The sequence below is a fragment of the Streptomyces sp. NPDC050548 genome (assembly GCF_044457385.1).
In the GTDB taxonomy this organism is placed as follows: Bacteria; Actinomycetota; Actinomycetes; order Streptomycetales; family Streptomycetaceae; genus Streptomyces.
Genome location: NZ_JBITGV010000004.1, coordinates 197,963 through 255,633, shown reverse-complemented (window position 1 = coordinate 255,633; position 57,671 = coordinate 197,963). Strand labels below are relative to the sequence as shown.

The following is a 57,671-nucleotide window of genomic DNA, read 5'->3' as shown; positions in this document are numbered from 1 at the left end:
GGGCCGGGCAGATCCTGGTCGTGACCGACGAGGCCGCCGCCGCGCCGACCGCCGCCGTGAGGACGACCGTTGCGGTCAGGAGCCACCAAGTGCTGGGCAGGGTGCGGAGTTTGGTCCACTCGGCGTGCAGAGAACCCAGCCACCTCACGCGTCCCGCCTCCTTACCGTCCAGGCCGCCAGCAGGAGGGCCGCCAGCGTGTAGGCCGCCAGGACCGCCAGGCCGTTGTACGGAGAGAGGGGGTAACAGCCGCTCTCCGGGAGGCAGTTGTGCTGGACCTGGGGGTAGTACGTCTTGCCCTGCTGGATCGCGAAGGCCGCCGCCGGGGTCGCCCGCAGCAGCCACTGGGCGGCTGGGAGCGGGAAGGCGAAGGAGAGGATCTGCGGGAGGATCACCAGGACCACGACCGTCGCTATCGCGCCGGCGCTGTTGCGCAGCACCACTCCCAGGGACAGGGCCAGGACCGCCACCAGGGACAGGAGTGCCGCGCTGCCCACCACCGCCCGCAGGGACGGGTTCTCCAGGAGGGACAGGTCGGGGAACTCGGGGGGCTTGAAGCCGTTGGAGCGCAGGGTCTTCTGGGCCCAGGTGAAGCCGACTGCCGTTGCCAGCAGGCCTGTTGTGAAGGTGATCGCCGCGATGACTGTTGTCTTCGCGGCCAGCACCTTCAGTCGGGACGGGGTCGCCGTGAACGTCGTACGGATCAGGCCCCGTTTGTATTCGGTCGTCACGAAGAGCGTGCCCAGGGCGACCATGAAGAGGAGGCCGACGAAGACTCCCTGGAAGCCCATCTGGACCATGTCGGGGCTGTTCTCCTCGGGGGCGATGTCTCCGTGTCCGGTGAGTGTGTACGTGCCGGTCGCGGACACCGTCGTCGTGCCCGGTCGGCTGTTCGGGCCAGGACTGTTGGCGGGGACGCCGATGTCCGTGGCCGTCCAGCGGGTGGCGGTCGAGTTGCCCTGGAGGGTGAGGTGATCGAAGGTGCCGGTGGCCTCGCCGCCGCCCTGCACCTCGCTCGTGCCGCCGAAGGAGCGGTGGACGACCTGGTGAGCCGGGGCCGTGAGGAACAGGCCCACCTGGACCGTCTCCCCCAGCCCCCCAACCCGTACCTCCCCAAGCCGGGTCCAATTCTGACCGTCTACCGACGCATAGCCGGTTAGTTTCTCCCCCAGCCTTTTCAGGCGGAGCCACTGGGGGGCCTTCGCCAGGTCGCTGCTCGGGCCCGCCGTGTCGTGGGTGAAGTTCCACTGCATGCGGACGCCGTGCGCCGGGGTCGCCATCACCGCCGCGTACGGCGAACCCTGCTTCAGGCTCGACTTGACGATGATCCCGGCCTTGGCCCAGGGCTCAAGGTCCCTGCCGTCCGCGCTCTTCAGCCCGGTGACGCGAGCCGTCACGGTGCCGTCGCCCGTCAGCGGACGGTGGGTAAAGCGGAAGGCGTCGTTGACGACCTCGCCGCCCGGACCGACGGAGATCATGGGACCACCGCCGACACTGGAGCCACTCGCGCCCAACTGGCAGACCACGACCGTCACGACGGCGGCGATCGCCAGCACCAGCAGCCAGGCCCTGACCGTCCAGAACTTCGTCCACTCCGCACGCAGCAGGCGGCCGAAACCGGCCCGGGCGGGGTGCAGCGCCGAGCGGTACGGCGCGGGCGTCCTCGTCGGCGTCGTCATCGGGTCACCTCGTCCGGCTCGGCGGGCGTCGACGTGAACTCGACCGCGTCCCGGGTGAGTTCCATGTACGCCTCCTCCAACGAGGCCCGATGCGCGCCCACTTCGGCGAAGGGGACGCGAGACGCGGAGAGCAGCTCCACGATCCGCTCGGCGGGCAGGCCGGTGACGGTGAGCAGGTCACGGTCGACGACGGCCACCGTGCCGCCCTCCCGGGCGAGCAGTTCCATCGCTTCCGTACGACTGCTCGTGCGCAGCCGCACCCGGTCACCGGAGGCCGCCGCGAGAAGGTCGGCGACCGCCGTGTCGGCGATGAGACGACCGCGGCCGATGACCACCAAGTGGTCGGCGGTGTCCTCCAGTTCACTCATCAGATGGCTGGAGACGAGGATCGCCCGGCCCTCCGTGGCGAGGTGGCGGAGCAGGGTGCGGATCCACTGAATGCCCTCGGGATCCAGGCCGTTGACCGGTTCGTCGAGGAGCAGAACCGGCGGGTCGCCGAGCAACGCGGCTGCTATGCCGAGCCGTTGGCGCATGCCGAGGGAGTAGCCCCCCGCCCGCCTCCTTGCCGCCTGCTCCATCCCGACCTGTTCGAGGACCTCGTCCACACGGCGCATCGGCAGCCCGTGGGAGTGGGCCAGCCAGCGCAGGTGATCACGGCCCCGGCGGGCGGGGTGCAGCGCGGCGGCGTCCAGGAGCGCGCCGACCTCCAACAGCGGGGTACGCAGGGCGTGGTAGGGCCGCCCGCCGATCAGCGCCCGGCCCTCGTCGGGGGTGTCCAGGCCGAGCAGGGAGCGCATGGTGGTGGACTTGCCCGCTCCGTTGGGACCGACGAATCCGGTCACCGTGCCGGGCTCGACCCTGAAGGAGAGGCCGTCGACCGCGAGGGTCCGGCCGAACCGCTTCCGTAAGTCGCGGACTTCGATGCTTGCGTCGCTCATGGTGAGGGAGGCTAGGCGCGCACCCCACACGGTGTCGTCACGCCGGGGAGGTCCCTCACGAGGGGGACGCCGGGCAGGACCGGGGTCGGCACAATGGCTGGGTGGGCGTGGAGGATTCGTCGGGTGCGGAGGGTTCGGCACCACCGGAGAACGCCGTCGGCGTGAGCGCCGTCGCGGCGGAGGAACCTGGGCCGGTAACGGTTCGGGGACCGGGCGGGGACTCCACGCCGGTTCGCCACCTGGACCGAGACCCCGGGATGGTTGGGGACCCGGACCCCACGCCAGGTCGGCACCCAAGCCGGGGCCCCGGGGCGGTTCGAAGCCCGGACCGAGACCCCAAAACGGATCGGCACCCGGGCCAGGACTCCATGCCAGGTCCGGACCCGAGCCAGGAGTCCACGCCAGGCCGAGACCCCGGGACGGATCGGTACCCGAGCCAGGACCCCACGTCGGGTCGGCACCCTGGCCGAGGCGCCGGCACGGTCCGGGGACCGGGCCGGGAGCGGCTGGTCGGCGTGGGGCGGGCGGGGGTCGGCGCCGTCTCGCGCCGCGCGGTTCTCGTCGTCCCCGGCGGCCTGGCCGTTCTCGCGGTCTCCGAAGTCCTTCTGCGCGGCGGCGACTTGGCCGGCGGCTTCGCCGCCCTGCTGTTGCTCGCGCTCGCCACCACCGTCCCCCTCCCCTTCGTCCTCGGGACCGGGACCGGGCGGCTCGCCCGAGGTGGTGCGGCCGTCGCGATCAGCGCGGCCTGCGTGCTGTCCCTCGTGCCCTTCGGAATGCTCACCGTCGGCGGGGTAGTGGCCCAGCTCGTCTGCGTGTACGTGCTGGGGCGGGCCGGAGCCACCGCGCTCGGCGGCCTGTTCGTCCTCCCCTACGTCGTCATCGCGCTCGTCGGCCACGAGGACCCGACCCGGATCGTCGCCGTCCTCGTGGCGACCCTCGCCTCCGCCGCAGCGGCCACCGGCATCGCCCACCATGTGCGCAGCACCGCACTCGCCCACAGCGTCACGGAACAGGCCTTCGCGGACACCCTCCTCGAACACGCTGCCCGGGGTGAACGGGCGCGTATCGCACGGGAGTTGCACGATGTCGTCGCCCACCACATCTCGATGATCGCCGTCCAGGCGGAGACCGCCCGCCTCACCACCCCTGGACTCCCGGCCGAGGGCGCCACCCGCCTCCTCGCCATCGGCGACACCGCGCGCACCGCGCTGACCGAGATGCGGCGGCTGCTGGGCGTACTGCGGGAGGACGCGCACACCGGGGTCCAACGACGGCCCCAGCCCGGCCTGCGTCAACTCATGGAACTCGTCGACGAGTCACGGGACGCGGCCGGTTCCCGTACCCGGCTCATCGTCAGCGGGCCGGTCACCACGCTCGACCCCGGCATCGAGGTCACCGCGTACCGCATCGTGCAGGAGGCCCTCACCAATGCCCGCCGGCACGCGCCCGGCGCCGCCGTGGACGTGGAACTCCGTTACGGGAACGCGGACTTGACGGTGCGCGTCCGCGACAACGGCCCCGGGCAACCCGCCACCCATGACTCCGGCCACGGGCTGCTCGGCATGCGCGAGCGGGCCGCCACCGTGGGCGGCACCCTGCGCACCGGCTCCGCCCCCGGCGGCGGATTCCTCGTAGAGGCCCGCCTGCCCGTCAACGCGGACGACGACGAGGAGGCACCGGCGTGACCATCCGCATCGTCGTCGCCGACGACCACGAGCTCGTCCGGGTCGGATACGCCGGACTCCTCGCCACTCAGGCCGACTTCGCCGTCGTCGGCACGGCCCACGACGGCGCCGAGGCGGTACGCGTCTGCCGGGAACAGCTCCCCGACGTGGTCCTGATGGACGTACGCATGCCGGTCATGGACGGCATCGAGGCCACCGCCCGCCTCCAGGGCCCGGACGCCCCACGCGTGCTCGTACTGACCACCTTCGACCTCGACGAGCACGTCTACGACGCGCTGACGGCAGGGGCGAGCGGCTTCCTGCTCAAGGACGTGACGGCGGAGCGGCTCTTCGACGCGGTACGGGTCGTGGCGGCCGGTGAGGCGCTGCTCGCACCCGCGATCACCCGACGGCTCATCTCCGAGTTCGCACGTCAGCGCCCCCGAACCGCCCCTGTACGGACCGCACTTGACGCCCTCACCCCACGCGAGACCGACGTCCTGCGGCTGCTCGCGGAGGGCCTGTCCAACCCCGAACTCGCCCAGCGCCTGCACGTCGGCGAGGAGACCGTGAAGACCCACGTCAGCCGCATCCTGTCCAAACTGGGGCTACGGGACCGTACCCAGGCCGTGGTGATGGCCTACGAGACGAGGCTCGTCGTGCCGAGAACGGGCTGACGGCGGGCGCGCGGCACCGGCAGCAGCCACCACGCCGACACCACCGACAGCACCGCGCCGACCGCGATTCCTTCGAGCCGGGTGGGCAGCAGGTGCAGTGCGTCCTGGCCGAAGTAGCCGAGGAGGAGGGACAGGGCGCAGGTCATCCCGGCAGCCCAGTAGGCGTAGTTGAGAGGACGCAGCCACAACGCGACCGCGAGGACGGCGAACATCAGCGCCACGGAGGTGTCGCCGGTGACGCCGATCGCCGCGACGCCCGCGGCCAGCAGGGTGCCGATCGTGGCTCCGGCCAGCCGCTCAATTCCCTTGCGCAGTACGTCCGTTCGGCCACGGTTGCCGCTCGCGGCGACGTACGCGGTGAGGACCACCCACGGCCAGTGGTCGTCGAAGAACAGCCGACCCACGGCGAATGCGGCGGCGATACCGGCCGCCATCTGCAGCGCCATACGGGTGCTCGGGCGGGGGTGGAGACGGGAGCGGCGCGGCGGTTGCTCGGCGGCGGGTTCAGCACGCCAGGACTGGGGTGCGAACCGGTCCCCCAGCCCCTGCACCAGCCACACCCCACCGCACACCAGCGCACCGACCAGCGCCGACCAGCCCCAAGTGACCAGCCCGCTCTGCGCCTTGGACGGAAGCGCGGGGCCGGGCACGACGAGGAGGGCCACGAGTGGAAGGGCCAGCAGGGTGCCGATCTTCGTGGCGGTGGGGCCGTAGCGGCGGATCCAGATGGCCAGCGCCATGCCCGCCGTGTAGACGGCGGCGCCGAGCACGTAGTGGGAGGCGAGCAGCCGGCCCACGAAGATCGAGGCGCCGGCCGTGATCGGCAGCAGGACGAGCGCGGTGAGGCGGCGGCGGGTGTCGGCGGTGCGCTGGGAGCGGAACAGGGTGAGGGTCAGGGCGACCGCGAGGACCAGCACGTCGGTGTGCAGTCCCGCGGCACCCTCCAGCCAGAGGGCGACGCTCCAGCAGAGCAGCATGGCGGTCATCGTCAGAGCCGCTTCGTACGCGTTGCGTATTAGTTTGGCGGTCACTATCACTACGGTAGCGGGCATTACGAGCGCTGAATAGTAAGTTAGCGCGTACGATATCCGGCATGGATCATCTCTCCGAGGCCGTCCGGATCCGTCGCGGTGTCGTACGCCTGAACCGGCGGTTGCGACAGGAGCGCGGCGACGGCGGGCTCACCCCGAACCAGCTGATCGTGCTCGGGCATCTGCACCGGAACGGTTCGGCGACGCCGGGTGAGGTCGCGGTGGCCGAGCGGCAGCGGCCCCAGTCGCTCACGCGGGCCTTCGGCGAGCTGGAGGCGGAGGGGTTGATCTCGCGTGAACCGAGTGCGGTGGATCGGCGGCAGTCTGTTCTCACATTGACGGCGGCGGGGCGGCAGGCGTTGGACCGGGACATGGCTGAGCGGGATGTGTGGTTGGCGGGGGCGTTGGCGTCGTTGAGCGAGACGGAGCGAGGGGTGCTGGAACTGGCGGGGGCGATTATGGAGCGGCTAGCAGGTCGTTGATCGGGTGCGGGTCGGTGGGGGCTGGTCGCACCCGCGCGGCGGAGCCGCAAATGTCACAGCCCCGCGCCCCCTACAGGGTGGCCGTGCGCCTCAGAAACCCCCGCCGAAGTCCCCGCCTCCTCCTCCGTCTCCGCCCCCTCCGAAGTCCCCTCCCCCGAAGCCGCCGCCGAAGTCCCCGGGGTCGAAGTCCGCGCCGGACACATCGCCGCCGTCGTAGCCGCCACTGCCGAAGTCGCCGTAACCCGTGCCGTAGTCGGAGGCGTACGACGGCGTGGACATCATGCTGCCCAGCAGGGTGCCGACGAGCAGGCCGGGGAGGAGGCCGCCGCCGAAGTAGCCGCCCGCCCAGGGGCCGTAGGCCGGGCCCGCGTCCCAGTACGGGCGGCGGCCGTAGTCCGTGTCGACCTCGCGGATCATCGGGTCCCGGCCGTCCGCGAGCCGGGCCTGGTCGGCCGCGCAGACCGGGACCTCGCGGGGTGCGCCGCCGGCCGGGGTCCAGGTGGCGTCGGCGACCGAGGGGCCGTGGCGCGGGTCGAAGAAGCAGGGGGCGCGGCGCTCGGGCAACGGGCGCCCCTCACGGCGGGCGGCGAGCTGCGCGAGGGAGAAGCGGCCGTCCTCCAGCGCCTGGGTGACGGACCGGACGTCCTCGGGTTTCGTGGCCGCCGCCATGTACGACTTCGCCTGCTCGTACGCGTCGAGGGCACGCTCGTAGTCGGCGCGCATCGCGTCGTCGGCGCCCGGTTCCGCCGGGTGGAATTCGAGCCGGTCCAGTTCCTCGCCGAACGCCGTGATGTCCTCGTCGACCACCACCCGCAGCTTGTCGAGGGCGGCCCGCTGCTCCTCCAGCCTGCGGCGGCGGGAACGCCGTACGAGGGTGTACGCCCCCGCGCCACCGGCCACCAGGACCCCGCCCGCGACGATCAGCGCGGTACCGGAGACTCCCCCGCCGCTGTCCGAGGAACCGCCCCAGGACGCGGGCGCCGAGCCGCCCATGTTGGCGATGGCCCGGTCGGTGAAGTCGTCGAGCTGGGTCTTCGCGTCCTCGCCCTGCACGCTGGCGACCAGGTTCTTCACGGCCGCGTTCGACAGGACCGAGGAGTCCGCGCGGGCGTCGAAACGGTCGCCGAGGCGGATCGCGTAGAGGCCGGTGATGCCGGTGGCGGTGCGCAGGTCCGTGAAGAGGTTCGCCGTCGGGTAGCCGGCCGGGAGAACCACGACGAAGACCGGCTTGTCGGCCTTCTTGATGCGCTGCGCGAGCGCGTCGGCGGACGGCAGTCCGGAAGCCGCCGGGTCGACGTAGACCGGGCCCTCGCGCAGGGCCTGGCCGATCGCCGACACGCCGGTCGCCGCGACGGCCGGGGACGCCATGGTCAGCGCGGCGAGCAGCAGGGCCACGAGCAGCCCCGGGAGGCTTCGGCCCCAAGCGACAGCCTTCATAATCCGACGCTAGCCGAAGCGCCCTGAAGGGGCGCGGGGAACTGCGCGACCGGCCACGACGACGCCGCAGCCGACCGAACAGCCCCCGCCCCCTCCAGCAACGGGCTACGCCGCCCCGTACGCCTCCTCCAGCTTCTTCACCGCCGCCGCGTACTTCCCGGTCAACAACAGATGGTCCGCGTCGGCGAACGGCTTCGACACCGCCGCCGTGATGTTCTGCCCCACCTTCTGCTGGACGATCAGCCGCGCCTGCGTGACGAGCGCCTTGCCCGTCGCAGCCGACCGGGCCTTCGCCGCCGAGGCCTCCAGCGCCTTCAGCGTGGACGCGCCACCCGTCGGCGCCTTCGACACGGTCGTCAGACCCCAGCCGTACGGGAACTGCGGATCGTACGTCGTGTCGCCGACGTTGATCGGCAGCTGGGCCTCCGACTTCGGCCAGGTGACCGGGAGTTGACCGGTGAAGGAGCGCTTGCCGTAGAGGACGTCGGCCACGCCGTCGCCCTCCGTGCCGGGCAGCCAGGAGGCGACCACGGCGTCGATCTTCGGGAGCCGGTCGCCGATCAGCTGCGGGCGCCCGGAGACGATCAGCACCGCGCACTTCATCGCCGCGCACACCTTGTCCACGGCTGCCTGGTCGGCGGGGGTCAACGTCAGGTCGTTGCCGTTGCCGACGTCTCCGATGCCCTCGGCGTACGGGGTCTCGCCGACCACGACCACACCGACGTCGTAGCCGCTGGTCGGGGCGGAGGCGTCCTTGGAGTACGTGACGTCACCGCCGGCGTTCTTCATGCCCTGGAGGATCGTCGTGCCGGTGGTGTTGGTGCCGGACGAGCCCTGCCAGGTGATGGTCCAGCCGCCGGTCTGGTTGCCGAGGTCGTCGGCGTTGGAACCGGCGACGTAGACCTTCTGCGACTTCTTCAGCGGCAGGACGCCGTTCGCGTTCTTCAGCAGCACCTGCGACTCGGCCGCCGCCTGCCGCGCCACCGCGCGGTGCGAAGTCGAGCCGATCTGCGCCGCGTTGCTCGTGTCGGCGTACGGCTTCTCGAAGAGGCCGAGCTTGAACTTCTGGGTGAGGATGCGCGATACGGCGTCGTCGACGCGCTTCTCGGTGACGGCGCCGGCCTTCACCTGGGCGATCAGGGTCGAGGTGAAGTCCTTGTAGCTGTACGGGACCATCATCATGTCGACGCCCGCGTTGACCGAGGTGCTGACGTGGGACGCGTAGTCGCCGGGGAGCTGGTCGATGGCGTTCCAGTCGCTGATGACGAAGCCGTCGAAGCCCATCCGGTTCTTGAGGACGCCGTTGATCATGTCGGCGCGGGCGTGCATCTTCACCGGGCCGAGGCCGTCGCCGACGATGTCGAGCGAGGAGTAGGACGGCATGACCGTGCCGATGCCCCGGTCGACGGCCGTCTGGTACGGCGCGAGGTGGATGGCTTCCAGCTGCTGCCGGGTGACGGTGGTGACGCCCTGGTCGATGGTGTAGGTGCCGGTGGTGGAGGAGCCGTAGGCCGTGCCGCCGTCGCCGACGAAGTGCTTGGCGGTGGCGAGGACCTTGTCGTCGTCCTTCAACTGCTTGCCGTTCGCGGCGCCTTGGAGACCCTGGATCATCGTCTCCATGGACTGCACGAGCGCCGGGTCCTCGCCGAAGGACTCGTAGGAGCGGCCCCAGCGTTCGTCACGGGTGACGCAGAGGCAGGGCGCGAAGTCCCACGGGACACCGGTCGAGCGGACCTCACTGGCCGTCACCGACCCTGTTTTCTGGGCGAGTTGGGGGTCGCGGGTGGCACCGATGCCGATGTTGTGCGGCATGATCGTGGCGCCGGCCAGGTTGTTGTGGCCGTGGACGGCGTCGACGCCGTAGATCAGCGGGATCTGGAACCGCGTTGCCTGCGCCCGGAGTTGGTACGAGTCGATCATCTTGGCCCAGGCCGCCGCCGTGTTGGGCGTCGGGGTCGAGCCGCCGCCGGAGAGCAGCGAGCCGAGGTCGTAGGTGGCGATGTCGCCGCCTGTCCCGATGCCGCCGCGCTCGGCCTGGGTCATCTGCCCGGCCTTCTCCTCCAGCGACATGCGCTTCACCAGGTCGGCGACGCGCTTCTTGATCGGCAACTTGCTGTCCAGGTACGGCAGTCCGTGCGCGTCGATGACGATCTGGGGCGTCTCGGTCGGGGCCTTGGCGCCGGTGACCGTGAGCTTCAGCGGGATCGTCTCGGCGTTCTCCGCGGACTTGTCCTTGAGGGTGCGGACCGTGACGGTCTGCGTGGTGCCGGACGCGGTGCCCGCCGGGAAGGTGAGGGTGCCGGAGACCGGGGTGTAGTCCTTGCCGGAGGTGGCGGTGCCGCCGTCGGAGGTGTAGGCGACGGTCACCGGGTCGTCGATCGGCGCGGAGCCGGTGGTGGCGACGGTGACCTTGACCGTGGCCGTACCGCCCTCCTTGACCGGGTAGACGGCCGAGTCGGTGGTGACGTTCGCGCGCAGCGACTGGTCGGCCTTGCCGTACAACTCGACGTCGTCCATGGCGAATTGGCTGTGGATGCCGACGGGGAGGGTGACCGCGTAGCCCCACATCTGGGTGAGGCCCAGGACGTGGTCGATGCCGCCGACGGGCTGGTAGTCCGTGCGGTAGACGAAGTTGGTGAACGGGATCTCGATCTGCTTCCAGCCGGTGAAGTCGTCCGTGAAGGACGTCGTCCACAGCTCGGAGGCCTCGCCGTTGGCGCCGCCGTCCTTGATCTCGAAGTTGCTCGACTTGCCCGTGTTCTGGCCGTCCCACCAGAAACGGATGCCCTGATGGGCGGACCAGTCGTGGGCGGGCTCGGTCGCGGCGAAGTCGTGGGTGAAGCCGCCGTAGCCGCTGATGTCGTAGGTGCCGCTGAGTACCTTCTCGCCCTCGGGGGCGTCGGGTCTCGCGGTCAGGGCCAGCTGGGGCGGGTCGTCGTTGTCGCTGCCCCAGGTGAAGATGCCCTCGGCGGGCTGACTCGCGAAGGGCACCTCGCCCTCGAAGCGGTCGACGGGGGTGGGGGCGGGGTCGGCGGCGGCCGCCGCCTGGGACACGGCGGCCGGTGACAGCAGCGCGGCGCACAGGGCGGTGGAAACGAGCAGGGCGGTTCTTGGCATGGACCTTCCCTCGGCTCTGGAGCTCTGGTTCACTCTGGGATCGCACAGTTCACTCATGACTTAGATCACGCCGTGAGTTAACTAACGGCCCGCAGACCCGTCAAGACGTCTCGTCAGGAAGGGCTAACGCATCCATGTCCAGGAGAACCCCCCGCACGGCCCGGCTGCTGCTCGCCGGACTGCTCTCCGTGGCCGGCTTCACCGCGGCCGTACCACCCGCGCACGCGGCCGGTGAACAGGTCACGGCCTGGCTCACCACCACCGACGACGCCGCCGGACGCCATGTCACGCGCGGCCTCCAGGCCCAGACGCCGTTCGCCTTCTCCTCCGGGACGGGCGGCAGCGGCGAGAACATCACCGTCGACGAGAACACCCGCTACCAGACCTTCACCGGCGGCGGCGCGTCCTTCACGGACACCGCGGCCTGGCTGATGAACAGCAGCGGCGCGCTGTCGACGGCGACCCGCAACGCGACCATGACCAAGCTGTTCTCGCCGACGGACGGGATCGGGCTGTCGTTCCTGCGCAACCCGATGGGCGCCTCGGACCTGGCGCGGTACGGGTACACGTACGACGACGTGGCCTCCGGCGCGACCGACCCGAACCTCACGTCGTTCTCGATCGCGCACGACCTGGCCGATGTCGTGCCGCTCACCAAGCAGGCGTTGAGTCTCAACCCCTCCCTGACTGTCATGGCCTCGCCATGGACGGCCCCGGCCTGGATGAAGGACAGCGGCTCGCTCAACGGCGGCTGGCTGAAGTCCGAGGACTACGGCGCCTACGCCAACTACTTCGTCAAGTACCTCCAGGCGTACAAGGACCAGGGCGTCCCGGTCTCGTACGTGACCGTCCAGAACGAACCGACCTGCTGTTCCGGCTACCCGTCGATGAGCTGGAACGCGTCCGGGCTCGCCTACTTCACCAAGAGCGAGCTGCTCCCGAAGCTCAACGCGTCCGGCCTGACGACGAAGGTGCTGGCGCACGACTGGAACTGGGACGTGTACGACTCGTACGCGGCCTCGACGGTGGACGACGCGGCCGTCCGCTCCAACCCCAACTTCGGCGGGATCGCCTGGCACGGCTACAGCGACATCAGCGGGGTCACCAAGCAGACCACCGTCCACAACCAGTACCCCACCCTCGACGCCTTCGGCACCGAGCACTCCGGCGGCACCTGGATCGCCAACCAGCAGCGCGAGGACATGAACAACATCATCGACTACACCCGCAACTGGGCGAAGTCGGTCACCAAGTGGTCCCTTGCCGTGGACCAGAACATGGGCCCGCACAACGGAGGTTGCGGCACCTGCACAGGTCTCATCACCGTGCACAACGGTGACGGCGCGAGCGGGACCGTCGACTACACGGTCGAGTACTACACGATGGGCCAGCTGACGAAGTTCGTCCGGCCGGGCGCGCAGCGGATCGCTTCGACGGCGTCCACGAACGTGCCGAACGTGGCGTGGCGCAACCCGGACGGCTCGAAGGCGCTGATCGCCTACAACGACGCGTCCACCGCGAAGACCGTCACCATCAACTGGGGCGGCCAGCACGCGACTTACTCCCTCCCTGGCAAGACGTCCGCGACCTTCACCTGGACGGGGACGCAGTCCGGCGGGGGCGCCCAGACGGGTGCGTTCGTGGGCCTGGCGAGCAAGTGCCTTGATGTGGCCGGTGCTTCGACCACCAACGGCACGGCCGTCCAGCTCTACGACTGCAACGGCTCGGCCGCGCAGCAGTGGACCGTGGGCACCGACGGCACGGTGCGCTCGCTCGGCAAGTGCCTCGACGTGACGTCGGCTTCGACGGCCGACGGGGCGAAGGTGCAGTTGTACGACTGCAATGGAACCGCTGCGCAACAGTGGTCGTACAACTCCTCCACCGGTGATGTCGTGAATACGGCGGCCGACAAGTGCCTTGATGTGACGGGCAATTCATCGACGAACGGGACGCGGGCACAGATCTGGACATGCACGGGGGCCGCCAACCAGAAGTGGCATCTGCAGTAGGCAGGGCGGGTCGTGTCCCGCCCTCGACGGGGGGCGGGACATGAAACGTGTCGTAGTGGCGGTTGTGGGTGTGACGGCCGGGGTGGGATTACTCAGCGCGTGCAGTCCGGCGCGACTGCCACTGGCCGCGGCCTGGCTGGGCACGGACGGACAGCCGGTCGCGCTGGTGAAGCCGTGCGGTCACGACCGCGCGGGGGACATCGACCTCGGCAGTTGGACCGAGGAGGAATCCGTCGACGGGGCGAGCGAGACACCGGAGAGCCCGGACTCGGACAGCCCGGACTCGGACACCGGTTGGCGGACACCGCTCATAGGGCCCCCGGTGGAGCCCTTCGGCACGACGACGTTCCCACTCTTCGAGCCGCCCCGCTCGTGGCGGACCGAGGCCACCGGGCCTCAGAAACTGGCGCCCGGGCGCACCTACTCCCTGACGTTCAAGGTGTTCCACGGCGGCGGCGTCCAGTACACCGGCGACCTCTACTTCACCGCGAAGGACCTCACGTCGCTGCACTCCGGCCAGGTCTGGGCCGACGACCGTGCGATGAGCCGGGACGACTTCGACGACCTCGTGGCGGACAAGTGCTGACCCGGGCGCGGGCCCGGCGGAGGGCGGCGGCGGTCGTGGGTGTGGTGGCGGGGGGTCTGCTGCTCAGTGGATGCGCGGCCGTCGATCTGCCGCTGGCCGGGGTGCGGCTCGGGGCGGACGGGGTGCCGCACGCGCTGATCCGGCCGTGCGGGGACGACAGTTATGAGTCGCCGTCGCTCGACGGGTGGGCCAGGGGGATCGACGACGGGCCGGTCACCACGGGGTGGGACGTGCGGAAGGAGAAGCTGACCGGGGACGCCGAGTTCCCGCTCTTCTCGCCGCCGGCCGCCTGGAAGGCCCGGCATCGCGGTGCGCAGCAACTCCAGCCGAAATACCACTACTCGATGACCTTCGGGCACTACATCACCGGCGACTCCTACAACGGCATCGTCGACTTCACGACCGAGCAGATCACCGCCCTCAAGCCCGGCCAGGTCTGGGCCGACGACAAGGCCATGAGCCTCGGCGAGTTCGAGAAACTCGCCGAGAACTCCTGCTGAGGACCGGCTACTTGGCGGGCTCGACGCCGGCGCGGAGGAGGCCGTAGGTGTACGCGTCCTCCAACGCCTGCCAGGACGCGGCGATGACGTTCTCCGCGACGCCCACCGTCGACCACTCGCCCGAGCCGTCGGACGTGGAGATCAGGACGCGGGTCGTGGAGGACGTGCCGTGGACGCCTTCCAGGATGCGGACCTTGTAGTCGACGAGGTCGAGCTTGGCGAGCTGGGGGTAGATCTTCTCCAGGGCGACCCGGAGGGCGCGGTCCAGGGCGTTGACCGGGCCGTTGCCCTCGGCGGTGGCGACGATGCGCTCGCCCTTGGCGTAGAGCTTGACCGTGGCCTCGTTGGCGTGGCTGCCGTCGGGGCGGTCCTCGACGATCGCGCGCCAGGACTCGACCTGGAAGTAGGAGCGGGCCTTGCCCTCCGCCTCGGCGCGCAGGAGGAGTTCGAAGGAGGCGTCGGCCGCCTCGTAGGTGTAGCCCTTGAGTTCGCGTTCCTTGACGCGGTCCACGACCCGGCCGACCAGTTCGCGGTCGCCGCTGATGTCGACGCCGAGTTCCTTGCCCTTGAGCTCGATGGAGGCGCGGCCGGCCATGTCGGAGACCAGCATCCGCATGGTGTTGCCGACCTGCTCGGGGTCGATGTGCTGGTACAGGTCCGGGTCGACCTTGATCGCGGAGGCGTGCAGGCCGGCCTTGTGGGCGAAGGCCGATACGCCGACGTAGGGCTGGTGCGTGGAGGGGGTGAGGTTCACGACCTCGGCGATCGCGTGCGAGATGCGGGTCATCTCGCGGAGCTTGCCGTCGGGGAGGACCTTCTTGCCGTACTTCAGCTCCAGGGCGGCGACCACGGGGAAGAGGTTGGCGTTGCCGACGCGCTCGCCGTAGCCGTTGGCCGTGCACTGGACGTGGGTCGCGCCCGCGTCGACGGCGGCCAGGGTGTTGGCGACCGCGCAGCCGGTGTCGTCCTGGGTGTGGATGCCGAGCCGGGCGCCGGTGTCGGCGAGGACGGTGGCGACGACCGCCTGGACCTGTGCCGGGAGCATCCCGCCGTTGGTGTCGCAGAGGATCACGACGGACGCGCCGGCCTCGGCGGCGGACCGTACGACGGCCTTGGCGTACTCGGGGTTGGCGCGGTAGCCGTCGAAGAAGTGCTCGCAGTCGACGAAGACGCGGCGGCCCTGGGCGACCAGGTGGGACACGGTGTCGCGGACCATCTCCAGGTTCTCGTCGAGGGTCGTGCGCAGGGCCAGTTCGACATGCCGGTCGTGGGACTTGGCGACCAGGGTGATCACATCGGCGCCGGAGTCCAGGAGCGCCTTGACCTGCGGGTCCTCGGCGGCCTTGGCGCCGGCGCGGCGGGTGGCGCCGAACGCGACGAGCTGCGCGTGCTTGAAGTCGATCTCCTGCTGGGCGCGGGCGAAGAACTCGGTGTCCCTCGGGTTGGCGCCCGGCCAGCCGCCCTCGATGAAACCGACGCCGAAGTCGTCCAGGTGCCGGGCGATGGCCAGCTTGTCCGCGACGGTGAGGTTGATGCCCTCCCGCTGCGCGCCGTCACGCAGGGTCGTGTCGAAGACGTGGAACGCATCGTCGAGTGCGCTGGTTTCCGTCATGGTGTCTGGCTCCTGAGGATCTGAATCTCGGTCTGTACCGGAATGACCGGCTCCACCGTCCCTCAATGATCCCTCGCACTGCTTTCCCGGCTGAAGATGGGCCAGAAAAGCGAAAAACCCCTCGCGGGTGCGAGAGGTCTGCGCGCGGGTCGAGTGACGACGGTGATCGCCCGTACCTGGTCGTACGAGGCGGTCACTGCGGACCGGCGCGCCTGCTGCCAATAATCGTGGCGAACGAGAACACGGAGGCAGTCTGGCACAGACCGCCCCCGCGCTCACCGTCCGTCTCATGATGCGAACAGTGTGCTGTTCAGCCCAGGTGCCGTACGAACACGTCGACCGTGCCGTTGGTGTCGTCCGCCACCAGGTCGTCGGCGTACGACTGGAAGGACACCGCCAGTCCGTCGGGCCGCACGGACGGGCTCGTGGACGAGCCGTCGCCCGGGGCTCCCTGCGCGTTCACGCTGACGAGCCGGGCTGTGCCGTCCGACAGGTCCGCGAGCCAGACCTGGCGCGGTCCCGACGGATCGGCCAGGCGCCCCGCCTCGTAGGCGACCTTGAGCCCGTCCGCGCTGAGCGAGGCACCGTAGGTGAAGGCGCCTCCGCCCTGGCCCTTGATCAGCCGGGTACGGCCCGTGTCCAGATTCCGGACGAAGACGTTGGCGCTGCCGTTGGTGTCGCCGCGGGTGAGGTTCGAGGCGTAGGAGTCGAAGGCCACCGTGCGGCCGTCGGCGCTGATGGACGGGCCGGTGGACTCGCGGTTCGCGTCTCCCCCGTCGCACGCGACGGACGCCTTCTCCAGGGTCCCGGTGTCCATGTCGCGGACGTAGATGTCGCTGTCGTTGGCCGGTCCGCCCGGGTGCGGGATCGCGTACTGGTAGGCGATGTAGCGGCCGTCGGCGCTGATCGAGGGACGGCCCGCCGCGCGCGAGCTGTCCTCGGAGATCTGGCTGACCGGTGTGATCGAGCCGTCGTAGACGCGGTAGCGGTAGATGCGGGACTGCTCCACGTGGTCGGGCGTGGAGGGCAGCGTGGCCACGAACGCGACCCACTGGCAGTCGAAGCTGATCGCCGGATCGCCCATCGACGTGAACGGCACGCCCGCATAGCTGCGCGGGAGCGGACTGATCTTGCCGACGCTGCGATTGCGCAGGTAGATCAGCCCGTCGTGGTCCTCGCGCGGAGGCGACGTCAGGTTGGCGGCCTGGGAGGTGAAGGCGATGAAACGGCCGGCCGCGCAGCCCGACGGTTCGTAGGAGGGGCCGTCGCCCATGGTATTGGGCTGTGCCGCACTGCTGACCACATGGGTTCCGGCCGCGTCGCGGTAGTACACGTCGGACTGCCCGTTGGTGTCACCGCTCCAGGCGGCCCCGTTCGAGGTGAACGCGACTCCGCTGTCCGTCGCGGCCGCGCCGAACGAGGCCTCGGCCAGTTGCCCGTCGCCCAGCGCGACGCTCGCGCGCTCGGTGTACGGCACCTCGGGTGCGGCGCTCGCCGTCGTCGTGCCCGCCAGCGTCACCGCGGCGGTGACGAGGGCGGTGGCCAACGCGGCCCGTGCTCTGATGTCCATGATCTGTTTCCCCCCGTTGATGATGGTCTGTTCGTTCACTGCCGGTGGATGAACACGTCCGGGACCCCGTTGGTGTCGCGCGGGACGAGGTTCGTGGCCGTCGAGGAGAACGCTGCGGTCCCGCCGTCCGCGTCGAGGGCGACGGTGTCCGAGGGTCCGTCCGCGGCACCGGTCACCCGCTGGATCGCGCCGGTGCGCAGGTCCTTGACGAAGATGTCGGCGACGCCGTCGGTGTCGCCGGGGACGAGGTTCGCGGCCCTCGAACTGAACGCCGCGTAGCGGCCGTTGGCGCTCAGACTGACGCTCTGGCTCGCACCGTCGGCCTGGGTGCCGTCGGCCGCGGTGCTGAGGCGGACGGTGGTCTGCTTGGTCCGGTCGAAGAGGAACACGTCGGTCGTCTTGTTGGTGTCGCCGGAGACGAGGCTGTCGACGTTGGAGGAGAAGGCGACCAGGCGGGCGTTCGCGCTCATGGACGGTCCGAAGGAGCCGCTCTTGTAGACGAAGCGGGTGGGGATGCTGACCTGCTCGGTGGTTCCCCTGGCCCGGTCGCGCACATACACGTTCGTGCCGTGGGTCCAGTCGTGCGCCGGGTCCAACCGCGCCGCCGTCACGAACGCCACATAGCGGCCGTCGGTGCCGAACGTGGCCTGGAAGGAGTCGCTGTCGCCCTCGGTACCGTCGGTGTTGAATTGGACCAGTTCGTTCCGGCCGGTCCTGCGGTCGTGGACGATCACGTCGTCCCGGCCGTTGGTGTCACCGGGCGCGGCGTCCTCGGCGGCGGTGCTGTAGGCGACGTAGCGGCCGTTCCCGCTGATGCTGGGCTCGTAGTTGAGTTCGTAGCGCGGCGGGATCGCCGCATGGCCCGTGCTGATGCGCTCGATGCGACGGGTCTTCAGATCGCGGAGGTAGATGTCACTGGCACCGTTGCGGTCCCCCTTCGTGAGCGCGGCCTTCGTGGCGAAAACGATGTAGCGGCCGTCCGCACTCAGCGCGGGATCGCTCGCCGGGCCCTCGGCGACGCGCTGGGTACGACCGGTGCGCAGATCGCGGAGGAAGACGTCGGCGACGCCGTTGCGGTCGCCGGTGACGAGGTTGGTCGCGGCCGAGGTGAACGCCACATAGCGGCCGTTCGCGCTGATCGCGGGTGCGCTGGAGGCGCCGTCGGCCTGGGTGTGGTGCGTGCCGGTGCTGATCCGCTCGACGCGGGGTGCGTGCGGTGCGGCGGTAGCGGTCACCGCGGTGCAGGCGAGCACGACGCCGGCGGCCAGGCCGACTGTGATGCGTGCGGACATGAACATGGTTCCCCCCGAAACCTTGTCTTCCCCCTGGCCCTTGCGCCGAGGGCTCCCTTTGAGGCAAACGCACCACGCGCTACAGGGTCAATCGGCCGTATTGCGTACAACCGGGGCGGAAGGTCACGCGTCCGCGAGAAGCCCTTCCTCCACGAACTCCCTTACATGGCCGAGAACTTGTGCCCGGTCCGTGCCGCGCAGGCCGATCGCCACGTGGATGGAGAAGCCGTCGAGGAGGGCACGGAGGCGGGCCGCGAAGCGGTCGGGGTCGACGCGGCGGAACTCGCCGCGCGAGACGCCCTCCGCGATCAGGGCGACGAGGTCGCGGTGCCAGACGCCCTCGATGGCGGCCTGCCGGTCACGTGCCACAGCATCGGCGGCAGCGCTCTGCGAGCGGTTCCAGACCTCAAGCCAGAGCGTCCAGTGCGGGTCGCGGTGGCCGTCGGGGACGTACAGGTCGACGTAGGCGTCCAGGCGTCGGCGCGCGGAGGCCGTGCGGGTGAGGAGCCGTCCGCGCTCCGCGCCGAGCCTGCCCTCGCTCCACTCCAGGGTCTGGAGGAGCAGTTCGTCCTTGGAGTGGAAGTAGTAGAGGAGATGGCCGCTGCTCATGCCGACCTCGCGGCCGAGCGCCGCCATGGTGAGCTGTTCCAGACCGCGTTCGGCGATCATCCGCATGGCTGCGGCGAGGACCTCCTCGCGCGGCGGCGCGTTCTTCCGCGCACCGGCCATCGCCCGACTCCCTAAACCCTCGGCTGCTGTTGCGTGACGCAGTGGATACCGCCACCGCCCGCGAAGATCGTACGGGCGTCCACCGGCGTCACCGTCCGCTCGGGGAAGAGGCCCCGGAGGATCCCGGCCGCGACCTCGTCGTGCGGGTCGTCGAAGGCGCAGAGCACGACCCCGCCGTTGCAGAGGTAGTGGTTGATGTAGGAGTAGTCGACCCAGTCGCCGTCCTCGTCCTTGAGGACGGTCGGCGCCGGGACCTCCACGACCTCCAGCGGGCGGCCCTTCGCGTCGGTCTCGGCCCGCAGGAGCGCCAGGTACTCCTGGGAGCGGGCGTGGTCCGGGTGGGCAGGGTCGCGCTGGCTGTGGACCAGTACGGTGCCGGGCCGGGCGAAGGCCGCGACGATGTCGACGTGGCCCTGGGTGCCGTAGACGCCGTAGTCGCCGGTGAGGCCGTGCGGGAGCCAGATGGCCTTTGTGGTGCCGAGCCTGGCGTGGATCTCCGCCTCGACCTGCTCGCGCGTCCAGCCGGGGTTGCGGCCGGCGCCGAGCTGGACGGTCTCGGTGAGCAGGACCGTGCCCTCGCCGTCGACGTGGATCGCGCCGCCCTCGTTGACCAGCGTGCTGCTGAGCACCGGGACTCCGGTCAGGTCGGCGACATGGCGGGCGATCTTGGAGTCGTGCTCCCAGCGGGCCCAGTCCTGGGCTCCCCAGCCGTTGAACGTCCAGTCCACGGCGGCCAGTTGAGAGCCGTCGGTGACGAATGTCGGGCCGATGTCCCGCATCCAGGCGTCGTCGAGGTCGCGCTCGACCAGGTCGACGTCCGGGCCGAGCAGCTCGCGCGCCCCCTCGCCCTGGCCGGGCCCGTGCACCATCGTCACCGGTTCGAAGCGGCGCACGGCGCGGGCCACGGACGCCCACGCGGCACGCGCCTCCGCCAGTTCCTCGGCGGTGGCGAAGGTGGGGTTGGGTCCGGGCCAGGCCATCCAGGTCCGCTCGTGCGGGGCCCACTCGGGGGGCATGCGATAGGTCATGAGGAACTCCGGGGGGGCCTAGAGGAAGTAGAGGCGGTTGAGGGCGACGGACTCGGCCGGTTCGGAGCGGATCGGCTCGCCGTCCAGGGTGACCAGGCCGGTGCGCTGGTCGACGTCGACCACTCCGGTACGGGAGTTGAGGCGCAAGTCGGCGGGGCCGATGCCGCGCGTACCGCGAACTGCCACGCGGCGGCGGCGAGTCGGCATGGAGTCCCCGCCCTGGTCCAGGGCCGCCTGTGCGACGAACGCCACGGAGATGTCGGCGGGCGTGCTGCCGTGCGCGCCGAACTGCGGTCCCAGGACGAGGGGTTCGCAGGTGTCGGTCGCCGCGTTGGGGTCGCCGACCACGCCGTACGCCGGGAATCCGGACTTCAGCACCAGCTGCGGTTTCGCGCCGAAGTACTCGGGCCGCCACAGCACGATGTCGGCGAGCTTGCCGGCCTCCAGCGACCCCACCTCGTGCGAAAGTCCGTGCGCGATCGCGGGGTTGATGGTCAGCTTGGCGATGTAGCGCAGGACGCGTTCGTTGTCGTCGTCACAGGACGGTGCGCCGAACTCCGCCTTCATCTTCCCGGCCATCGCGAACGTACGGCGGACCGTCTCCCCCGCCCTGCCCATGCCCTGCGCGTCGGACGAGGTGATGCCGATCGCGCCCAGGTCGTGCAGCACGTCCTCGGCGCCCATCGTCCCGGCGCGGATGCGGTCGCGGGCCATCGCCGCGTCGCCGGGCAGGTCGGTCTTCAGGTCGTGGACGGAGACGATCATGCCGTAGTGCTCGGCTACCGCGTCCCGGCCGAAGGGGAGGGTGGGGTTGGTGGAGGAGCCGATGACGTTCGGAACTCCCGCCATTTTCAACACATTCGGCACGTGTCCGCCGCCGCAGCCCTCGATGTGGAAGGCGTGGATGGTGCGCCCTTCGAGCACGCGCAGGGTGTCCTCGACGGACAGACATTCGTTCAACCCGTCGCTGTGCAGGGCGACTTGGACGTCGTACTCCTCGGCGACCCGCAACGCGGTGTCCAGCGCGCGGGTGTGGGCGCCCATGTCCTCGTGCACCTTGAAGCCGGACGCGCCGCCCTCGGCCAGCGCCTCCACCAGCGGGGCCGCGTCGGACGACGAACCCCGGCCCAGGAAGCCGATGTTGACCGGCCAGGCGTCGAAGGCGTTGAAGGCGTGGCGCAGTGCCCAGGGCGAGTTGACCCCGACGCCCCACACCGGGCCGAACTCCTGCCCGATGATCGTGGTGACCCCGGAGGCGAGGGAGGCCTCCATGATGCGCGGCGACAGCAGGTGCACATGGGCGTCGACGGCACCGGCGGTGGCGATGAGCCCCTCGCCGGAGACGATGGACGTACCGGTGCCGACGACGACATCGACCCCGTCGAGGGTGTCGGGGTTGCCGGCCCGCCCGATCGAGCAGATGCGCCCTTCCCTGATCCCGATGGACACCTTCCGGACACCCTGCGCGGCGTCGATCACGACGACATTGCTGACGACCACATCGCAGGTCTCGCGGACGGCGGCGGCCTTGAGGTGAAGTCCGTCGCGGGCCGTCTTGCCGAAGCCGGCGAGAAACTCGTCGCCGTAGCGCTGCGAGTCGGACTCGACGCGGATCGTCAGGCCCGAGTCGCCGAGGCGGAGGCGGTCGCCGGCGCGGGGGCCATGGGTGGCGGCGTACTCGTACGGGTTCACAGCTCAACTCCCAGGTAGCCGCAGGCAGTTGCCCGGCGCAGGGCTTCTTCCTTCGCGCCCGGCGCGTCCAGCGGGCCGTCGACGAGGCCGGCGAAGCCGATCGCGATGCGCTCGCCGCCGATCGGCAGCAGACCGACCTCGGCGCTCTCGCCGGGGCCGAAGCGGACGGAGGATCCGGCGGGGACGGCGAGCCGCATGCCGTAGGCCTCGGCGCGCGGGAAGTCGAGGCGCGGGTTGGCCTCGAAGAAGTGGAAGTGGGAGGTCACGGAGACGGGGACGGTCGCGGTGTTGGTGACGGTGAGCCGGACGACCGCCTCGGGCTCGGCGTGCGCGGGGCCGGGGAGGAGCGCGCCCGGGGCGTGGTCCGCGAGCGCTCCGCCGCCGATGGGGTCGGAGACGATCGCGAGCCGGGAGCCGTCGTCGAAGACCGCCTCGACGTGGACCTCGGTGACGACGTCGGCGACGCCCGGCAGGACGTCGTCGGGCCCCAGGACCGACCGGGCGCGCTCGATCGCGAGAGCGAGCCTGACGCCGTCCCGGGCCGCCTCGCACACCGTGTCCGCGATGAGCGCGGTGGCCTCCGGCACGTTGAGCCGCAGCCCGCGCGCCTTGCGGGCGCGGGCCAGCTCGGCGGCACCGAAGAGCAGCAGGCGGTCGCGTTCGGTGGGGGTGAGCCGCATGAGGATCCGTCCCTTCATTTAGAGCAGCACTCTAAACTCGGGTCACGGAAAAAGGAAACAAGTCCGTTTGAAGTGGTGCGATGCCTTCGGTGTCAGCTTGTGCGGTGCTCTAGATGTCCGAGCCCGGCAGCGGCTCGCCCGCGCCGAAAGCCGGTTCTAGGACCTCAGCAGTCCCAAGCCCGCAAGGCTGGCCAGTGCAATCCCCATGCTGGCCGCGAACACGGTGGCGGCCATCGGCAGGATGTCCACGAACCGGCTGCCCGGACTCCGGTTGATGATCACGGCGGTCAGCGCGATCACGAGCGAAATCAGGAAGGCCAGGGCCAGCGAGAGCCCAGCTACCGCGGCCGACGGTTGGGATGATGCGGCGCCCATTCACCCCACCTCCAGCCCCGGCAGGAACTCGCTCGCCCCGAACGCCGGCCTCAGGTCCGTGAACCACGTCGCGGTCTCGTCGTAGGCCGCGAAGAACGGGCGGTCGACCAGGGACGGGTCGCGGGCCTGGATCAGGTGGAGGACGAAGACCTTCTCGCCGGCCACCTCCGCGATGCCGTCGACGCAGACCTTGCCCGGCATCGCGGACATGACCGGGCCGCGGACCGTGCGGGCGAGGCCGGAGACACGGGCGTAGGCGTCGCGGAAGATCTGGTGGCCGCGGGCCAGCGGGACGCCGAAGTAGCCCTGGGGGCCGGTGTCGCGCTCGACGAACTGGTAGTACGGCACCGCGCCGAGCGTGGTCGTCTCGTCCCACAGTTCGGCCCAGGCCTCGGCGCTGTCGTTGATGCCGGCCACCAGCGGCCCCTGGCAGCGGATCACGGCGCCCGTGCCCCGCACCCGGCGCATCGCCTCCCGTACGACCGGCGGGCGCAGTTCCTGGGGGTGGGTGAAGTGGGCCATCAGCGCCAGGTGACGGCCGCTCGCCACCACCCTCTCGAAGAGGCGGAGCAGGTCGTCGGCGTCGCGGTCGGTCGTGAAGCGGTACGGCCAGAACGCCAGGGACTTGGTGCCGATGCGGATCGAGCGGATCGTGTCGATGTCGAGGAGGGGGTCGACGTAACGGCGAAGGACCTCCGTGCTCATGACCAAGGGGTCGCCGCCGGTGATCAGCGTGCTGGTGACCTCGGGGTGGGCGCGGAGGTACGCGGACGTGGTCGCGATGTCGTCGGTGGCGATGCGGAGTTCGGACTCGCCGACGAACTGCGGCCAGCGGAAGCAGTACGTGCAGTAGGCGTGGCAGGTCTGGCCCTGGCGCGGGAAGACCAGCACGGTTTCCGGGTACTTGTGCTGGAGTCCCTCCAGCCGCTCGCCCTCGTGCACGGGCACGTTGGCGTCGAGCTGGCCCGAGGGGTGCGGGTTCAGCTTCATCCTGATCTCGTGGGCCGTGCGCAGGACTTCGGCCTTCGGCGCCTCCTGGGAGAGGAGGTCGGCCATCTGCTTGAGGTCGGGCTCGGGCAACATCCCGGCCTGTGGGAACGTCAGCCGGAAGATCGGGTCGTCCGGCACCGCCGACCAGTCGATCAGCTCGTCGACGACGTAACTGTTCGTACGGAAGGGCAGCACCGAGGAGACGGCCCGCAGGGCGAGCCGTTCGGTGGCCGGCAGGGACACGCGTTTCAGCAGGCCGTCCAGGTCGCGGGGTGTGAAGGCGCGAAATCGGGTGCTCGTGTGTGGTGGAGCGAGGTGGAGCGCTGAACTCATTGGTGCAGGGCCTCTATTCCGTGACCAGGACCGCCGGCCGCAGTTCGACGAATGCGGTCGCCGACGCATCGTACTTCTCCGCGAAGTGCTGTCTCAGCAGCTCATGCAGGTCGCTCTCGTCGTCCACGACGATCAGTTCGTGGGCCCCCGGCACGGTCAAGTTCTCGCTGTACGCGGAGAGTTGGTCGAGGCGATGGCGTGCCATGTAGGAGACGAGGTCGTGCCCGGCGACATACGGGCTGTCGTCGACGTAGACGAAGCGGCAGGTGAACTCCCGGCGGCCGTCGGTCGCGTCGACCAGGGTCACCGGCAGATGGGTGAACCGTTCCATCGGCTTGCTCTGCTGCCACAGTTCGTCGAAGCGCTGCTCCACGAAGGCGCCGAGCGGGGAGCGGACGGCGACTTCGAGTTGGACGCCCTCGCCGGAGAGGCGGCCGACGGTGAGGAAGGAGACCAGGGAGCGTTCGTCCCAGCGGTAGAGGGTCACGCCCGGCGAGGTCGAGCAGAGCCGGACTTCGAGGAACTGGCGTGAGGTGTCGTCGAGTCGGCGCGCGAAGTGGCCGAGCGTGCGCAGGTTGCGCATGATGTCGCGGCGGATGTCGGCGCTCTGCTCGCCGAGTTCGCGCCCGCGCAGGATCACGGCGAGGGAGTCGGGGTCCAGCAGCAGGATCTGCACCCGGGCGCCGTGCGCGGTGGCGGACTTGATGCCGCGGAAGAGGCGTTCGGAGTACTGGGGGCCGAACAGGTTGGAGAAGGTGTCCAGCACCTTCACGTTCGACGTCGAGCCGTAGACCTGGGCACTGAACCACTCGTAGTCGAGCCGGGTGTGCTCGCGGACCCGGCCCTCCTGGGCACGGGAGATCAGCGGGCCGATCACGAAGACGGTGATGACGACGCCGACGATGTCGGTGCCAAGGTTGAGGGCGAGGTTCTCGCCGTAGTTGTCCATGCGCGTGGCGAACCACAGCAACAGGCCGGCGCAGGCGGCGAGCAGGAGGAGCACGGTGAGGCTCTGCGGGCGGCGCGGGGTGCGCAGGGCACGGAACAGCCAGCGCGGCCTCGCCAGCGGCGACCGTCCGTTCACCCGTACCCCCTCCCCCGTGGATTCAGGAGATACCCGTACGGGGGAGGCGTTACGCGTCGAACGAAGTACCGGAGTCCGGCGGGAGGCCGGGCTCAGCCCAGCTTGTGCATCCAGCCGTGCCTGTCCTCCACGGCCCCCCGCTGGATACCCAGCAGCGCCTCGCGCAGGCGCAGGGTCACCGGGCCCGGGGTGCCGTCGCCGTGGGTCCAGGCGGACTCCTTGGTCTTGGCGTGGCCGATGGGGGTCACGACCGCCGCGGTACCGCAGGCGAAGACCTCGGTGAGGGCGCCGGACGCGGCGTCCTCGCGCCACTGCTGGAGGGTGACCACGCCTTCCTCGGCGGTGTAGCCGAGGTCGCGGGCGACCTGGAGGAGGGAGTCGCGGGTGATGCCCTCCAGGATCGAACCGGTCAGGGCGGGGGTGACGATGCGGTCGCCGTACACGAAGGCGATGTTCATGCTGCCGGACTCCTCGACCTTGGTGCGGGTCACCGCGTCGAGGTAGACGACCTGGTCGCAGCCGTTGCGGGCGGCCTCGGCCTGCGGGAGCAGGGAGGCCGCGTAGTTGCCGCCCGTCTTGGCGTCGCCGGTGCCGCCGGGGACGGCGCGGACGTAGTCCTCGGAGACCCAGATGGTGACCGGCTTGACCCCGCCGGCGAAGTAGGCGCCGGACGGGGAGGCGATCAGCATGAACAGGTACTCGTTGGCCGGGTGGACGCCGAGCGCGGCCTCCGTGGCGAACATGAACGGGCGCAGGTAGAGGGAGGCCTCGCCACCGTGCGGCGGGACCCAGGCGGCGTCCTGTCCGAGCAGCACGTCGAGGGCCTCGATGAAGAGTTCCTCGGGCATCTCGGCCATGGCCATCCGGCGGGCGGAGTTGCGGAAGCGGCGGGCGTTGGCCTCGGGGCGGAAGACCGCGACCGAGCCGTCGGCCTGCCGGTAGGCCTTGAGGCCCTCGAAGATCTCCTGGCCGTAGTGCAGGACGTGCGTCGAGGGGTCGAGGGAGATCGGGCCGTACGGCACGAGCTGGCCGTCGTGCCAGCCGCGGCCCTCGGTCCACTTGATCGTCACCATGTGGTCGGTGAAGTGGCGGCCGAACCCGGGGTTCGCCAGAATCGCGTCGCGCTCGGCGGCGGAAAGTGGCGAGGCCGAGGGCTTGAGCTCGATCGTGGGCGTCGTCATGAGTGGTTGTCCTTCACCGGTTGTGTGTGACGGGCCGCGCTCACGCCCTCGACTGCCAGTGGCCAGTGTTAGGACGTCCGAGCATTCCCTCATTCCGCGGCCCCACGTTCGATTATCGCGCGAGGAGGACCGTGGACGAAAACGGCGTGAATGCGACCCAGGGATGATGGTGGCACCCGGCGGGGACATAGCGAAAGCCGCCGGGTGCGGATGCGACCCGGCGGCTTCGAAAGAATTCGAGTGGCGGCAGGGTCAGCCGGCTACTCGTACGGCGAGCGCGTCGCCGATCTCGGTGGTGCTGCGCGCGGGCTTTCCGGTGCGCTCCGCGAGGTCGGCGGAGACGGCCTCCTCGATGCGCACGGCCTCGGCCTCGTAGCCGAGGTGGCGCAGCAGGAGGGCGACGGACAGGACCGTGGCGGTGGGGTCGGCCTTGCCCTGGCCCGCGATGTCGGGCGCGGAGCCGTGCACGGGCTCGAACATCGAGGGGAATTCGCCGGACGGGTTGATGTTCCCGCTCGCGGCGACGCCGATGCCGCCGGAGACGGCCGCGGCGAGGTCGGTGATGATGTCGCCGAAGAGGTTGTCGGTGACGATCACGTCGAAGCGGGCCGGGTCGGTGACGAGGTAGATCGTCGCCGCGTCGACGTGGATGTAGTCGGTGGTGACCTCGGGGAACTCGGCCGCGACCTTGTTGAAGACGTTCGTCCACAGGTGGCCCGCGAAGGTCAGCACGTTGTTCTTGTGGACCAGCGTGAGCTTCTTGCGCGGACGGGCCTGGGCGCGGGCGAAGGCGTCCCGGACGACGCGCTCGACACCGAAGGCCGTGTTGACGGAGACCTCGGTGGCGACCTCGTGCTCGGTGCCCTTGCGGATGGTGCCGCCGTTGCCGGTGTACGGGCCCTCGGTGCCCTCGCGGACCACGACGAAGTCGATCTCCGGCTCACCGGCGAGCGGGGTCGCCACACCCGGGAGCAGCTTGCTCGGCCGCAGGTTGACGTGGTGGTCGAAGGCGAACCGCAGCTTCAGCAGGAAGCCGCGCTCAAGCACACCGGACGGGACCGACGGGTCACCGATCGCACCCAGCAGAATCGCGTCGTGCGGCTTCAGCGCGGCCAGGTCGGCGTCGGTGAGGGTCTCACCGGTCGCGTGGTAGCGGCGGGCGCCGAAGTCGAACTCCTTGGTCTCCAGCTTCACGTCCTGCGGAAGGACGGCGGAGAGGACCTTGAGACCTTCGGCCACGACTTCCTGACCGATGCCGTCACCGGGGATCACTGCGAGATCGATGCTGCGAGACATGCCCGACACCGTACTCCGCGTCCCATGGGATGACACCGGGTGTCCATGATGCGGACGCATCTCGGCCATCGGCGTCGGCCGTTCGACGTACGTTCACCCTTACGTATGGCGCCCGTTGGACTTGTGGGGGAGCTTCATCGACATGACTGTGCTTTTCGGGGGGACACCCCCCGAACCCCCCGTACCTGATGTCGGCATCCCGGAGCACCTCGCGGTCCGGATGAGCATGGCCGAGCAGTACGAGTACCTGCGCACCAAGCCGACCAGGCGCCGCACCCTGGTGACGGCGGGCATGGTGGCGGGCGGCCTGCTGACCGGGTGCGCCGGCAAGAGCACCACCGACGCCAAAGCCACGCTCCCCTCCCCCGCCACGTCGAAGGTGCCCGGCGCGGTGGTCACCCCCTTCGGCCGCCATCTCGCCTTCGGCACCGACCCGAAGACGGAGATGCGGATCTCCTGGCAGGTCCCGTTCGCGGTCAGGAGGCCGTACGTGCGCATCGGGACGAAGCCCGACGACCTCAGCCGCCGGATCACCGCCGAGATACGCGCGCTGCACACCCCCGGCCTGACCGGCGTCCGCCCCGCCGTGGAGCAGTACTACGTCCACGCGGCCCTGGACGGCCTCCACCCCGGCACGACGTACTACTACGGCGTCGGCCACGAGGGTTTCGACCCGGCCGCCCCGGCCCACCGCTCGACGATCGGCTCGTTCCGTACGGCGCCGGGGAGCCCGGAGAGGTTCGTGTTCACGGCCTTCGGCGACCAGGGCGTGAGCAACGCGGCAGCCGCCAACGACCATGTGATCCTGCGCGAGAACCCCGCGTTCCACCTCCACGCCGGTGACATCTGCTACGCGGACACCAACGGGCAGGGCAAGACGACGGACGGCTACGACCCGACGTACTGGGACCTGTTCCTCAAGCAGAACGAGGGCGTCTCCAGGACTGTCCCGTGGATGGTGACGACCGGCAACCACGACATGGAGGCCTGGTACTCCCCCGACGGCTACGGCGGCCAGCTCGCCCGCTGGTCACTCCCGGACAACGGCTTCGACCCGTCGCACGCGCCGGGTGTGTACTCGTTCGTCTACGGCAACGTCGGCGTCGTGGCGCTCGACGCGAACGACGTGTCGTACGAGATCACCGCCAACCTCGGCTACACGGGCGGAAAGCAGACGAAGTGGCTGGACCGCAGGCTGCGGGAGCTGCGGGCGGCGAAGGGGGTCGACTTCCTCGTCGTCTTCTTCCACCACTGCGCCTACTCGACCTCCGCGCACGCCTCGGACGGCGGGGTGCGGAGCGAGTGGCTGCCGCTGTTCGCGAAGCACCAGGTGGACCTGGTGATCAACGGGCACAACCACGTCTACGAGCGGACCGACGCCATCAAGAAGGGCCAGGTCGGCCGGGCGGTACCCATCGGCGCGTCCACCGATCCGACGAAGGACGGGATCGTCTACGTCACGGCGGGCGGCGGCGGCCGGGATCTGTACGGCTTCCCGGCGGGCGTCAAGGAGAGCTACGAGGGGCACGTCACCCGGCACGGGACGGTCGACACCATGCAGTGGGCGAAGGGCCAGCACAGCCAGCCGGAGACGGTGGAGTGGTCACGGGTGCGCTACCGGGGCTTCTCCCTCCTCTCGGTGGAGGCGGAGAGCGGCAGTACGCCGAGGCTCAGGGTGTCGGCGCTTGACCAGAACGGCAAGCGCGTCGACCACTTCGAGGTGCGGCGCGGTCGATGAGACCGCGCCGCACCCCGTGCGGGCGCGGCTCCCGGCTGGTGGGTGTTGCTGCTGCTCAGTGGCCGGTCTCGCCGCCGTTGTCCCGGCGGTCGAGGGCGCGCTGGAGAGCGGCGGCGGCGTTCTTGCGCTCGGACTCGCTGGTGCGGGTCACGTGGCGGACGCGGCGGCGGACGGTCGTCTCGGCCATGGAGAATCGACTCCTTCGACAATTCCTGGAGTACTGAAGGGGGTTACGAGACGCCGGAAGAGGCGGGGAGCCACGGACCACAGGGGTTGCCTGCATGCTGTCCGGCTCACGGCCGCCATTCGCTTGGTCTAGCGAGACGTTCGGCTTCTACAAAGCTAGGACAGGACCGCGCATCTGTCTCCACAATTACTCGGACTTCCTACTATCTGAGACGGTGAAACGAGTCACGCGGCGTTGACCTGCGGTTTCACAAAACGCGGCAAGGCGTCAGAGCACGTCTCCGTCCCGCCAGTCGAAGAGGAGATCGGCGTCGAGGTCGAGGGGTCCGGCGAGCGCGGGACGGACGTAGGTGCTGTCCTCCTCCTCGGGCAGATGGACGATGCCGTCCGGGCCGAGGGCGGAGATCTTGCCGCCCCACAGCCGCCAGCCGCGCGCGGTGTAGAGCCGGGCGCCGTCGTCGCTGGCGCCGAGCAGACCGACGTCGTAGGCGTGGTCGACGATCCGCTCCAGTTCGGCCATGATCCGGCCGCCGTGCCCCCGGCGGCGGGCGTCGGGCCGTACGCCCACGCCCTCCACGTATCCGACCCGCAGCCAGCGCCCGCGATACCGCACCCGGCGCATCACGACCGAGCCGTGCGCGACGAGCCCGTCCTCGTCGGCGAGCAGGGCGTGCACGCCGCCGAGGCCGTGCTCGAAGTCCTGGTCGGTGAGGTCACCGGCGAAGGCGGCGTCCAGCAGCGCGCGGGCGGCGCGGAGATCGGCCGGGGTGAGGTCGGCCGTGTGGGCGGTGCGCATACGGATGGTCACGGGGTCAGTATCGGAGACACGGGCGCACGGCGTGCCGTCATCGCCGCATCGCTGTCATGACCGCGTTTGACGTCATGAGCGCATCTCTCTCAGCACCGCTTCGCGGAATCCGTGCGGGTCCTCGACCCACGGGAGGTGCCCCGCGCCCGCCAGGGTCACCCGCCGTACCCGGGGCAGCGCCCGCTCCAGCGAGTCGACGGCCGACCGGGGGCGGATGTCCCGCTCCCCGTCGACGATGAGCACGGGGAGGTCGAGGGCCTCGCAGGCGGCGTACAGGGCGGGGGTGCCGGCGGTCCGTCTCGCCTCGGCGTTCAGGGCCTTGTTGCAGGCGAGGTTGATGGGAAACCACGGGTCGGCCATCCGCTCCGCGTACTCGCCCGCCCGCTTCCGGTCCTCGAACTCGGCGGACCACTGGAGCACCGCCCGCTCACGGCTGTCGCCGGGCAACTCCCGCCAGCGGGCGAGCCGCCCGGGGTCCTCGCCGAGCCGGGCGAGGAGGTTCTCCTCGAAGGCGCCGTGCCAGTCGGCGTCCGGCCCGATGCCGATGCCACTGACGTAGACGAGGGCGGCGACCCGGTCCGGGTGGGCGAGGGCGTAGTGCAGGGCGAGCGAGGCGCCCCAGGAGTGGCCGAGCAGCACCGGCCGTTCCAGCGCGAAGTGCCGTCGTACGGCGTCGAGATCGGCCACGAACCGTTCGGTGGTCCACGGGCCCGCGCACGCCTCGGACCGCCCGCAGCCGCGCTGGTCCCAACGGACCACCGTGGTGCGGGAGTCGAACATCCCGGCCACGTCCTCGGACATGTCCCAGAGTCCGGGTCCGCCGTGGCACAGCACCAGGGGTGGGGTGTCGGGCGTGCCACGGCCGGACCGGGAGGCCCACAGCCGTACTCCGTCGTCCGCCGTAACCACCGTGTCCTGCATACGGGTTGGGGTCATGACGGGGAGTCTGCCGGTTGCGGGCCGCCGGTGGGTCAGCCCATGTGCGGGTAGGTGTAGTCGGTAGGAGCGACCAGCGTCTCCTTGATGGCGCGGGTCAGGGTCCAACGCATCAGGTTCTGCGGGGCGCCGGCCTTGTCGTTGGTGCCGGAGGAGCGACCGCCGCCGAACGGCTGCTGGCCGACGACCGCGCCGGTGGACTTGTCGTTGATGTAGAAGTTGCCGGCCGCGTAGCGCAGCTTCTCCATCGTGTACGCCGCCGCCGCACGGTCGTTGGAGATGACCGAACCGGTGAGGGCGTAGTCGGACACCGACTCCATCTGGGTCAGCATCTCGTCGTAGGCGTCGTCCTCGTAGACGTGCACGGCGAGGAACGGGCCGAAGTACTCGGTCGTGAACACCTCGTTGGCCGGGTCGCTGCACTCGACGACGGTCGGGCGGACGAAGTAACCGACCGAGTCGTCGTACGAACCGCCCGCGACGATCGTGCAGTTGGGGTCCGCCTTGGCGCGGTCGATGGCCGCCTTGTTCTTGGCGAAGGCGCGCTCGTCGATCACCGCGCCGATGAAGTTGGCGAGGTCGGTGACGTCACCCATCGTCAAGTAGTCGACCTCGGCGGCGAATTCCTCCTTGAAACCGGAGTTCCAGATCGACGCCGGGATGTACGCGCGGGAGGTCGCGGAGCACTTCTGCCCCTGGTACTCGAAGGCGCCACGGGTCAGCGCCGTCTTCAACACCGCGCGGTCGGCGCTCGGGTGGGCGACGACGAAGTCCTTGCCGCCGGTCTCGCCGACGAGTCGCGGGTAGGAGCGGTACTTCTCGATGTTGGTGCCGACCGTCTTCCACAGGTACTGGAAGGTCTTGGTGGACCCGGTGAAGTGGATGGCGGCGAGGTCGCGGTGCTCAAGGGCGACCTTCGACACCTCGATGCCGTCGCCGGTGACGAGGTTGATGACGCCCTTGGGGAGCCCCGCCTCCTCCAGCAACTGCATGAGGAGGACGGCGGAGTGGGTCTGCGTCGGCGACGGCTTCCAGACCACGACGTTGCCCATGAGCGCCGGGGCCGTCGGCAAGTTGCCCGCGATCGCGGTGAAGTTGAAGGGGGTGATCGCGTAGACGAAGCCTTCGAGCGGGCGGTGGTCGAGGCGGTTCCAGACGCCCGGGGAGTTGGCCGGGGGCTGCTCGGCGAGCAGGTCGCGGGCGTACTTGACGTTGAAGCGCCAGAAGTCGACCAGTTCGCAGGGACAGTCGATCTCGGCCTGCTGGGCGGTCTTGGACTGGCCGAGCATGGTGGAGGCGGCAAGGGTCTCGCGCCAAGGGCCGGAGAGCAGTTCGGCGGCGCGCAGGATGATCGCGGCGCGGTCGTCGAAGGACATCGCGCGCCAGGCGGGCGCGGCGGTGAGGGCCGCGTCGATCGCGTCCTGGGCGTCGTCCTGGGTCGCGTTGGCGTAAGTACCCAGCCGTGCCTTGTGGTTGTGCGGCTGGACGACGTCGACGCGCTCGCCGCCGCCCATCCGCTTCTCGCCGCCGATGGTCATCGGCAGGTCGATCGGGTTCTCGGCCAGTTCCTTGAGCTTGACCTCAAGACGGGCGCGCTCGGGAGAGCCGGGCGCGTAGCCGTGCACCGGCTCGTTGACGGGGGTGGGGACCTGGGTCACAGCGTCCATGAGATCCGTAACTCCTTGTACGTGAGCGGGTGTTGGGGTCAGCCCTTGGTGAGAGTGGAGCGGGCGAAGAAGAGGAGGTTGGCCGGCTTCTCCGCCAGGCGGCGCATGAAGTAGCCGTACCAGTCGGTGCCGTAGGCCGTGTAGACGCGCATGCGGTGGCCCTCGGCGGCGAGCCGCAAGTGCTCGTCGCTCCTGATCCCGTACAGCATCTGGAACTCGTACTCGTCGAGCTTGCGCCCCGCGCGCCGGGCCAGCTCCTGCGCGATGGAGATGAGGCGCGGGTCGTGGGACCCGACCATCGGGTACCCCTCCCCCTCCATCAGGATCCGCAGAATCCGGACGTACGCCTTGTCGATCTCGTGTTTCTGCTGGTAGGCGACCTCGGCGGGCTCCTTGTAGGCGCCCTTCACGAGCCGGACGCGGCTGCCGGCCTCGGCGAGGCGGCGGGCGTCGGACTCGGTGCGGAAGAGGTAGGCCTGGATGACGCAGCCGGTCTGCGGGAAGTCCTTCCGCAGCTCCTCGTGGATCGCGAACATCGAGTCGAGGGTGGTGTGGTCCTCGGCGTCGAGCGTGACGGTCGTACCGATGGCGGCGGCGGCCTCGACGACGGGCCGGACGTTGGCGAGGGCGAGTTCGTGACCGCCCTCCAGTGCCTGCCCGAACATGGACAGCTTGATGGACATCTCGGCCCGGGTACCCAGTTCGAGCTCTGCCAGCCGGTCGACGAGGGTCAGATAGGCGTCACGGGCGGCGGCGGCCTGCTCGGGGGTGGTGATGTCCTCGCCGACGACGTCCATCGTCAGCTCCAGACCCTTGGCGGTCAGGTCCTGGACGATCGGCACGATCTCGTCGACGGTCTCGCCGGGGATGAAGCGGTCCACGACCTGCTTGGTCACCGGCGCCGCCGAGATCAGCCGACGCATCTGATCGCTGCGCGAGGCGGCGAGAATCACGGGACCCAGCACGGGGAACCTCCAAGCGGTCGGACATAAGGGGAACCACCGTGAAACCTAGGGTTGTCTCCGATCGTCGACCATCGACAGCTGTCACGCATCCGTGCCGCAGATCTCATACAGATGTATGAAGGCGGCATCGATTCGGCGGGGGAATGCGCGAGAATGCCCGGGTGACATCCGATTCCAGAGGCGACTACCAGGAGCTCGTCGACGAGATCTCCGAACTGCTCGGCGCCCCGGCGACCCTGGAGAACCGCGACTTCGAACTGATCGCCTTCGGGGCCTACGACGGCGAGGGCGACCTGGACCCGACCGCCCTGGACCCCGTCCGCACCCGCTCGATCCTCACCCGGCGCTCCACGGCGGCGATCCGCACCTGGTTCGAGGGCTTCGGCATCACCCGGGCGACCGGCCCGGTCCGCATCCCACCCACCCCCGAGGCGGGTGTCTACCGAGGCCGTATCTGCCTTCCCGTACGCCATCGGGGCGTCGTCCTCGGCTACGTCTGGCTCCTGGCCGACGATCCCGGGCCCACCGGCCCGCAGCTGGACGCGGCCATGGAGGTGACGACCCGCATCGGCGCGCTGCTCGCGGACGAGGCGCAGCACGGGGCGGATCTCAGCCGGGAGCTGCGGGCGGTGCTGACCGCCGAGCGCGGCTGGCAGGGCGACATGGCGGTGGCGGCCCTACGCACGGCCCTCGGCACGCGCGGCGACGGCCCGTACACGTTGGTGTGCGTCGCCCCCTGGCCATCCGCCGATCCCGACGACGCCCCGTCCGCCCGTACGGTGCCGCACGCGACGGCGCTGTGCACGGTCCCGTGGGGGGCGGGTGCGGGCGCAGGCGCGAGTGCGGGCGCAGGCGCGGGCGCAGGTGCGGCGGAGCAGCAGTGCCTGGCGGTGCTGGTACGGCTGCGGTCGACGGACGCGGGGAGTTCCGCGGAGGCGGCGGCGACCCGTCTCCTCAAGGACGGCCCGCCCGGCGCCCACCGCGCGGCGGGCATCGGGCGCCCCCGCGTCGGCCTCACCGACCTCGCCACCGCCTGGCAGGAAGCCACGGCGGCGGCCCGCACCGCCCTCGCGGAACCCCGCTTCGCCCCGGTCGCCGACTGGTCCCGCATCGGGCCGTACCGCCTCCTGACCAGCCTCCCCCCGGACTCCGCCCACGACCCGGCGGTCGGCCCCCTCCTCTCCCCCGCCCACCACGAACTCGCCCGCACCGCCGAGGTGTACCTCGACCACGCGGGCCAAGCGGGGCGCACGGCAGCCGAGTTGGGCATCCACCGCCAGACGCTCTACTACCGCCTGTCACGGGTGGAGCAGCTCACCGGGCTGGACCTGGACGACGGGGAGGACCGGCTGTTGCTGCACATGGTGTTGAAGGGGGCTCGGCTGTAGGCCCGGCCCAGCGGGTGATCTACTGCCCGGCATGCCGCTGTTGCTGCTCGACCTGGACAACACCCTGGTCGACCGTGACGCCGCGTTCCGGGACGCGGTGTCGGAGTTCCTGGCCGCGTACGACCTGCCCGAGGAGGACGTCGCCTGGCTGATGTCGGTCGACGCCGGCGGCTACACGCCGAGGCCGGACCTGGCGAAGGCCATGACCGAGCGCTACGGCGGGGCCGTCACCGACGCGCACGTGCGGGGGTTCCTCGACCGGGGCGCCGCCGACCGGGTCACCCTGGCCGAGCCCACGCGCGAGGCCCTCGCGGTGGCTGTCGCGACGGGCTGGAACTGCGTGATCGTCACCAACGGCCGTACCGCTCAACAGGAGTTGAAGATCCGGACGGCCGGGCTCGACGCGTTGGTGCACGGCTGGGTGATCTCCGAGGCGGCCGGCCACAAGAAGCCCGCACCGGAGATCTTCCACGCGGCGGCGGAAAGCGTGGGCGAACCCCTTCACTCGTCCTGGGTCGTCGGCGACTCCGCGCACGCCGACATCGGGGGCGCCACGGGCGTCGACGCGCGCAGTGTGTGGGTGTCGAACGGCCGCCCGTGGACCGAGCCGGCGTTCCGCCCCACACACATCACGCCCGACACCGCGTCGGCGATCCACCACGTCATGGGCGTCGCGGACGCCGCCTAGCAGACCCGCCCGACGTAGTAGGCGCCCTGGATCTTGCGGGCGGAGCCCAGCCAGGTCGTGCCGGGCCTGACGCATGCCTCGTGGTCGCGGGCCCGGGCGACCTTGACCTTGATGACGACATGCGAGCCGTCCCTGGTGCAGTGGCGGTAGTAGGCGTCGGTGCTGGTCTTGAAGAAGCCGCAGGGGTTGGCGGACGCGGGGGTGGCGGCGGCCACCGTGCCGAGCGAGGTGAGCACGAGGGCTGCGGCACCGAGGGCGCTGGTCACGACACGACGAACTCGCAAGGGAAACTCCTTGGTCGGCGATGAGTTGGGCGGTGGAGCGGTCTGACACCGGCCCCACGATCGCCGCGCCGGCCGGTGCGGTTGATCGAACTCCGTGGCGTTCACCCGGAGAATCGATTTGTCGTTACATCCATCGGGTGATCCTCCAGTCGCCCGCGCGACCACGCGGCCCGCGCCGTGAGGTCCTGTCCGGCGGAACGCGGCCGAACGGCCAGTCCACCCGCCCGGAATTGGACCTGCCAGGCGACCCGGCCGGAATCTAGTGTCGAGGCCATGACGACCGGCCAGACCTCCGGCTCCCCGACCCCCGCAACGCCCAACTGCCCTCCCCCCGAGGCCATTTCGGGCAGTCGTCCCCCGCTCCTCACCCGCCCCCTGCTCCTCCGCTTCGTCAGCGTGGTCGGCGCCAGCCTCAGTTTCTTCCTGCTGCTCTCGGTCGTACCGGCGTATGCCGCCGAGCGGGGCGGCGGAGGCGCGGCGGGGCTCGCGACCGGGTCGTTGATGCTCGCGACGGTGCTGGGCGAGCTGGTCACACCCCGGCTCGTCGACCGCTTCGGGTACCGACTGACTCTGATGGCGGGCCTGTTGCTGCTCGGCGCCCCGGCGCTGGTGCTGACCGTCTCGGGCGACACCGCGTGGGTCGTCGCGGTGTGCTTCGTGCGCGGGCTCGGCTTCGCGCTGACGATCGTCGCGGGCGGCGCCCTGACCGCGTCGCTGATCCCGGACCAACGCCGGGGCGAGGGGCTGGCGTTGGTGGGTCTGGTGTCCGGCGTGCCGTCGCTGGTCGCACTGCCCCTGGGTCTGTGGCTGGCCAGGCACGCGGGATTCGGGCCGGTCGCCGTCGCCGGTGGCCTCGCGGCACTGGCCGCGATCCCCTTCGTCACCGGCCTGCCGGACCGGACGAGCAAACCCGACCGCCCCGATCAGCCGACGGGTGTCGTACGAGGCCTGCGAACCGGCGCTCTGCTACGGCCCATTCTGGTCTTCGCGGCCACCGCCACCGCCGCCGGCATCCTCGTCACGTTCCTGCCGCTGGCCGTGGCCTCGGCGTCCGCCGGAGTCGTCGCGGCGGCACTGTTCGTGCAGACCGCGGCCGCCACTGTGACCCGCTGGCTGGCGGGCCGCCACGGCGACCGGCACGGCAGCGAGCGGCTCGTACTACCCGGCCTGCTCCTGTCGGCGGCGGGCGTCCTGGCCATCGCCCCGACCTCGAACCCGGTCGCCGTCGTCGCGGGCACCGCCCTGTTCGGCGCGGGCTTCGGCATCACCCAGAACGCCACGCTGACCCTGATGTACGCCCGCACCTCCGCCGTCTCGTACGGCACGGTCAGCGCGCTGTGGAACCTGGCCTACGACGGCGGAATGGGCGTGGGCGCGGCCGGCTTCGGCATCACGGCCGGCCTGACCGGTTATCCGTGGGCCTTCGCGCTGACCGCGCTGCTGATGCTGGTGGCGGTGGTGCCGGCAGTGCGGGACCGACGGGTCACGGCGCCTTCGGCTCGCCCTTCAGCAGTTGGCGGAGACCCTCGGTGAGCTGCTCGGCGTCGGGTGCGGTCTTCGGGTCGAAGGTCCACTGCGCGATGAGCCCCGTGGTCAGGGTCATGTAGAGGGCGCCGAGAGAGTCCGCGGTCTCATCCGAGACCTCCGCCTCGGGGGTGCTCATCATCAGCGCGACCATGGCCCGACCGCCCTCCCGCTGCGCCCGGCCCAACTGGTCGCGCACCTCGGGCAGTTTGTCGCCCATGGTCATGACCTCCATGCCGAGCCCCCACATCGAACCCGGCTCGCTCATGGTGGCGACCACGTTCGAGAACACCGCCCGGAACCGCTCCAGCGAACCGGGCTCGCCCCCGAGCTCCGCGCCCTCACCTCCCTCGAAGGCGTCGGACGTCTGCTCCACCAGCGCGAGATACGCCTGCGCGAGCAGCGCGTCCTTCGAGCCGTAGTGGTAGCCGATGGACGCCAGGTTGGTGCCCGACTCCTTCACGATGTCGCGCGCCGTGGTGCGCGCGAACCCCTTCTCCAGCAGGCAGCGCTTCGCGCCTTCGAGCAGATCCTCACGGTGTCCCATGCGCTCCAGCCTAGCGCCGATTCATACAGCCGTCCTAGACGCATGATTTACACGAGCGATTTATACGCGCGTCATAGACAAGCGTTTAAGACGTGCGTACATTCACTGTCATGACGAACCCGACGAGCTCGACGAACCCTGCGAGCACCCCCAACTCCCGTGCCGGACGCCGCGAATGGACCGCCCTCGGCGTTCTGATGCTGCCGCTGCTCCTCGTCTCGATGGACGTCTCGGTCCTCTACTTCGCCATCCCGGCGATCAGCGCGGACCTGGAGCCCAGCGGCACCCAGCAACTGTGGATCTTCGACATCTACGCCTTCGTCCTGGCCGGCCTGCTGATGACGATGGGCTCGGTCGGCGACCGCATCGGCCGCCGCCGGCTCCTCCTGATCGGCGCCGCCGCCTTCGGCAGCGCCTCGTTCATCGCGGCCTACGCGGACAGCGCCGAGACCCTGATCGCGGCCCGCGCGGTCCTCGGCATCGGCGGCGCCACCCTGATGCCCTCGACGATGGCGCTGCTGCGCACGATGTTCACCGACCCCGGCCAGCGCGCCAAGGCGATCGGTCTGTGGTCCGGTGTGATGACCGCCGGTGTCGCGCTCGGCTCGGTGCTGAGCGGGGTGCTGGTCCAGTACTTCTGGTGGGGCTCGGTCTTCCTGATCAACCTGCCCGCGATGGCACTGCTGCTGGTGATCGGCCCGTTCCTGCTCCCCGAGTCGAAGAACCCGGTCCCCGGCCGCTTCGACTGGCCGAGCGTCCCGATGTCCCTGGCCGCCGTCCTGCCCGTGATCTACGGCATCAAGGAGATCCCGTCCGAGGGCTGGCACGTCCAGTACGTCGTCTCGATCACCGTCGGCCTGCTCTTCGCGGCCCTCTTCGTCCACCGCCAGCGCACCGCCGCCTCCCCGATGATCGACCCCGCCCTCTTCCGGGGCCGCGGCTTCGCACCCTCCGTCGTCCTCAACCTCGTCTCCGCGTTCGGCATGATGGGCTCGGCCTTCTTCACCACGCAGTACCTGCAGTCGGTGCTCGGCAAGAGCGCGATGGAAGCGGCCCTGTGGGCGCTGCTCCCGTCGGTGCCGATAGGCATGGCGGCCCCGCTGGCAACGACCCTCGTGCAGAAGGGAGTCGACCGCGCCTACGTCGTCGCGGCCGGCTTCGCGACCGCCGCCTGCGGCTACGGCATGCTCGCCGTCACCGGCACCGACTCCCTCTGGTTGGCCCTGGCCGCCGCCGGTGTCCTCGCCTCCGGGATCGTCATGGTGATGTCCCAGATCATGGACCTCGCGATGGGCAGCGCGCCGGTGGAGAAGGCGGGCGTCGCGTCCTCGCTGATGGAGACGGGCGCGGAGTTCGGCGGCGCGCTCGGCATGGCGGTCCTGGGCTCCATCGGTACGGCCGTCTACCGCCACGGCATCCCGGCCTCGGCCCCCGCCCCGGCCCACGAGACCCTCGGCGGCGCGCTGGCCGTCGCCCGGCAGCTACCGGGGCACACGGGAGATGCCCTGGCCACGACCGCGCGGAAGGCGTTCACCGACGGGATGCACGGCGCGGCGATCGCGGGCGCGGTACTGCTCCTGGGCGCGGCCTTCGCTGCGGCGCGAACCCTGCGGGGGCTGCGGGTGCAGGCGCCGCAGCCGACGGCGGCGGAGCCGCAGGAAGCGCAGGCCTGAGGGCCCAACACACAGGAACGCCGGGCGGGTCGAGGATTCTCTCCTCGACCCGCCCGGCGCCTTTCAACGCAGGCCGGCAAAATCCAGCCCGTCCGGCGTTTGAGGACGAGGCCCCTTCAGGGCCGATCGGGGGTCTGGGGGCGGAGCCCCCAGCACCACCTCAGCCCAAGGCCAGGGTCAGGTTCAGGTTCAGGTTCAGACGAGGTTCACCGAACGAGCCGACGTCGCGCCGATCTCCTCGGCCACCTCCGCCAACACGCCCGCGGCAACCGTGTCGTCGACGGTCAGAACCGCCAGCGCCTCGCCGCCCGCGACCGACCGCGACACCTGCATACCGGCGATGTTGATGCCGGCCTCGCCGAAGACGCGGCCGACCGTGCCGACGACACCGGGACGGTCCTCGTACCGCAGCACCACCATGTGGTCGGCGAGCGCGAGGTCGACGTCGTAGTCGCCGACCGCGACGATCTTCTGCAGGTTCTTCGGACCGGCCAGCGTGCCGGAGACCGCGACCTCCTCGCCGCTGCTCAGCGTGCCGCGCACGGTGACGACGTTGCGGTGGTCGGCGGACTCGGAGCTGGTCGTCAGCCGTACCTCGACGCCGCGCTCCTGCGCGAACAGCGGGGCGTTGACGTACGACACGGTCTCGTCGACGACGTCCTCGAACACGCCCTTGAGCGCGGAGAGTTCGAGCACCTTGACGTCGTGCTGGGTGATCTCGCCGTAGACCTCGACGTCGAGGCGGACCGCGACCTCGCCCGCGAGCGCGGTGAAGATGCGGCCGAGCTTCTCGGCGAGCGGGAGGCCGGGCTTGACGTCCTCGGCGATGACTCCGCCCTGGACGTTGACCGCGTCGGGGACGAGTTCACCGGCGAGCGCGAGGCGCACCGACTTGGCGACCGAGACACCGGCCTTCTCCTGGGCCTCGTCCGTGGAGGCGCCGAGGTGCGGGGTGGAGACGACCTGGTCGAACTCGAAGAGCGGAGAGTCCGTGCAGGGCTCCTTCGCGTACACGTCGAGGCCGGCGCCGGCGACGCGGCCCTCCTTGAGCGCGGAGTACAGCGCCTCCTCGTCGACGATCCCGCCGCGCGCGGCGTTGACGATGCGGACGGTCGGCTTGACCTTGCGCAGCGCCTCGTCGCCGATCAGACCGACCGTCTCGGGGGTCTTGGGCAGGTGCACGGTGATGAAGTCGGAGACTTCGAGCAGCTCGTCGAGCGACAGGATCTTGACGCCCATCTGGGCGGCCCGCGCGGGCTGGATGTAGGGGTCGTAGGCGACGACCTTCATCCCGAACGCGGACATGCGCTGCGCGACGAGCGCGCCGATGCGGCCGAGGCCGACGACGCCGAGAGTCTTCTCGGCCAGCTCGACGCCCGTGTACTTGCTGCGCTTCCACTCGCCGTTCTTCAGCGCGGCGTTGGCCTGCGGGATGTGGCGTGCGGTCGCCAGCAGCAGACCGCAGGCCAGTTCGGCGGCGGTGACGATGTTCGAGGTGGGGGCGTTGACGACCATCACGCCGGCCTTGGTGGCGGCGGAGACGTCCACGTTGTCCAGGCCGACGCCGGCTCGTGCGACGACCTTCAGCTTCTTCGCGGCGGCGACCGCCTCGGCGTCGACCTTGGTGGCCGAACGGATCAGGATCGCGTCCACGTCGGCGATCGCGGGGAGCAGCTCGCCCCGGTCCGCGCCGTTGCAGTGGCGGATCTCGAAGTCCGGGCCGAGGGCGTCCACCGTCGCGGGCGACAGCTCTTCAGCGATGAGTACGACAGGTTTCGAGCTCACGTGAGTCCTCACAAGTCCATTGCGTGCGGACGGCCGTCCCGACGGCCGCAGGCGGTGGAGGTACGGGCCGCGTGGAGACGCACGACGCTGTGGGCCTGACGCGTATTAGTACGGCAGTGTAGTGGCGCGCCGACAGTCGTCTTACGCCTCTGCGGAAGGATCACCCGTCCGTGACCGGACGGGTTGGACAAAGGGGCCGGAGTGCTCGCTCCGGCCCCTCGGCCCCAGGCCTTACGCCTCTTCGTCGACCCAGCTCATCAGCTTGCGGAGCTGCTTGCCGGTGGTCTCCAGCAGGGACTCGGCGTCCTTCTGCTTGTACTCGTTGTACTTCTTCAGGCCACCGTGGTACTCGGCCATCCACTCACGCGCGAAGGTGCCGTCCTGGATCTCGGCGAGGACCTGCTTCATCGTGGCCTTGGTCTCGTCCGTGATGATCCGCGGGCCGGTGACGTAGTCGCCCCACTCCGCGGTCTCGGAGATCGACCAGCGCATCTTCTCCAGGCCGCCCTCGTACATGAGGTCGACGATGAGCTTCAGCTCGTGCAGGCACTCGAAGTACGCGATCTCGGGCTGGTAACCGGCCTCGGTCAGCGTCTCGAAACCGGCCTTGACCAGCGCGGCCGTACCACCGCAGAGAACGGCCTGCTCACCGAACAGGTCGGTCTCGGTCTCCTCGGTGAAGGTCGTCTTGATGACGCCGGCGCGGGTGCCGCCGATGCCCTTCGCGTACGACAGCGCGAGCGCGAAGCCGTTGCCGGTCGCGTCCTGCTCGACGGCCGCGATACAGGGAACGCCGCGGCCCTCCTCGTACTGGCGGCGGACGAGGTGGCCCGGGCCCTTGGGGGCGACCATGCAGACGTCGACGCCGGCCGGCGGCTTGATGAAGTCGAAGCGGATGTTCAGACCGTGGCCGAAGAACAGCGCGTCGCCGTCCTTGAGGTTGTCCTTGATGGACTCCTCGTAGACCTGGGCCTGGATCGGGTCCGGCACGAGGATCATGATGACGTCGGCCTCGGCGGCGGCCTCGGAGGGCGTCACCACGCGCAGGCCCTGCTCCTCGGCCTTCGCCTTGGACTTGGAGCCCTCGTGCAGACCGACGCGCACGTCGACGCCGGAGTCACGGAGCGACAGCGCGTGGGCGTGGCCCTGGCTGCCGTAGCCGATGACCGCGACCTTGCGGCCCTGGATGATGGACAGGTCGGCGTCGGCGTCGTAGAACAGCTCGGCCACTTTGGGTTCTCTCCTTGGTGTGCAGGTGTTGCGTCCCACCGTATGACGGCGGGCGGAATCGAAGTTCGGGGGTCTCGGAATGCGGGCGGCCGGGGCCGCCCGCACACGGGTCTACGCGGAGCGGTCGAGCGCGCGCAGCGAGCGGTCGGTGATGGAGCGGGCGCCGCGGCCGATGGCGATCGTGCCGGACTGGACCAGTTCCTTGATGCCGTACGGCTCCAGCATCTTGAGCATGGCGGTCAGCTTGTCGGTGGAGCCGGTGGCCTCGATGGTGACGGCCTCCGGGGAGACGTCGACGGTCTTGGCGCGGAACAGCTGGACGATCTCGACGATCTGGGAGCGCGTCTCGTTGTCGGCGCGCACCTTCACCAGAACGAGTTCGCGCTGAACGGCGGAACCCGGCTCCAGTTCGACGATCTTCAGCACGTTGACGAGCTTGTTGAGCTGCTTGGTGACCTGTTCGAGCGGGAGTGCCTCGATCACGTTCACCACGATCGTGATGCGGGAGATGTCGGGGTGCTCGGTGACTCCGACGGCGAGGGAGTCGATGTTGAAGCTGCGCCGGGAGAACAGGGCGGTGATCCGGGCGAGGACACCTGGCTTGTTCTCCACCAGGACGGAGAGCGTGTGCTTGGACATTTCTCTGTGGTCTCTCTCGCTCAGTCGTCTTCGTTGTCGCCGAAGTCGGGGCGGACGTCCCGGGCGAACATGACCTCGTCGTTGGAGGTGCCGGCGGCGACCATCGGCCACACCATGGCGTCCTCGTGGACGATGAAGTCGATCACGACGGGGCGGTCGTTGATCGAGTTCGCCTCCTCGATGACCTTGTCGAGGTCGTCGGGGGACTCGCAGCGGATCGCGTAACAGCCCATCGCCTCCGACAGCTTGACGAAGTCGGGGATGCGGGTGCCCGCGCTCGGCTGCTTGCCGTCCGCCTCCGGGCCGCTGTGCAGCACGGTGTTGGAGTAGCGCTGGTTGTAGAACAGGGTCTGCCACTGGCGGACCATGCCGAGGGCGCCGTTGTTGATGATGGCGACCTTGATCGGGATGTTGTTCAGGGCGCAGGTGGTGAGTTCCTGGTTGGTCATCTGGAAGCAGCCGTCGCCGTCGATCGCCCAGACCGTCTGCTCGGGGGCCCCTGCCTTGGCGCCCATCGCGGCCGGGACCGCGTAGCCCATGGTTCCGGCGCCGCCGGAGTTGAGCCAGGTCGCGGGCTTCTCGTACTTGATGAACTGCGAGGCCCACATCTGGTGCTGGCCGACGCCCGCCGCGAAGATCGTGTTCTCCGGGGCGAGTTGGCCGATCCGCTCGATGACCTGCTGCGGGGAGAGCGAGCCGTCGTCGGGCTGGTCGTAGCCGAGCGGGTAGGTCTCGCGCCAGCGGTTGAGGTCCTTCCACCAGGCGGTGTAGTCGCCGCTGTGCCCCTCGCTGTGCTCCTTCTGCACGGCCTGGACCAGGTCGGCGATGACCTCGCGGGCGTCCCCGACGATCGGCACGTCGGCGGCGCGGTTCTTGCCGATCTCCGCGGGGTCGATGTCGGCGTGGACGATCTTGGCGTACGGCGCGAAGCTGTCCAGCTTGCCGGTGACGCGGTCGTCGAAGCGGGCTCCGAGGGCGACGATCAGGTCGCTCTTCTGCAGCGCGGTGACGGCGGTGACCGAACCGTGCATGCCCGGCATTCCCACGTGCAGCTCGTGACTGTCGGGGAATGCGCCGCGCGCCATCAGGGTGGTGACGACGGGCGCTCCGGTGAGTTCCGCGAGGACCTTCAGCTCGGCGGTGGCGTGCGCCTTGATGACGCCGCCGCCGACGTAGAGGACGGGCCGCTTCGCGGCGGTGATCAGCTTGGCGGCCTCGCGGATCTGCTTGGCGTGCGGCTTGGTCACCGGGCGGTAGCCGGGCAGATCCATGACCGGCGGCCAGGAGAAGGTGGTCTTGGACTGGAGGGCGTCCTTGGCGATGTCGACCAGCACCGGGCCCGGGCGGCCGGTGGAGGCGATGTGGAAGGCCTGCGCGATGACGCGCGGGATGTCCTCGGCCCTGGTGACCAGGAAGTTGTGCTTGGTGACCGGCATCGTGATGCCGACGATGTCCGCCTCCTGGAAGGCGTCCGTACCGATCGCCTTGGACGCGACCTGCCCGGTGATCGCCACGAGCGGCACCGAGTCCATGTGCGCGTCGGCGATCGGGGTCACCAGGTTGGTGGCGCCGGGCCCTGAGGTCGCCATGCAGACGCCGACCTTGCCGGTGGCCTGCGCGTAGCCGGTGGCCGCGTGACCCGCGCCCTGCTCGTGCCGGACCAGGACGTGACGCACCCGGGTCGAGTCCATCAGCGGGTCGTACGCCGGAAGGATCGCACCGCCGGGGATGCCGAATACCGTGTCGGCCCCGACTTCCTCAAGAGAGCGGATGAGGGACTGCGCGCCCGTGACGTGCTCGGGGGCGGACGGCTGTCCTCCGGATCGGGGCCGCGGCTGCGGATGGGCCCCGGTGGCCTGCTCGGTCATCGTCATTCTCTTCTCGATGCTGAGGGTTTTTGCGAGGTTTGTGCGGGGTTCTGCTGCTGCACGACTCGATCCTGTGCAACAAAAAACCCCTCGTGCCGTGAGGCAAGCGAGGGGAGCGCGCCGGGTGCGGTCGCTGGGAGTTCCGGGTCCGTCCGGACGTCACCAGCTTCAGCCGACGCGCTTTCCAAGTACGAGAATTCGGGTGCGCATGGGACTGACCCTCCCCCCGGCACGCACCGACTGTCAAGTGGGTGGGACGGGAGTCTCATTATGTGAGCGGAGGGCCGTTCCGCCCCCGAAAACGACGGGCACATTACTGGTGTACACCCCTGAGCCGCCGCCCGCGAACGCGGGCTCCGCGGGCCCGTGCGGCACCGGATAGTGGCCGCAGGACAGGGCCCGGCGCAGCCGGTACTCGTCCAGCGGCCCGGAGAAGGCCATGCCCTGCCCGTGCGTGCAGCCCATCGCGCGCAGGGCGACCACCTGTTCCGGCAGGTCGACGCCGTCGGCCACGGACTGGAGCCCGAGGTCTCCGGCGATCCGCAGCAGCCCGCTGGTGATCTTGTGCAGCCGCGCGGACTCGACGACGCCCTCGACCAGACTGCGGTCCAGTTTCAGTACGTCGACGGGGAGCCGCCGTAGCGTCGTGATGGTCGCGTAACCACTGCCGAAGCCGTCCAGGGCGATCCGGACGCCGAGCCGGCGCAGGGCGGTCAGCCGGCGCTCCAGCTCGTCCAGGGAGACGCGGGGGTCGGTGTCGGACAGCTCGACGACCAGGGAGCCGGACGGCAGCCCGTGCCGGGTCAGCAGGGCCTCGATCGAGCCGAGCGGCATCGACTTGTCCAGCAGCCGCCGGGCACTCATCCGCACGGCCACGGACACGGCGGGCCCGGCCGCGAGGCGCTCGGCGGCCTGCTCCACGGCCTCCTCCAGCATCCAGCGCCCCAGCTCGGCGGTCCTGTCGCTGTCCTCGGCCACCCGCAGGAACTCGGCCGGCGTGAACAGCACGCCCTGCGACGAACGCCAGCGCGCCTGCGTGGAGACCGACGTGATCCGGCCGTCCGTCAGCGACACCACGGGCTGGTGCAGCAGCGCGAACTCGCCGTCGTGCAGCGCCGCCCGCAACCGCGTCGCCAGCTCCGCCTTCCGTACGACGTCCTGCTGCATCTGCGGGGCGTACAGCTCGACCCGGCCCTTGCCGGCCCCCTTGGCGCGGTACATCGCGAGGTCGGCGTTGCGCAGCAACTCCCCCGCGCCCAGGCCCGGTTCGGCGAAGGCGACGCCGATGGAGGCGGCGACGCGGACATCGTTGCCGTCGATCAAATACGGCTGGGACAGGGTGATGCGCAGGCGGTCGGCGAGTTCCATGATGTGCCGCTCGCGGGCGGCCCGGTCCCGGGTGCCGTCGCCGACGATCAGGGCCGCGAACTCGTCGCCACCGAGCCGGGAGGCGGTGTCGCCGTGCCGGACCGCACCGTCGAGCCTGCGGGCGGCCTGGATGAGGAGTTCGTCCCCGGCCTGGTGGCCGATGGTGTCGTTGACGGCCTTGAAGCCGTCGAGGTCGATGAAGAGGACGGCGGTGCCGCGGTCGGTGGAGCGGCGGCCGGACAGGGCCTGCTGGACGCGCCTGGTGAACAGGGCGCGGTTGGGCAGGTCGGTGAGCGGGTCGTGCTCGGCGTTGTGCTGCAACTGTGCCTGGAGGCGCACGCGTTCGGTGACGTCCCGGCTGTTGAAGATCAGGCCGCCGTGATGGCGGTTGACGGTCGACTCGACGTTGAGCCAGCCGCCGTCGCCGGACCGGAAGCGGCACTCGATACGGGTGTTGGACTCCTCGTAGGGGCTGGCGGCGAGGAAGCGGCGCACCTCGTGCACCACACAGCCCAGGTCCTCGGGGTGGATGAGCGAGGCCAGTTCGTTGCCGACGAGTTCCTCCGCGGGCTTGCCGTAGACACCGGCGGCGGCCGGGGAGACGTAGCGCAGGATGCCGTTCGGGGCGGCGATCATGATGACGTCGCTGGAGCCCTGGACCAGGGAGCGGAAGTGGTTCTCCTTCTGGGCCAACTCCTGGGTGAGGGTGATGTTGTCGAGCAGCATGATGCCCTGGCGGACCACGAGGGCGAGCACCACACAGCCCGCGGTGATGAGCACCACGCGGTCGGGGCTGCGGCCGTTGAGGACGTTGTAGAGAATCCCCAGCGTGCAGACGGCGGCGGCGAGATACGGGGTGAGCGCGGCCAGGGAACCGGCGATCGGCCGGGTGGCCGGATAGCGGCCGTGGTCACCGCCCGGCGCGGGTGCCGGGTGCTGGACGCCGGCGCGCTGTCCGGGCCGGTGTTCGTGCACCACGCGCGTGTGCCCGTCGTCCTCGGGCTGGGCGTGCCGGGGCGCGGCCCAGGGGGCGTAGGCGAGGAGCAGTGAGCCGGCGAACCAGCCCGCGTCGAGCAACTGGCCCGAGTGGTAGTTGTTGTGGAGCAGCGGCGAGGTGAACAGGGCGTCGCACATCACGGTCAGGGCCAGCGCGCCGATCGCGGTGTTCACGGCGGTGCGGTTGACCGAGGAGCGCCGGAAGTGCAGCGCGAGCACCATGCTGACCAGGGCGATGTCGAGCAGTGGGTACGCCAGGGAGAGCGCGGTGTGGGCCACGCTCGGCCCGTCGAACTTGGCGGCCTGGGCCAGCGCGAGGCTCCAGGAGAGCGTGAGCAGCGAGCCGCCGATCAGCCAGGCGTCGAGCGCCAGACAGACCCAACCCGCCTTGGTGACGGGCCGTTTGGCCAGCACCAGGAGGCCGACGATGGCGGGCGGAGCGAAGCACAGGAAGAACAGATCGGCGAAGCTGGGGCTGGGCACGGTGCGCTCCAGGACGACCTCGTACCACCCCCAGACTCCGTTGCCCAGTGCCGCCATCGCCGAGGAGAGCGAGAACAGCAGCCAGGCGGGTCGAAAGCGGATACGGCGGCTTCGCGCGTAGAGGAAGCAGGAGACGGCGGCGGTACCGGCCGCCGCGCTGAGCCCGAAGTCGCCCATGATCAGGGCGACTTGGTGCGACCCCCAGTCGAGCGCGGAACCGACGGCGTATCCCGCGCAGATCAGGGCCAGGACGAGTTGCTGGACCAGGCCCCAGCCGCCGGGGGCCGGCGGTCGTGGCTGCCGCGCTCCCGGTGAAGTCCGGTCCCGGAGCGCCCCGTTGAGGGTGGTCGTCGCAGACGGTGGCGAACTCACCGGGCCCTCCCGGTCCGCGTCGCTCCCGGGTCCCGCAGGCCCCGGTGTGCTGAATGGGCGTGCCTGCGGCGGCTGTTGTGCCTGCGGTGGTGATGGCTGGAGTGGCTGTGCTGTCCGCCCTGACCGCCGCGGCTGCCGTGACCGCTGTGATTGCCGTGGTGGCCGCGTCTGCGCGCGGCGGTGCGCCAGGGTCGCCGTCGGCGGCCCCGCCGCGTCGGATCGCTCGTCCATAGGCCGTGCATCGCCCGTCGCCCCCCTCACAGTCTGAAATGTCCGTCCCCGGCGCCGAACGGTGCGCGGCGCAGCCCCTGCCGGGACGATACACCAGTCTCGTCACTCAGGGACATAGTTCCTCTACGCTCCGTGACGACCAGCGGAGATGCGTGCACGCCCCGCTTCCGGAAGGTTGCGGAGGGTGCCGGAAGCGGATTGCACGCCTGTTGCGACTACTCCGTCGGTCCTGTCGTAAGGATCACGTTGCGCAGCGGCTCATGGTTCACGAACCGCCCCAACTGGTCCACCACCAGACGCTTGGCACGCGGCAGGAACGCCGACGTCGGCCCGCCGACATGCGGACTGATCAGCACGCCCGGCGCCTGCCACAACGGGTGCCCCTGGGGCAGCGGTTCGGGGTCGGTGACGTCCAACGCGGCGGTGATACGGCCGCTTTCCAGCTCCGCGAGCAGCGCCTTCGTGTCCACGACGGGACCGCGGGCCACGTTGACCAGCAGCGCCCCGTCCTTCATCCGGGCCAGGAACTCGGCGTCGACCAGGTGACGCGTGGTCTCCGTGAGGGGCGTGGACAGGACGACGACGTCCGCGTCCGGGAGCAGGGCGGGCAGTTCGGTGAACGGATGCACCGGTCCGCGCTCCGTGGTGCGCCCGGAGCGCGCCACGCGCGCCACCCGCGCGAGCTCGAAGGGAGTGAGCCGGTCCTCGATAGCGGCTCCGATCGCGCCGTAGCCGACGATGAGGACGGACCGGTCGGCGAGCGCCGGGTGGAACCCGCCGAGCCACTGCCCCTTGTCCTGCGCCCGCACGAAGCCGGGGACGCCCCGCAGCGAGGCGAGGATCAAGGTCAGCGCCAACTCACCGGTGCTCGCCTCGTGCACCCCGCGCGCATTGCACAACCGCACACCGGGGCGCAGGTGCTTGAGCCCCGGCTGCACATGGTCGATACCGGCCGACAGCGTCTGCACGACCTCCACGGAGACCATCGCCGGCAGCGGCCGTACACCGATCTCGCTGCTCTTCATGTAGGGCACGACGTAGAAGGCACAGTCGGCCGGGTCCGCGGGGAAGTCCTCACCTCCGTCCCAGAAAAGGTAGTTGGGCCCCACGGGGAGCCCTTCGATCTCCTCCGGCGGGATGGGCAGCCATACGTCGACAGTCATGGTCAGGAGGCTATGGCAAGGCCACGCGCGCGTAGAGGTTAGGTTGGTGGGCCAGGAGAGGGAGGGTCACGAGCAGGTGGAGCGCAGGACGATCGGTGCGGGGGCGCTCTCGATGGGGGCCGTCGGACTCGGCTGCATGCCGATGAGCTGGGCCTACAGCGGGTCACGGCAGCGGGGCGACGAGTCGGTCAGGGCCGTGCACCGGGCGCTCGACCTGGGCATGACGCTCCTGGACACCGCCGACATGTACGGCCCGTTCACCAACGAGCTGCTGCTGGGGCGGGTGTTGAAGGAACGGCGGCAGGACGCGTTCGTGTCGACCAAGGTCGGTCTGCTGGTCGGCGAGCAGCACATCGTGGCCAACGGCCGCCCCGGCTATGTGAAACGCGCCTGCGACGCCTCGCTGCGCCGCCTCCAGACCGAGGTGATCGACCTCTACCAACTGCACCGCGCCGACCCCGAGGTCCCGGTCGAGGAGACCTGGGGTGCGATGGCGGACCTCGTACAGGCCGGAAAAGTAAGGGCGTTGGGGGTGTGCGCGGTCGGTGCCCGCGCCGCACGCCGGCCCGGGGCGCGGCTGCATGACGGAACGATCCGCCAACTCCAGCGCGTACAACAGGTGTTCCCGGTCACGGCGGTACAGGCCGAGTTGTCGGTGTGGTCGACGGAGGCACTGGACGCGCTGCTGCCGTGGTGCGCGGCGCGCGGGGTCGGTTTCCTCGCGGCGATGCCGCTCGGCAACGGCTTCCTCACCGGCACCCTGACCCCTGGCGAGGGCTTCGAACCGGACGACGTGCGGGCCCGGCACCCCCGCTTCACCGCCGAGATGACCGCCGCGAACCAGCCGATCGTGGCCGGCCTCCGCAGGGTGGCCCGCCGGCACGGCCCGGAGGTCACCCCGGCACAGGTGGCTCTGGCCTGGACGCTGACGCAGGGCCCGCACGTGGTGCCGGTCCCCGGCACCAAGCAGGAGCGCTGGGTGACGGAGAACGCGGGGGCGGCGGAACTCCGCCTCACACCGGAAGACCTCACGGAGGTGGCGGAACTCCCGGCGGCACTGGGCTCCTGGGACTAGGCCGTCTCCGGCGGCCCAGGTCGCAGACGCGGGGTGTGTGCCGCGTTGCCGTCACTCTTCCCCAGTCCCGGCCCCGCTCACCGACTCCGCTCCGGCGCCTCCGATTTCCCACGGCCCGCTCCGCCGGGCAGGCCCTAACTGCCGTACGGGGGACAGGGCTTGTCCGGCGAACCAGGTCGCAGGAAAGCAGCGGCGACTGATCGGCGCCGGTGAGCGGGGTGCGGTGCGTGCGGCCTCGCCTGCGGCGGAGCCCCTGATGTCAGCGCCTCCGCCGTCTTACCGCCGCGTTCGGAAGAGGGCTCGATCCTGCGTCGGTCGTCGATGATCGGGAACCTGTGCGGCGCGAGCGGTGTATGACAAGTAGAACCCGCCCGTCGAAGGGACCTGATCGTGCAACGTCGAGTCGTGTCGGCCGCCCTGGCCGTGACCGCACTCCTGCTGACGGCCGGCTGCTCCTCCGGCGACGGCACCCTGCCGGGCGACCGCACCACCGCACCGTTCGGCAGCGCCGGTACGGCCACGGGGTCGTCGTCCTCCGGACAGCCCGCCGCGCAGCTCCCGCCCGCCAAGGGCACCGTGAAGGTGCTGCGCACGGTCACCGAGGGCCTCAAGACCCCCTGGGGTCTGGCCGCGCTGCCCGACGGGAACCTGCTCGTCTCCTCCCGCGACGACGGCACGATCACCCGGATCACCGAGAAGACCGGCCGGAAGACCGAGTTGGGCAGTGTCTCCGGGGTCTCCGCGGCGGGCGAGGGCGGCCTCCTCGGCATCGCGCTCTCCCCGGACTACGCCTCGGACCACATGATCTACGCCTACTTCACCTCCGCCTCGGACAACCGCATCGTCCGCATGCTGTACGACGAGAAGAAGCCCGCCGGTGAGCAGCTGGGCGCCCCGGACACGATCTTCAAGGGCATCCCCAAGGGCTATATCCACAACGGCGGCCGGATCGCCTTCGGCCCGGACGGCATGCTGTACGCGGGCACGGGCGAGAGCGGTCAGCGGGGTCTGGCACAGGACAAGAAGTCCCTGGGCGGCAAGATCCTGCGGCTGACCCCGGAGGGCGACCCGGCGCCGGGCAACCCCTTCCCGGACTCGCCGGTGTACACCTACGGCCACCGCAATGTGCAGGGTCTGGCCTGGGACTCCAAGCAACGGCTGTTCGCCTCGGAGTTCGGCCAGGACACCTGGGACGAGCTGAACGCGATCACGCCGGGCGACGACTACGGCTGGCCGGACGCGGAGGGCAAGGGCAGCGACCCCAAGTACCACAACCCGATCACGCAGTGGCACACCGACGACGCCTCCCCCAGCGGCATCGCCTATGCCGAGGGCTCCATATGGATGGCGGGCCTGAAGGGACAGCGCCTGTGGCGCATCCCGCTGGACGGCACAAAGGCGTCGGCCGCCCCGCAGGCCTTCCTCACCGGTGAGTACGGCCGCCTGCGCACGGTGGTCTCGGCCGGCGACGACAAGCTGTGGCTGGTCACCAGCAACACGGACGGCCGGGGCACGCCTAAGTCGGGGGACGACCGGATTCTGGAGCTTCAGGTGTCGTAGCGGAGGGATCGGAGTCATCACCGGAGGGGTCCGGCAGCCGTACGACGACCTTCCCGGACTCCAGGTCTATCGGGCCGCGTCCGGGGTCGCCGTCGGCGACGTCGACCCTGGTCAGCTCCAGCCGGTTGGCCTCGTCCTGGGTGTGCTTGCGGCCCGGTGAGAACAGTTCCTCGAACATGTTGAACACGGGGCCTCCCCTGGCCGGTCTCCTACAGCGTACGACTCATCCGGCCGAACGCACGGTGAGCGGGTCGGGCGGGAAGAGCCCCAGCCGGTGGGCCACGGCCGCCGCCTCGCCCCGGCCGGAGACGCCCAGCTTGCCGAGGATGTTCGAGACGTGGACGCTCGCGGTCTTCGGGGAGATGAAGAGTTCCTCGGCGATCTGACGGTTGGTGCGGCCGGCGGAGACCAGGCGCAGGACGTCGCGCTCCCGGTTGGTGAGGCCGAGCGCCTCGACGGGGTCGGCGGGGACGGCTCTCGGCGCCGGGACCCTGGTGAGCGTCAGCCGGGCCCGCTGGGCGAGCAGGGCGACGGAGTCGGCGAGGGGGCGGGCGCCCAGGTGCTCGGCGACGGCGCCGGACAGCCGGAGGAGTTCGGTGGCGCGGTCGCGCCGGTCGTCACCGCTGCCGCCGTCGGTGCCCGTCCCGGTATCGGAGCCGGTGTCGCCCCCGCCGGTCCCGGACAGGAGCGCTTCGGCCAGGCGGTGGCGGACGCGGGCGAGGTCGTAGGGACGGTCGAGGCGCTCGAAGGCGACGACCGCCTCGGACCAGTCGTCCGGCGTGCAGCGGCCCTCGGCACGCAGCAGTTCGGCGCGGAGCCAGCGCTCGTGGGCCTGCCAGACGGGCGCATTGGTGGCGACCCGTTTGGCGGCCTCCCGGATGCGTTCGAGGATCTTGGGGCGGCCGGGGTCGGCGGCGGGCAGGCCGATGGCCTGGGCCTCGGCGACGGCGGCGGCCAGCAGCAGGGGCCAGGTCTCGAAATGGGTGCCGGGCCGGAAGCCGGAGTCCAGGACCTGTTCGAGGGTGGCGCGGGCGTCGAGGAGGCGGCCCTCGGCGGCGGCGACCTGGATCTCGATCCGCTCCAGGGGCTGGTGGTGCTGGGGTGCGACGTCATGGGTGCCGTAGTGCTCGCGGGCGGCGGCGAGTTGGCGGCGGGCCTCGGTCACCTCGCCCCGGGCGAGCGCGAGTTCGGCCAGGAGGCGGGCGTGGAAGCCGCGGGGTTTGGAACTCTGGCCCACGTGCTCGGCCTTGGTCGCGGCCTCGGCGGCCTCGTCCCAGCGGCCCAGGGTGAAAAGGGATTCGGCGAGGTTGCCCCAGATCCAGGCCTCTTTGTCGAACTGGCCGAACTTCTTGGCGAAGGCGAGCCCGGTCTCCAGGATCGGCACGGCCTCGCGGGAGCGGCCGACGGTTTCGAGGGAGGACGGAAGGTTCACGTAACTGCGGCCGGCGACGGTGGAGATGCCCTCGGCGACCGTCCGTTCGTTGACCTCGGTCAGTTCGGCGAGGCCCGCTTCGACGTCACCGGAGGCGACCATGAGGCCGGCCAGGGTGAGGCGGGCGTCCATCTCGATCTCGCGGGCGCCCACCATGCGCGCGTACTCCACCGCACGCTCGGCGGCCGCATAGGCGTCCGGTCCCGGGACGTGCACCATCGACCAGCCGGCGACCTTGGCCAGTACCTCCGCGTGCACCTCGGAGGGCGGCAGGCCGCGCACCAGCTCCTGCGCGGAGGCGAGTTCCGGCCAGCCGTCGCCGCGGCCCTGGTGCCGGACCAGGACGGAGCGCTGCACCCAGAACCAGGCGGCCCGCAGCGGGTCCGCCTCGTCCTCCAGGAGGTGCAGGGCCCGCTTGGTGATCTTCAGGGCGCGCTCGCGCTCCCCGCTGAGCCGCCCGGCGACGGCGGCCTCCGCCATCAGGTCGAGGTAGCGCAGGGGTGTGGTCTCGGGGTCGCAGCCGCAGGCGGGATACACCTCGGCGTAGTCGACGGGCCGCAGTCCGGCGCGTACTTCGTCGGGGACCGTGTCCCACAGCTCCATCGCCCGCTCCAGGAGCCGCAGTTGCTCGGAGTGGGCGTGCCGGCCGCGGGCCGCGACGGAGGCGTCCAGGACGGCGGGGAGCGCCTTGGCGGGGTCGTGGGCGTGGTACCAGTAGCTGGCCAGCCGCATGACGCGCTGGTCGGCGGGGACGAGTGTCGGGTCCGCCTCCAGGGCTTCGGCGTAGCGGCGGTTGAGGCGAGAGCGCTCACCGGGCAGCAGGTCGTCGCCGACCGCCTCGCGGACCAGGGAGTGCCGGAAGCGGTAGCCGTCGCCGCCGGGCGCGGCCTGGAGGATGTTGGCGCCGACGGCCGCCCGCAGCGCCTCGATGAGGTCGTCCTCGGCGAGCCGGGCGACGGCGGCGAGCAGTCGGTACTCGACGGTGGAGCCGCCCTCGGCGACGATCCGGGCGACCCGCTGGGCGCTCTCGGGCAGTGACTCGACGCGGACGAGGAGCAGGTCGCGCAGGGAGTCGGTGAGGCCGGTGCGGCAGCCGTCCTGGGCGGCGACGGCGAGTTCCTCGACGAAGAACGCGTTGCCGTCGGAGCGCCGGAAGATCTCGTCGACCTGGGCGGGGTCGGGTTCGGCGGCGCGGATGCCGGCGATCTGGCGGGCCACTTCCTGCCGGTTGAAGCGGCCGAGTTCGATCCGGCGGACCGTGCGGAGCCGGTCGAGTTCGGCGAGGAGGGGGCGCAGCGGGTGGCGGCGGTGGATGTCGTCGGCGCGGTAGGTGGCGAGGACGAGGAGGCGGCCGGTGCGCAGGGTGCGGAAGAGGTAGGCGAGGAGGTGGCGGGTGGAGGCGTCGGCCCAGTGCAGGTCCTCCAGGGCGACGACGACCGTGCGCTCGGCGGCGACGCGTTCCAGGAGTCGCGCGGTGAGTTCGAAGAGGCGGGCCATGCCCTCCTCGTCGCCGCGGCTGGCCCGGTGCGCGGTGGGGGTCTCCGCCAACTCGGGGAGCAGCCGGGCGAGTTCCTCCTCCTGGCCGGCGGCGGCCGCGGACAGTTCGGCGGGGAGTTCGCGGCGCAGGGCGCGCAGGGCGGTGGAGAACGGGGCGAAGGGCAGGCCGTCCGCGCCGATCTCGACGCAGCCGCCGAGCGCGACGACGGCGCCCCGGCGGCAGACGGTGGTGGCGAACTCCTCGACGAGCCGGGTCTTCCCGACGCCGGCCTCGCCGCCCAGCAGCAACGCCTGCGGCTCGCCCGCGGCAGCGCGGGCGAGCGCGTCGTTCAGCGTGTCCAGTTCGTCGGCGCGGCCGACGAAGACCGGACTGACGGACCTGGTCTCCACGGTCCCGAGGATGTCACGCGGGTCTGACAACGCGGCACTCGTTTTCGGGAGGGCGAGCGCGGGCAGGAGCGTCCCGCCGGTCTGCCGGGCGGGCGCGGTACGGCCGCCCTCCCGCGCCCGGCCGGTCACGAGGCGCGGGCGAACAGGTGCCTGCGCGGGCGTTCGGTATGCACCTCGCTCTCGGCGGCCTGCCTGGCCTGCTCGCGGCGGGCGGCGCGGCGGCCGCGGACGGCCTCGCGGACCAGCCGCTCGTTGGCGGCCTGCCGGCGGAGTTCGGCGGAACGGAGCTGGTGGATCTCGTACTCGTACATTCTCAAGTCCCTTGGTGGAGGCGGTTTTTCGGCTTCGCTCTCTGCGATGCCTCAACCTTCGTCTCCAAGGGGGGTCCGCCACATCGGGAGAGTTCCGCATCTTGCGGGGCCGGGCGGGCCTTAGACGTGCGTAAGGGGCCTCAGGTCCTCCGTAAGGTGCTTACGGAGGACCTAAGACCCCTGATGAACTGCGGTGACTCAGCTCGCGGACGGCAGGCTGAGCAGGACGTCGGTGTACTTCAGGACGGCCAGGAGCAGGCCTACGACGCCAAGGGCTACGCCCGCCCAGGAGACCGACTTGATCCAGGTGGCCTGCGGCTTGCCGGGGGTACCGAAGGCGGGCCGGACCAGGGCGCCGACGCCGACGAACAGGCCCACCAGGGCGAAGATGCCGGCCCACAGCGCGGTGGTGTGCCACGCGTCGCCGTAGACCTCCTTGATCTGCGTCGCGACGCTCGCGGTGGAGGCGGTGTGGAGCTGGCCGACGAGGGTCTCACGGGCGGCGGCGACGGAGCCGATCCAGCCGCCGGAGAGCGAGATGAAGCCGAGCGCGGCGGAGACCACGGCGGCGGCACCCTGGCCGACGCCGGAGGAGGCTTCCGGCTCCTCAAGCCCGAGCTTCGCGAGCTCGGCCGCGTACTCCTCCTCGGTGAGGTCGTCCTCGTCCTCGGAGGCCTCGGCCTCGGCGGCCTCCGCGTTGGCGGGCTCCTGCTCGGTCACTTCCTCGTCGGTCTTGGTGACATCGGTCTTCGTCACATCGGTCTTGGTGACGTCGACGGTTTCCGCGTCGCTCTTCACCTCGGGGGCCTCGTTCGCGGCCTCGTCAACAGTCTTGGTACCCATGGTGCGCACGGTAGGGGTGGTTTCTGAGAAGTTCCTTAAAGATC

48 protein-coding genes (1 of these 48 cut by a window edge) are annotated in these 57,671 nt (G+C 70.6%); 13 read left to right on the top strand and 35 right to left on the bottom strand.

From position 1 onward, the window contains the following. The 3 genes in view from ACIBJH_RS14320 to ACIBJH_RS14310 are tightly spaced (each overlapping or abutting the next) and all read right to left on the bottom strand, a layout consistent with a single transcriptional unit that may run on beyond the window. Window positions 1-148, bottom strand: partial view of an ABC transporter permease gene (locus ACIBJH_RS14320; protein ID WP_399117143.1) — the 5' end (the start) only. Its footprint begins 602 nt before the window's first position; the window shows 148 of its 750 coding nt (coding positions 1-148); it begins with the start codon at window positions 146-148; the stop codon falls past the left edge of the window. After that, on the bottom strand, window positions 145-1,677 hold the full coding sequence (locus ACIBJH_RS14315) for a hypothetical protein (RefSeq protein ID WP_399117142.1): 1,533 nt from the start codon (window positions 1,675-1,677) through the stop codon (window positions 145-147). Before ACIBJH_RS14315 ends, ACIBJH_RS14320 begins: the two co-directional genes overlap by 4 nt. Then, window positions 1,674-2,615: an ABC transporter ATP-binding protein gene (locus ACIBJH_RS14310; protein ID WP_399117141.1), complete on the bottom strand. Its 942-nt coding sequence runs from the start codon at window positions 2,613-2,615 to the stop codon at window positions 1,674-1,676. The genes ACIBJH_RS14315 and ACIBJH_RS14310 overlap by 4 nt, the downstream gene beginning before the upstream one ends. A gap of 515 nt (window positions 2,616-3,130) precedes the next feature. Here ACIBJH_RS14310 and ACIBJH_RS14305 point away from each other — a divergent pair. Together ACIBJH_RS14305 and ACIBJH_RS14300 are read left to right on the top strand one after the other, a co-directional pair. Continuing rightward, entirely contained in the window at window positions 3,131-4,300 is a 1,170-nt protein-coding gene (locus ACIBJH_RS14305; protein WP_399117140.1) for a sensor histidine kinase, read from the top strand. Continuing rightward, entirely contained in the window at window positions 4,297-4,956 is a 660-nt protein-coding gene (locus ACIBJH_RS14300) for a response regulator (protein WP_399117139.1), read from the top strand. The genes ACIBJH_RS14305 and ACIBJH_RS14300 overlap by 4 nt, the downstream gene beginning before the upstream one ends. Here ACIBJH_RS14300 and ACIBJH_RS14295 read toward each other — a convergent pair. Further along, entirely contained in the window at window positions 4,920-5,987 is a 1,068-nt protein-coding gene (locus ACIBJH_RS14295; RefSeq protein WP_399117138.1) for an FUSC family protein, read from the bottom strand. The genes ACIBJH_RS14300 and ACIBJH_RS14295 overlap by 37 nt on opposite strands. A 62-nt stretch (window positions 5,988-6,049) precedes the next feature. Between ACIBJH_RS14295 and ACIBJH_RS14290 the strand changes: the two genes are divergently transcribed. Next, window positions 6,050-6,469, top strand: a complete 420-nt coding sequence (locus ACIBJH_RS14290; RefSeq protein WP_399117137.1) for a MarR family winged helix-turn-helix transcriptional regulator — start codon at window positions 6,050-6,052, stop codon at window positions 6,467-6,469. Between the two features lie 90 nt (window positions 6,470-6,559). Here the strand turns inward: ACIBJH_RS14290 and ACIBJH_RS14285 are convergent, their stop codons facing one another. After that, the gene (locus tag ACIBJH_RS14285) at window positions 6,560-7,906 is read right to left on the bottom strand and encodes a hypothetical protein (RefSeq protein ID WP_399117136.1); all 1,347 of its coding nucleotides are present in this window, start codon (window positions 7,904-7,906) and stop codon (window positions 6,560-6,562) included. Window positions 7,907-8,011: 105 nt separating this feature from the next. Next, entirely contained in the window at window positions 8,012-11,023 is a 3,012-nt protein-coding gene (locus ACIBJH_RS14280) for a glycoside hydrolase family 3 protein (RefSeq protein ID WP_399117135.1), read from the bottom strand. Between the two features lie 134 nt (window positions 11,024-11,157). Between ACIBJH_RS14280 and ACIBJH_RS14275 the strand changes: the two genes are divergently transcribed. Genes ACIBJH_RS14275 through ACIBJH_RS14265 form a run of 3 tightly spaced genes read left to right on the top strand, consistent with a single transcriptional unit; the run spans window position 11,158 to window position 14,118 of the window. Beyond that, a complete protein-coding gene (locus ACIBJH_RS14275; protein ID WP_399117134.1) occupies window positions 11,158-13,032 on the top strand; it encodes a ricin-type beta-trefoil lectin domain protein in 1,875 nt (624 codons plus the stop codon). Between the two features lie 40 nt (window positions 13,033-13,072). Further along, window positions 13,073-13,618: a hypothetical protein gene (locus tag ACIBJH_RS14270; RefSeq protein ID WP_399117133.1), complete on the top strand. Its 546-nt coding sequence runs from the start codon at window positions 13,073-13,075 to the stop codon at window positions 13,616-13,618. Further along, the gene (locus ACIBJH_RS14265; RefSeq protein ID WP_399117132.1) at window positions 13,612-14,118 is read left to right on the top strand and encodes a hypothetical protein; all 507 of its coding nucleotides are present in this window, start codon (window positions 13,612-13,614) and stop codon (window positions 14,116-14,118) included. The genes ACIBJH_RS14270 and ACIBJH_RS14265 overlap by 7 nt, the downstream gene beginning before the upstream one ends. Window positions 14,119-14,125: 7 nt before the next feature. Here the strand turns inward: ACIBJH_RS14265 and cimA are convergent, their stop codons facing one another. From cimA to ACIBJH_RS14205, 12 genes are all read right to left on the bottom strand, one after another. Beyond that, complete coding sequence (gene cimA / locus ACIBJH_RS14260) at window positions 14,126-15,730, bottom strand: citramalate synthase (RefSeq protein WP_399117131.1); 1,605 nt, start codon at window positions 15,728-15,730, stop codon at window positions 14,126-14,128. A gap of 310 nt (window positions 15,731-16,040) precedes the next feature. Beyond that, on the bottom strand, window positions 16,041-17,300 hold the full coding sequence (locus ACIBJH_RS14255; protein ID WP_399117130.1) for a TolB family protein: 1,260 nt from the start codon (window positions 17,298-17,300) through the stop codon (window positions 16,041-16,043). A gap of 35 nt (window positions 17,301-17,335) precedes the next feature. After that, on the bottom strand, window positions 17,336-18,592 hold the full coding sequence (locus ACIBJH_RS14250) for a TolB family protein (RefSeq protein WP_399117129.1): 1,257 nt from the start codon (window positions 18,590-18,592) through the stop codon (window positions 17,336-17,338). Window positions 18,593-18,715: 123 nt separating this feature from the next. Next, the gene (locus tag ACIBJH_RS14245) at window positions 18,716-19,321 is read right to left on the bottom strand and encodes a TetR/AcrR family transcriptional regulator (protein ID WP_399117128.1); all 606 of its coding nucleotides are present in this window, start codon (window positions 19,319-19,321) and stop codon (window positions 18,716-18,718) included. 11 nt (window positions 19,322-19,332) lie between these two features. Continuing rightward, entirely contained in the window at window positions 19,333-20,349 is a 1,017-nt protein-coding gene (locus ACIBJH_RS14240; protein ID WP_399117127.1) for an agmatine/peptidylarginine deiminase, read from the bottom strand. A gap of 18 nt (window positions 20,350-20,367) precedes the next feature. Continuing rightward, complete coding sequence (locus ACIBJH_RS14235) at window positions 20,368-22,041, bottom strand: urease subunit alpha (RefSeq protein WP_399117126.1); 1,674 nt, start codon at window positions 22,039-22,041, stop codon at window positions 20,368-20,370. After that, window positions 22,038-22,721 carry an urease subunit gamma gene (gene ureA / locus ACIBJH_RS14230; RefSeq protein WP_399117374.1) on the bottom strand — a complete coding sequence of 228 codons (684 nt, stop codon included), beginning with the start codon at window positions 22,719-22,721 and terminating at the stop codon, window positions 22,038-22,040. The genes ACIBJH_RS14235 and ureA overlap by 4 nt, the downstream gene beginning before the upstream one ends. A 156-nt stretch (window positions 22,722-22,877) precedes the next feature. Continuing rightward, window positions 22,878-23,096 carry a hypothetical protein gene (locus ACIBJH_RS14225; RefSeq protein ID WP_399117125.1) on the bottom strand — a complete coding sequence of 73 codons (219 nt, stop codon included), beginning with the start codon at window positions 23,094-23,096 and terminating at the stop codon, window positions 22,878-22,880. After that, a complete protein-coding gene (locus tag ACIBJH_RS14220; RefSeq protein ID WP_399117124.1) occupies window positions 23,097-24,419 on the bottom strand; it encodes a KamA family radical SAM protein in 1,323 nt (440 codons plus the stop codon). A gap of 13 nt (window positions 24,420-24,432) precedes the next feature. Continuing rightward, the gene (locus ACIBJH_RS14215; protein WP_399117123.1) at window positions 24,433-25,503 is read right to left on the bottom strand and encodes a hypothetical protein; all 1,071 of its coding nucleotides are present in this window, start codon (window positions 25,501-25,503) and stop codon (window positions 24,433-24,435) included. A gap of 92 nt (window positions 25,504-25,595) precedes the next feature. Continuing rightward, entirely contained in the window at window positions 25,596-26,684 is a 1,089-nt protein-coding gene (locus ACIBJH_RS14210) for a branched-chain amino acid aminotransferase (protein ID WP_399117122.1), read from the bottom strand. Between the two features lie 252 nt (window positions 26,685-26,936). Next, window positions 26,937-27,980, bottom strand: a complete 1,044-nt coding sequence (locus ACIBJH_RS14205; RefSeq protein ID WP_399117121.1) for a 3-isopropylmalate dehydrogenase — start codon at window positions 27,978-27,980, stop codon at window positions 26,937-26,939. 142 nt (window positions 27,981-28,122) lie between these two features. Between ACIBJH_RS14205 and ACIBJH_RS14200 the strand changes: the two genes are divergently transcribed. After that, window positions 28,123-29,718, top strand: a complete 1,596-nt coding sequence (locus ACIBJH_RS14200) for a purple acid phosphatase family protein (protein WP_399117120.1) — start codon at window positions 28,123-28,125, stop codon at window positions 29,716-29,718. Between the two features lie 55 nt (window positions 29,719-29,773). Here ACIBJH_RS14200 and ACIBJH_RS14195 read toward each other — a convergent pair whose 3' ends face one another. From ACIBJH_RS14195 to ACIBJH_RS14175, 5 genes are all read right to left on the bottom strand, one after another. Then, complete coding sequence (locus tag ACIBJH_RS14195; protein ID WP_019068673.1) at window positions 29,774-29,905, bottom strand: hypothetical protein; 132 nt, start codon at window positions 29,903-29,905, stop codon at window positions 29,774-29,776. A 267-nt stretch (window positions 29,906-30,172) separates the two neighbouring features. Next, on the bottom strand, window positions 30,173-30,712 hold the full coding sequence (locus ACIBJH_RS14190) for a GNAT family N-acetyltransferase (RefSeq protein WP_262059048.1): 540 nt from the start codon (window positions 30,710-30,712) through the stop codon (window positions 30,173-30,175). A gap of 72 nt (window positions 30,713-30,784) precedes the next feature. Then, window positions 30,785-31,633: an alpha/beta fold hydrolase gene (locus ACIBJH_RS14185; RefSeq protein WP_399117373.1), complete on the bottom strand. Its 849-nt coding sequence runs from the start codon at window positions 31,631-31,633 to the stop codon at window positions 30,785-30,787. A 50-nt stretch (window positions 31,634-31,683) separates the two neighbouring features. Beyond that, on the bottom strand, window positions 31,684-33,315 hold the full coding sequence (pruA, locus tag ACIBJH_RS14180) for an L-glutamate gamma-semialdehyde dehydrogenase (RefSeq protein WP_399117119.1): 1,632 nt from the start codon (window positions 33,313-33,315) through the stop codon (window positions 31,684-31,686). A gap of 38 nt (window positions 33,316-33,353) precedes the next feature. Next, window positions 33,354-34,280, bottom strand: a complete 927-nt coding sequence (locus tag ACIBJH_RS14175) for a proline dehydrogenase family protein (protein WP_399117118.1) — start codon at window positions 34,278-34,280, stop codon at window positions 33,354-33,356. A 143-nt stretch (window positions 34,281-34,423) separates the two neighbouring features. Here ACIBJH_RS14175 and ACIBJH_RS14170 point away from each other — a divergent pair, with 143 nt between their 5' ends. Next, window positions 34,424-35,668, top strand: a complete 1,245-nt coding sequence (locus ACIBJH_RS14170) for a PucR family transcriptional regulator (protein ID WP_399117117.1) — start codon at window positions 34,424-34,426, stop codon at window positions 35,666-35,668. A 31-nt stretch (window positions 35,669-35,699) separates the two neighbouring features. Continuing rightward, window positions 35,700-36,356: an HAD family hydrolase gene (locus ACIBJH_RS14165; protein ID WP_399117116.1), complete on the top strand. Its 657-nt coding sequence runs from the start codon at window positions 35,700-35,702 to the stop codon at window positions 36,354-36,356. On the opposite strand, the gene ACIBJH_RS14160 is transcribed toward ACIBJH_RS14165, so the two are convergent. Next, window positions 36,353-36,640, bottom strand: coding sequence for a DUF6355 family natural product biosynthesis protein (locus tag ACIBJH_RS14160; RefSeq protein ID WP_399117115.1), 288 nt, complete (start codon window positions 36,638-36,640; stop codon window positions 36,353-36,355). The genes ACIBJH_RS14165 and ACIBJH_RS14160 overlap by 4 nt on opposite strands. A 273-nt stretch (window positions 36,641-36,913) precedes the next feature. On the opposite strand from ACIBJH_RS14160, the gene ACIBJH_RS14155 reads away from it, so the two are divergent. Further along, window positions 36,914-38,173, top strand: coding sequence for an MFS transporter (locus ACIBJH_RS14155; RefSeq protein WP_399117114.1), 1,260 nt, complete (start codon window positions 36,914-36,916; stop codon window positions 38,171-38,173). On the opposite strand, the gene ACIBJH_RS14150 is transcribed toward ACIBJH_RS14155, so the two are convergent. Continuing rightward, on the bottom strand, window positions 38,124-38,711 hold the full coding sequence (locus ACIBJH_RS14150) for a TetR/AcrR family transcriptional regulator (protein WP_399117113.1): 588 nt from the start codon (window positions 38,709-38,711) through the stop codon (window positions 38,124-38,126). The two genes, ACIBJH_RS14155 and ACIBJH_RS14150, sit on opposite strands and share 50 nt — an antisense overlap. A 110-nt stretch (window positions 38,712-38,821) precedes the next feature. On the opposite strand from ACIBJH_RS14150, the gene ACIBJH_RS14145 reads away from it, so the two are divergent. Next, window positions 38,822-40,384, top strand: a complete 1,563-nt coding sequence (locus ACIBJH_RS14145; RefSeq protein ID WP_399117112.1) for an MFS transporter — start codon at window positions 38,822-38,824, stop codon at window positions 40,382-40,384. Window positions 40,385-40,579: 195 nt separating this feature from the next. Here ACIBJH_RS14145 and serA read toward each other — a convergent pair whose 3' ends face one another. The 6 genes from serA to ACIBJH_RS14115 all read right to left on the bottom strand — a co-directional run bounded on the left by serA (window position 40,580) and on the right by ACIBJH_RS14115 (window position 50,519). Beyond that, window positions 40,580-42,169 carry a phosphoglycerate dehydrogenase gene (gene serA / locus ACIBJH_RS14140; RefSeq protein WP_043680266.1) on the bottom strand — a complete coding sequence of 530 codons (1,590 nt, stop codon included), beginning with the start codon at window positions 42,167-42,169 and terminating at the stop codon, window positions 40,580-40,582. Between the two features lie 231 nt (window positions 42,170-42,400). Continuing rightward, window positions 42,401-43,399: a ketol-acid reductoisomerase gene (gene ilvC / locus ACIBJH_RS14135; RefSeq protein ID WP_019068660.1), complete on the bottom strand. Its 999-nt coding sequence runs from the start codon at window positions 43,397-43,399 to the stop codon at window positions 42,401-42,403. A 111-nt stretch (window positions 43,400-43,510) separates the two neighbouring features. Next, a complete protein-coding gene (ilvN, locus tag ACIBJH_RS14130; RefSeq protein WP_399117111.1) occupies window positions 43,511-44,038 on the bottom strand; it encodes an acetolactate synthase small subunit in 528 nt (175 codons plus the stop codon). A 20-nt stretch (window positions 44,039-44,058) separates the two neighbouring features. Next, entirely contained in the window at window positions 44,059-45,912 is a 1,854-nt protein-coding gene (locus ACIBJH_RS14125; protein WP_399117110.1) for an acetolactate synthase large subunit, read from the bottom strand. 237 nt (window positions 45,913-46,149) lie between these two features. Beyond that, complete coding sequence (locus ACIBJH_RS14120) at window positions 46,150-49,125, bottom strand: putative bifunctional diguanylate cyclase/phosphodiesterase (RefSeq protein ID WP_399117109.1); 2,976 nt, start codon at window positions 49,123-49,125, stop codon at window positions 46,150-46,152. Window positions 49,126-49,571: 446 nt separating this feature from the next. Then, on the bottom strand, window positions 49,572-50,519 hold the full coding sequence (locus ACIBJH_RS14115; protein ID WP_399117108.1) for a 2-hydroxyacid dehydrogenase: 948 nt from the start codon (window positions 50,517-50,519) through the stop codon (window positions 49,572-49,574). A gap of 76 nt (window positions 50,520-50,595) precedes the next feature. On the opposite strand from ACIBJH_RS14115, the gene ACIBJH_RS14110 reads away from it, so the two are divergent. After that, window positions 50,596-51,594, top strand: coding sequence for an aldo/keto reductase (locus tag ACIBJH_RS14110; RefSeq protein WP_399117371.1), 999 nt, complete (start codon window positions 50,596-50,598; stop codon window positions 51,592-51,594). Window positions 51,595-51,999: 405 nt separating this feature from the next. Continuing rightward, entirely contained in the window at window positions 52,000-53,154 is a 1,155-nt protein-coding gene (locus tag ACIBJH_RS14105; protein ID WP_399117370.1) for a PQQ-dependent sugar dehydrogenase, read from the top strand. Here ACIBJH_RS14105 and ACIBJH_RS14100 read toward each other — a convergent pair. The 4 genes from ACIBJH_RS14100 to ACIBJH_RS14085 all read right to left on the bottom strand — a co-directional run bounded on the left by ACIBJH_RS14100 (window position 53,111) and on the right by ACIBJH_RS14085 (window position 57,627). Next, the gene (locus tag ACIBJH_RS14100; RefSeq protein WP_399117107.1) at window positions 53,111-53,341 is read right to left on the bottom strand and encodes a DUF6191 domain-containing protein; all 231 of its coding nucleotides are present in this window, start codon (window positions 53,339-53,341) and stop codon (window positions 53,111-53,113) included. The genes ACIBJH_RS14105 and ACIBJH_RS14100 overlap by 44 nt on opposite strands. A 36-nt stretch (window positions 53,342-53,377) precedes the next feature. Further along, entirely contained in the window at window positions 53,378-56,485 is a 3,108-nt protein-coding gene (locus tag ACIBJH_RS14095; protein ID WP_399117369.1) for an AAA family ATPase, read from the bottom strand. A gap of 113 nt (window positions 56,486-56,598) precedes the next feature. Further along, window positions 56,599-56,784 (bottom strand): hypothetical protein, encoded by a 186-nt coding sequence (locus tag ACIBJH_RS14090; RefSeq protein ID WP_399117106.1) that lies wholly within the window; start codon window positions 56,782-56,784, stop codon window positions 56,599-56,601. Window positions 56,785-56,982: 198 nt separating this feature from the next. Continuing rightward, window positions 56,983-57,627 (bottom strand): hypothetical protein, encoded by a 645-nt coding sequence (locus ACIBJH_RS14085; RefSeq protein ID WP_399117105.1) that lies wholly within the window; start codon window positions 57,625-57,627, stop codon window positions 56,983-56,985. Window positions 57,628-57,671 lie beyond the last annotated feature (44 nt).

Bases quoted from the DNA above. Each gene is read 5' to 3' on its own strand.
- ACIBJH_RS14315 (WP_399117142.1), bottom strand. From the start codon at position 1,677: ATGACGACGCCGACGAGGACGCCCGCGCCGTACCGCTCGGCGCTGCAC.
- ACIBJH_RS14310 (WP_399117141.1), bottom strand. From the start codon at position 2,615: ATGAGCGACGCAAGCATCGAAGTCCGCGACTTACGGAAGCGGTTCGGC.
- ACIBJH_RS14290 (WP_399117137.1), top strand. From the start codon at position 6,050: ATGGATCATCTCTCCGAGGCCGTCCGGATCCGTCGCGGTGTCGTACGC.
- ACIBJH_RS14285 (WP_399117136.1), bottom strand. From the start codon at position 7,906: ATGAAGGCTGTCGCTTGGGGCCGAAGCCTCCCGGGGCTGCTCGTGGCC.
- ACIBJH_RS14280 (WP_399117135.1), bottom strand. From the start codon at position 11,023: ATGCCAAGAACCGCCCTGCTCGTTTCCACCGCCCTGTGCGCCGCGCTG.
- ACIBJH_RS14275 (WP_399117134.1), top strand. From the start codon at position 11,158: ATGTCCAGGAGAACCCCCCGCACGGCCCGGCTGCTGCTCGCCGGACTG.
- ACIBJH_RS14270 (WP_399117133.1), top strand. From the start codon at position 13,073: ATGAAACGTGTCGTAGTGGCGGTTGTGGGTGTGACGGCCGGGGTGGGA.
- cimA (WP_399117131.1), bottom strand. From the start codon at position 15,730: ATGACGGAAACCAGCGCACTCGACGATGCGTTCCACGTCTTCGACACG.
- ACIBJH_RS14255 (WP_399117130.1), bottom strand. From the start codon at position 17,300: ATGGACATCAGAGCACGGGCCGCGTTGGCCACCGCCCTCGTCACCGCC.
- ACIBJH_RS14250 (WP_399117129.1), bottom strand. From the start codon at position 18,592: ATGTCCGCACGCATCACAGTCGGCCTGGCCGCCGGCGTCGTGCTCGCC.
- ACIBJH_RS14245 (WP_399117128.1), bottom strand. From the start codon at position 19,321: ATGGCCGGTGCGCGGAAGAACGCGCCGCCGCGCGAGGAGGTCCTCGCC.
- ACIBJH_RS14240 (WP_399117127.1), bottom strand. From the start codon at position 20,349: ATGACCTATCGCATGCCCCCCGAGTGGGCCCCGCACGAGCGGACCTGG.
- ureA (WP_399117374.1), bottom strand. From the start codon at position 22,721: ATGCGGCTCACCCCCACCGAACGCGACCGCCTGCTGCTCTTCGGTGCC.
- ACIBJH_RS14225 (WP_399117125.1), bottom strand. From the start codon at position 23,096: ATGGGCGCCGCATCATCCCAACCGTCGGCCGCGGTAGCTGGGCTCTCG.
- ACIBJH_RS14220 (WP_399117124.1), bottom strand. From the start codon at position 24,419: ATGAGTTCAGCGCTCCACCTCGCTCCACCACACACGAGCACCCGATTT.
- ACIBJH_RS14210 (WP_399117122.1), bottom strand. From the start codon at position 26,684: ATGACGACGCCCACGATCGAGCTCAAGCCCTCGGCCTCGCCACTTTCC.
- ACIBJH_RS14205 (WP_399117121.1), bottom strand. From the start codon at position 27,980: ATGTCTCGCAGCATCGATCTCGCAGTGATCCCCGGTGACGGCATCGGT.
- ACIBJH_RS14200 (WP_399117120.1), top strand. From the start codon at position 28,123: ATGACTGTGCTTTTCGGGGGGACACCCCCCGAACCCCCCGTACCTGAT.
- ACIBJH_RS14195 (WP_019068673.1), bottom strand. From the start codon at position 29,905: ATGGCCGAGACGACCGTCCGCCGCCGCGTCCGCCACGTGACCCGCACC.
- ACIBJH_RS14185 (WP_399117373.1), bottom strand. From the start codon at position 31,633: ATGCAGGACACGGTGGTTACGGCGGACGACGGAGTACGGCTGTGGGCC.
- pruA (WP_399117119.1), bottom strand. From the start codon at position 33,315: ATGGACGCTGTGACCCAGGTCCCCACCCCCGTCAACGAGCCGGTGCAC.
- ACIBJH_RS14170 (WP_399117117.1), top strand. From the start codon at position 34,424: ATGCGCGAGAATGCCCGGGTGACATCCGATTCCAGAGGCGACTACCAG.
- ACIBJH_RS14165 (WP_399117116.1), top strand. From the start codon at position 35,700: ATGCCGCTGTTGCTGCTCGACCTGGACAACACCCTGGTCGACCGTGAC.
- ACIBJH_RS14155 (WP_399117114.1), top strand. From the start codon at position 36,914: ATGACGACCGGCCAGACCTCCGGCTCCCCGACCCCCGCAACGCCCAAC.
- ACIBJH_RS14150 (WP_399117113.1), bottom strand. From the start codon at position 38,711: ATGGGACACCGTGAGGATCTGCTCGAAGGCGCGAAGCGCTGCCTGCTG.
- ACIBJH_RS14145 (WP_399117112.1), top strand. From the start codon at position 38,822: ATGACGAACCCGACGAGCTCGACGAACCCTGCGAGCACCCCCAACTCC.
- ilvN (WP_399117111.1), bottom strand. From the start codon at position 44,038: ATGTCCAAGCACACGCTCTCCGTCCTGGTGGAGAACAAGCCAGGTGTC.
- ACIBJH_RS14125 (WP_399117110.1), bottom strand. From the start codon at position 45,912: ATGACGATGACCGAGCAGGCCACCGGGGCCCATCCGCAGCCGCGGCCC.
- ACIBJH_RS14115 (WP_399117108.1), bottom strand. From the start codon at position 50,519: ATGACTGTCGACGTATGGCTGCCCATCCCGCCGGAGGAGATCGAAGGG.
- ACIBJH_RS14090 (WP_399117106.1), bottom strand. From the start codon at position 56,784: ATGTACGAGTACGAGATCCACCAGCTCCGTTCCGCCGAACTCCGCCGG.
- ACIBJH_RS14085 (WP_399117105.1), bottom strand. From the start codon at position 57,627: ATGGGTACCAAGACTGTTGACGAGGCCGCGAACGAGGCCCCCGAGGTG.